Below are 57,671 nucleotides of genomic sequence, written 5' to 3' on the forward strand. Positions count from 1 at the left end.
GCTGGGAAGAGCACTCGCGCACCATGTTCCAGGCCATGGAACAGACCCTGGCCGAGCACCACGCCTCGATCAGCGCGGTGATCATCGAACCGCTGATCCAGGGTGCCGGCGGCATGCGCATGTACCACCCGGTGTACCTCAAGCTGCTGCGCGAGGCCTGCGACCGCTACGACGTGCACCTGATCCACGACGAGATCGCCGTGGGCTTCGGCCGCACCGGCACCATGTTCGCCTGTGAACAGGCCGGCATCCGCCCGGACTTCCTGTGCCTGTCCAAGGCCCTGACTGGCGGTTACCTGCCGCTGGCCGCCTGCCTGACCACCGACAAGGTGTACCAGGCGTTTTACGACGACTACCCGACCCTGCGCGCGTTCCTCCACTCGCACAGCTACACCGGCAACCCGCTGGCCTGCGCCGCGGCGCTGGCGACCCTGGACATCTTCGAGCAGGACAACGTGATCGAGGCCAACAAGGCTCTGGCAACACGCATGGCCAGCGCCACCGCGCACCTGGCCGACCACACGCATGTGGCCGAGATTCGCCAGACCGGCATGGCCCTGGCCATCGAAATGGTCCAGGACAAGGCCGGCAAGGTCGCCTACCCGTGGCAAGAGCGTCGTGGCCTGAAAGTGTTCGAGCATGCCCTGACGCGTGGCGCCCTGCTGCGCCCGCTGGGCAGCGTGGTGTACTTCCTGCCGCCGTATGTGATTACGCCAGATCAGATCGACTTCCTGGCAGAAGTGGCCAGCGAAGGCATCGACATTGCCACCCGCGATAGCGTCAGCGTGGCCGTACCGGCCAACTTCCACCCCGACTTCCGCGACCCGGGCTAAGCCCGGAAGCCCGCCGCGTACTCTGTGGGAGCGGGTTCACCCGCGAATGCAATAGTGGAGTTACCGCCGCATTCGCGGGTGAACCCGCTCCCACAGGGACCACCTTCTCCCTTTAGCTTGAGCTCAACCATGAGACTGTCCCGCTTTTTCATCGACGCCCCCCTGAGCCTTGGCGAGCATGACTTGCCCGAAGCCCAGGCCCACTACATCGGCCGCGTACTACGCATGGCCCCCGGCGACGCCGTGCAGCTGTTCGACGGCAGTGGCCAGGAATACCGCGGCCAGTTGCTCGAAGTGGGCAAGAAAACCGTGCGCGTCAGCCTCGACCAGGCCCTCGCCGGCCAGGCCGATTCACCACTGCACGTGCACCTCGGCCAAGGCCTGTCCCGTGGCGAGCGCATGGACTGGGCGATCCAGAAAGCCACCGAGCTGGGCGCCAACGAAATCACCCCCATCGTCAGCGAACGCTGCGAAGTGCGGCTGAAGGATGAACGCGCCGACAAGCGCCTGGCCCACTGGCGTCAGGTGGCGATCAGCGCCTGCGAACAATGCGGCCGCTCGACCTTGCCGGTCATCCACCCGCCAGTGACACTGGCCGAGTGGCTGAACAGTGCCAACGCCGACCTGAAACTGGTCCTGCACCCGGTGGCCGAACCGCTCACCAGCCATCCCAAGCCGGCCACCCTGGCCTTTCTGATCGGCCCCGAAGGCGGCCTGAGCGAAGCGGAGGTCGAGCAGGCCAAGGCTGCCGGTTTCCACGCCGCACGCCTCGGCCCACGCGTGCTGCGCACCGAAACCGCACCGGTGGTTGCACTGTCGGTGGCACAGCAACTGTGGGGCGACTTTTAACTATCGCACGTAGAACGACACCGCCACGAAGTGCATGAGGCTACCGGCGATCACGAACAGGTGCCAGATGCCATGCCAGTGGCGGAAGCGGCTGTCGAAGGCGAAGAAGATGATGCCGACGGTGTAGAACACCCCGCCGGCAGCCAGCCAGGCAAAGCCGGCGCTGCCGAGCGAGTGCAGCAATGGCTTGACAGCCACCAGCACGATCCAGCCCATCACCGCATAGATGATGATCGACAGGATGCGCGCTTCGGAACGTGGCTTGATCTCCTGCAACATGCCGATCACCGCCAGCCCCCAGACAACCCCGAACAGGCTCCAGCCCCAGGGCCCGCGCAGGCTGACCAGGCAGAACGGCGTGTAGCTGCCGGCGATCAGCAGGTATATCGACAGGTGATCGAGCTTGCGCATGATCACCTTCGCCCGCCCGCGAGTGCTGTGGTACAGGGTAGAAATGCTGTACAGCAACAGCAATGTGCTGCCGTAGATGGAGAAACTGACGATCTTCCACGGGTCACCCTGCAGGCCCGCGACCACGATCAGCCAGATGGCACCGATACAGGCCAGGACGGCACCGACCAGGTGGGTCCAGGCGTTGAAGCGTTCACCGTAGTACATGCAAACACAGACCTCCTGAGGTGGGCTGGGTTCCTGCGTCCTTCTGTTCCGGCCTCTTCGCGGGTAAACCCGCTCCCACAGGGATCCCACGATACCAGAGGGTGGCGCACTACCTGTGGGAGCGGGTTTACCCGCGAAGCGGCCCTGTGCCTTACATCCTACCCAAGCTCAGGTTGCAGTTCCGCGTCACGCACCAGCCGTTCCAGCCCGACCAGGTCCGGCACCCGCGCCACCTGCTCACCCACCTGCACCGCCGCCAGCTCCAGGCGGCCCAGCGCCACATCCACGTAGTTCAGCTGGCTGTCGAGCTTGCAGGAGCGCGGTATGTCTTGCAGCAACAACGCCAGGTAACGCAGGCCGGTATCACCCAAGGCATTGAGCACCACCACGCGTGCCCGCTCGCCGCAGGGTGTCTCGCCACCGCACGCGGCTTCGAAGCCGATCAGCGGCAGGCGCTGCTGGCGCCAGTCGATCCAGCCCAGGTGCCAGGCCGGCTCGCCGCGTTGGCACACCAGGTTGCGCTGGCCACTCAACTCGGCCACCGCCACGTTGGGCAACACCAGGGTACGGTCACCCAACGGCAGTAAAAGCCCGGTCAGACTGCTGCGTTGGCCGGCGATCAGTTCAAGCATGGGTCTGGCTCCAGTGGGCAATGCTCTGCAACAGGACCGACTCCTGATACGGCTTGCCCAGGTATTCGTTGACGCCGATGGCCATGGCGCGGTCGCGGTGCTTCTGCCCGGTGCGCGAAGTAATCATTATGATCGGCAAGTCTTTCAGACGTTCGTCACGGCGGATACGTGTGGCCACCTCGAAGCCGTCCATGCGCGGCATCTCGATGTCCAGCAGCAACACATCGGGGCGGTGTTCTTCCAGCAAGGCCATTGCATCGACCCCGTCCTTGGCCGTCAGCACACTCATGCCGTGGCGTTCCAACAGGCGGCTGGTGACCTTGCGCACAGTCACCGAATCGTCCACCACCATTACCAGCAACGCCCGCCGTGGCTCCGGGCCGAACACCTGGCGCCGAGCCGCACCGCCACCCGGCAGGCGCGCCAGGCGCCGCTGCTGGCCACGCAACTGGCCCAGCAGGTCGAGAATCAGTACCACCCGACCATCGCCCAGCAGCGTCGCCCCCGACAACCCGGCAACCGCGGCAAACTGCGGCCCCAGGCTCTTCACCACGATCTCGCGGCTGGGCGACAGGCTGTCGGCCTGGATGGCGAACGACTGCTCCTGGGAATGCACCAGCAGCACCGGCAGCGGCACGCTCTGCCCCAGCAATGCCGGGCGCGGCATGCCCTGCAGCAGCTCACCCAGGTAGCGCAGCTCGTATTCGTGGCCGGCGTACACATAACGCGGGGCGTCCAGTTGGTAGCACGCCGCCAGTTCGGCCGGCGGCACGCGGACGATGCCCTCGATGGTGTTCAGCGGAATGGCGTACTGCTCTTCGCCCAGGTGCACCATCAGCGCACGGTTGACCGACACGGTGAACGGCAGGCGGATCAGGAAGCGCGCCCCCTTGCCTTGGGCCGACTCGATACTCATCGAGCCACCCAGTTGCTTGACCTCTTCGTGTACCACGTCCATGCCCAGACCACGCCCGGAAATCTGGGTGATCTTCTCGGCAGTGGAAAAGCCCGGTCGCAGGATGAACTGGAGGATCTCGTGATCGCTCAATTGCGCCTGCGGGTCCAGCAGGCCGCGCTTGATGGCCTTGCGGCGCACCGCTTCCAGTGGCACGCCGGCACCGTCGTCGGTCATTTCGATAACGATGTCCGCGCCTTCGTGCAGCAGATTCAGGTGAATGGTGCCCTGCTCCGGCTTGCCCGCGGCCAGGCGTATTTCGCGGCTTTCCAGGCCATGGTCGACGGCGTTGCGCAGCATGTGCTCCAGCGGCGCCACCATACGTTCGAGCACGCTGCGGTCGAGCTCACCCTCGGCATTGCCGACCACCAGCTCAACCTGCTTGCCCAGCTCGCTGGCCACCTGCCGTACCACACGCTGCAAGCGCGGCACCAGACGCTCGAAGGGTACCATCAGGGTCGCGGTCAGGCCTTCCTGCAACTGGCTGTTAACCCGCGCTTGCTGCTGCAGCAGGCTGTGGGCTTCCTGGGCGCGCTGTGCCAGGGTTTCCTTGAGGTCAAGCAAGTCCGAGGCGGACTCGAACAAGGCCCGCGACAGTTGCTGCAGTTGCGAGTGGCGGTCCATTTCCAGCGGGTCGAAGTCGTCATAGGCATCGCCTTCGAACTGCTGCCGGCTGGACATCCGCCCTTGGGTCTCGATATCCAGGCGCAGCAACTGGTCGCGCATGCGCTCGAGGGTGGTTTCCATCTCGTTGAGGGTGAACTGCGCATCGTTCACCTGCTGCTCGATGCGCCCACGGATGATCGAGTGCTCACCGGCCAGGTTGCCCAGGTCGTCGAGCAGCTCGGCATCGACCTTGACCATGTCGCCTGGTGCCCGCTCCGGAGCCACCGCCGGCGCCTCACTGGTCGCGGCCTCGACCGGCCCTTGGCCGGCAGCGCTGTCGGCCAAAGCCGAGACGCTGAAGTTGCGGATGTAGTCGATCAGCGCGGTGGCAGCATGCAGCGGTTGCCCCAGGCGCACGGCATCGAGCATATGCGCCAGGCGGTCATGGCAGTTCTGCAGCAAGGCGAACAGTGGCGCGCTCGGTGGCATACGGCCTGCGGCCAGCAGTTCGTAGAGAAACTCCAGCTCGTGGGCCAGGTCGCCGATCGGCGCAATTTCGACCATGCGCGCCACACCCTTCAGGGTGTGCAGGTCGCGCATCAGGTTGTCCACCTCGACACTGCTGCGCGGGTCAGCCTGCCAGCGCGCCAGGGCAGCGGCGGCACTCTCGACGATGTCCGAGCTTTCTTCGAGGAAGACTTCCAGCAGCTCTTCGCCTGGGCTTTCCGGCTCTTCGACCAGCGGCTCGGCCACAGCTGGCAGCAAAGGGTTGTGCGCAGGCCCGAGGCCAAGGGTATCGGCCAGGTCCATGTCCGGATGCAACGGCGTGACCGTGTCGATGCCCACCAGGCCAGTGGCCTCCGGTGCCAGGGCCTGGCCAAGCAGGTGGCGCAGGCTGTCGACCAGCTCTGGCCTTGGCGGGATGTCCTGCCCGGCCGCCACTTCGTCGAGCATGTCCAGCAGTGCTTCATGGGCCCGCTGCACGTGGGCGAAGAACCGTGCATCGGCGGGCAGGCTGCCCTCCTCCACGGCGCCGTACAAGTCGAGCAAGGCCTCGCACACGTCATCCATCTGCCACAGGTCGGCCAGATGCGCAGCGTGGCCCAGGGTAGTCAGTTCGTCGAGCAGGGTGTCCAGCGCATCGCGCTGGCCGGGCTGTTCCTGCCAGCGCGACAGCAACGACTCGGCATCAAGCAGGATATCCATGGCCTGGGCCAGGAAACTGGCAATCGATTGCGGGTCGCGCTTGCTGCGCCGCCCATGCTGCGGGTCGTCATGCAAGCTGGCCAGGTGCCCGTCAACCGCCTGGCCGACCTGCTCGATCAGTTCCGCGGCGCCGGGGATGGCTGCCAACGGCGTGCTGTCGAGTTGCGCCAGGCCCAGGTGGAACAGCGAGCGCGCAGCTTCCAGCCATTCGATCTCGGCCATTTGCAGGGGCAGTTGGTGGCCCTTGTATTCACGTGCCAGGCGGTCGAAGGCGGTGGCCAGTTCGGCGACCGGCATCACCCCGGCCATGGCGGCACTGCCCTTGAGCGTGTGCAGGGCGCGCTGCAGGCCATCGCTGACCTGCGTATCGTGGCCGTCGGCGCCCTGCAGGAAAGCATCCAGGCTGGCCAGGTGGCCCTGCGCCTCGCTGCGGAAAATGTCGAGCAGTTGCGGATCGAGGCCGTCGATGTCGGCCGCCACTGGGGCATCGTTTTCGGCCAGGGCATGCAGGTGCCCGGCCAGTTGCTCGATTTCCGTCAATTGCGGCAACTGGCCTGCGGCAAAGTCGGCCAGCAGGTCGGGCAGGTAGACGAATACCTGCTGCAGGGCCACCACGCCTTCCGGGCTGAGCACGCTGCGGCCCTCGAGTACCCGGTTCAGCAGGTGTTCTGCGCCCCAGGCCAGCTCGGCCACCGCCTCGGCATGCACCATGCGGCCGCTGCCCTTGAGCGTATGCAAGGCGCGGCGTACTTCTCCCAGTGCCTCGCGCTGCTGGTTGTCGGCACGCCAGCGCAACCAGTGGCGCTCGATTTCCGGCAGCAGTTCACCGGCCTCGTCGAGAAACACTTCACGCAGCTCGTCATCGATGCCATCAGCGCTGCCATCCTGGCCTGCGGTGGCCTCGACCATCGCGCAGTGCACACCCAGTGTCGCCAGGCTGGCGCGCGCCATGTCGATGAAGGGCTGGCCATCCGCCAATGGGTCCGCCACCCGCCATTGCAGGTAGCATTCGGCGGCGCTCAGGGCCTCGGCCAAGTGCGTCAGCTCATCGGCTGGCGGCTCCACCTCCAGGTGCTGCAGCCACCGCTGCACATAGCTGGCGCAACCGGCAAACAGCTCGGCCACGGTCGGCAGCATCAACATCGCCAGCGCACCACGAATCTGCTGCAACAGCCCTGGCAAAGGTTGCAGGCGTTGCCGAGGCCAGCCGGATTCCAGGCAATCGCCGATCAGGTCCTTGGCCTGCTGCAGCACATTCAGCGACTCGTTCAACACCAGCTGGCGGATTTCGGCCAGGTCCGAGCCCGGCAGGCCGCCCTGGCCGTTTTCCTCCAGCGGGCCGACCATGCCATTGAGCGTGGCCTCCACGTACAGCAGGGCCCCCGCTACATCCATCAACACCGCGTCGTCCACGGCCCGCTCGCCCTGGGCAAGGGCCTGCAGCGCCAGCACCTGGTCGATGATCACCCGGCGTGGCTGCTGGAAGCCAAGCACCGCCAGGGTGTCGGCCACGTGGTGCAGCGGTGCCAGCAGGGCATCGAGCTGCTCGCTGTGCTGGCGATCGCCACGCACGAACTGGTCCAGGCGCTCCTTGATGCGCATCAGGTCGTCGCACAGCGCGGTCACCACCGAGCGCAGGGCATCGCGGCCCGGCCCTGCCTGCAGCTGGTCGCGCCAGTTGCCCAGCGACAGGTCGAGGTTGGCCAGGTCGTCGGCACCGGCAAAGCGTTGTGTGGCGCCGCTGATCAGGCTGGCCTGGGCCAACGGCTCCTCGCCACGGCAGGCACGCAGCTGGTTGAGCAGCGGCAGCATCACCAGTGGCAGGTCGTGGCGGGCGCCGCGCAGGCGCTCCAGATACGATGGCAATTGCTCCAGGCCGCGGAACAACGCGCCCAGGCAATCACCGCGGGGGCTGACCTGACCATCGGCCAGGGCCTTGGCGAACAGCTCCAGTTCTTCAGCCAGGCGCGTGGCGCCGCGCAGTTCGAGCATGCGCAGGCAGCCGTGCACCTGGTGCAGGTTGTCGACCACGAATGCCATCATCGACAGGTCGCCAGGCTCGCCGGCAAAGCGCTCCAGCGCCTGGCGCGCCTGGCCCAGGCAGTCGAGGATGGCGGCTTTGGTCCAGGCCAGCGCCACCGTGTCGTGGCGCTCGGGGCTTACAGCTGCTACAGCCATGGGCACTCCTCGGCGCTGCTCTTCAGTAGGGCTATTCACTTGGGCTCTGCTGGTGGTGGCAGGGTGAACCCGGACACCGAACGGCGCATCTCGCTGGCCATGCGTGCCAGGTGGCGGATGCTGTCGGCAGTGGCGCCGGAGCCGGCGGAGGTCTGCGCGGTAATCTGCTGGATGACCGCCATGGTGTGGGAGATCTGCCCGGCAGACGAAGTCTGCAGCTGGGCGGCATCGGAGATGCTGTGGATAAGGTCGGCAAGGTTCTGCGATACGCCTTCGATCTCGGCCAGCGCCACCCCGGCATCCTGGGCCAGGCGGGCACCGCGCACCACCTCGGCGGTGGTCTGCTCCATGGATATCACCGCCTCGTTGGTGTCGGCCTGGATGGTGCGCACCAGCGCTTCGATCTGCCGGGTGGCCGACGACGAGCGTTCGGCCAGGCGCTGCACTTCGTCGGCGACGACGGCGAACCCACGGCCGGCCTCGCCGGCCAGCGAGGCCTGGATCGCCGCGTTGAGGGCGAGGATGTTGGTCTGGTCGGCAATGTCGTCGATCAGGCTGACGATATCGCCGATTTCCTGGGAAGATTCACCGAGGCGCTTGATCCGTTTGGCGGTGTCCTGGATCTGTTCGCGAATGTTGTCCATGCCGTTGATGGTGTTGTGCACCACCTCGTTGCCCTTGTTGGCGATCGCCACCGAGCGCTCGGCCACCTTGGCCGACTCGTAGGCATGCGCCGAAACCCGGTCGATCGATTCGACCATGTCGCCAACCGCCTCGGAAGCCTCGCTGATCTGCTCGGCCTGGTGCTCCGAGGCCTTGGCCAGCTGGCGTGCGGTGTTCTGTGTGTCCTGCACGGCGGCAGCGACCTGCACGGCACTGTGGTTGATGGTGGCGACCAGGTCGCGCAATTGGTCCACGGAATAGTTGATCGAGTCGGCAATCGCGCCGGTGAAGTCTTCGGTCACCGATACGGTCACGGTCAGGTCGCCGTCAGCCAGCTCTTCGATTTCGTCGAGCAGGCGCATGATCGCCTGCTGGTTGCGTTCGTTCTTTTCCGCCGTCTCACGCAGCTGGCGGTTGGTGGTGCGTACCATGACCAGGCCGATGAGGATGATCGAAGCCAGCGCCAGAAGGCCCAGGACATAGCCGCCGACGGTGTCGAGCGTGCGCCCGCCAGCCAGGTTCTCGAAACCGTTGGCCAGGTGCGAGGCCTCGTCGAGCAGGGTTTGCGACAGGCTGAAGATGTTGCCCGCAGCCTCGCGCACGCGGAAGAGTTCCGGCGAGGTTTCGAGGATTTCATCCACCGAGCCGGCAACGAACTGGAACAGCTCGGCAATTTCAGCCAGGCGCGCACGGGCGTCGGCGTCCTCGACACGGGTCACCTGGATCGCCGCGTTGCCACTGAGCATGCCCTCGAGCACCTGGCCGAAGCGCCCGGCATCGCGGCCGAAGGCATCCGCCGCCTGGGCCGCGGCGTCGTCACCGGCCAGCACGGTGTTGACCGAGCCGAGAATGCGTTCGGCCAGCAGCAACTGGCGCTGGGCCACCGCCACCTGGCTGGCAGGGGCGCCACTCTGCAGCAGGATTTCGACTACTTTCTCGTATTCCACCTGCAACTGCGGCACGGTCTCGGCCAGGGTCGCCGCCACCTGGTGCAGCGACAGCACGGTCTGCTCGCTGGCCAGGATGGTGTCGGTGTTCTTGCGCAGGTTTTCCCAGTCGCGGCGTACCGCTTCCATCTCGTCACGCACCATGGGCGGCGCAGGTGGCAGGCCGGTGGACTTGTCACCTTCACGCAAGTAGCCCCAGCGCCGTTCGAAATCGTTGCGCGCGTCCGACAGCAGCTTGAAGGCCAGGGCCTTGCCGGTGGCGGCTTCGGTGGCGTTCTTGGCGATGCGCTGCGACAGCACCCGCAGTTCGCCAGCGTGGCCGATGTACTGCTTGTCGTAGTTGGACTGGGTGTTCAGGTAGGCAAAGTTGGCGAACAACAGAATGATCGACAGGATCAGGATCAGGAACAGCACGGTGATCTGCGCGATGCTGCGGGTACGTGGGGTCACGGTGGTGACGGGGGTGGCAGGCTTGTTCACGTTCGCAGGTCCTATAACGCCACATCGAGAAAGCCGCGCCTGGGCCAGGGCGAAGGGGCTGAAGATCGCCCAGTTGCGTTCACGCGGGAAGTGCCCCTGCACGAAAGGTGCAGCGGCGCGGATCAGGGGCTGTGGCGGCGACAGTTGCAGGCTGTCGAGGGCAAAGTGCTGCAGGCCCAGCACCTCGTCCACCAGCAGGCCGACGAACAGGTCCTCGTGGTCCAGCACCAGCACCCGCCGCTGCTTGCCCGGGGCGGCGTGGCCCAGGCCGAAGAAACTGCTCAAGTCCATCACCGGTAACAGCCGCCCGCGCAGGTTGGCTACCCCGCACACCCACGGCTGCACGCCGGGGACGCGGCTGCTGCGCGGTTCGCGCAGCACCTCGGCAACCTCGCCCATGGGCGCGACGAACCATTGCCCGGCTATGCGGAAGCCGATGCCGCTCCACTGTTGCAGGCGGTTGTCCTGCGGCGGCTGGTCGGCGACCAGCAGGCGGCAGCGCCGGTCGATGTCCAGCAACAACTCGAAGGCGGTCAGCGACGCGCCCTGCGGGCGGGTGGTCAAGCCCCGAGCACTTCTTTGAGCTTGGCGATCAGCGCGTCCTCTTCCACCGGCTTGGTCAGGAAGTCACGAGCGCCCTGGCGCGTGGCCCAGATACGGTCGGTTTCCTGGTCCTTGGTGGTGACCACGATCACCGGGATGGTGCTGGTTTCCGGGTCCTTGCTGAGCTGACGGGTTGCCTGGAAGCCGTTCATGCCGGGCATCACGATGTCCATCAACACCGCGTCGGGCTTGTCCTGCCGTGCCAAGGCCACGCCATCGGCACCGTTGTTGGCCTTGAGCACCTGGTAGCCGTGCTTTTCCAGCCATTCGGTCAATCGGTACATCTCTGTCGGCGAGTCGTCGACAATCAGAACTCGGGCCATGCTGGTTCCCCATCAGGAAAGAAAGACCGTGCCATGGCGGGGCGCGGTCAGGGTGCGTGTTGTTGGGCTGCGGCAAAACCGGGCACGTGGGCGCGGATCGCGTCGAGCAGTTCTTCCTTGCTGAACGGTTTGGTCAGGAACTGGTCGGAGCCGACCACCCGGCCGCGGGCCTTGTCGAACAGGCCGTCACGTGACGAAAGCAGAATGACCGGGGTGTCCTTGAAGGCACTGTTGTGCTTGATCACCGCGCAGGTCTGGTAGCCGTCCAGGCGCGGCATCAACACATCGACGAAGATGATGCTGGGCTGGTGGTCGACGATCTTGGCCAGGGCATCGAAGCCATCGCTGGCGGTGATCACCTCGCAGCCCGCTTCACCGAGCAACATCTGTGCGGTGCGGCGGATCGTGCGCGAGTCGTCGATCACCATCACCTTCAGGGGTTGTTCCATCACTTGGGCTACCGTCGCTGCTTATGCCGAATTCCTGGAGCTGCTGCGCAGCCCCAAAGGCCTGTTGTATAGCGCTATGACTGGCATTTTTAGCACACTCCGGGTGGCCGTTCCATCTGCGGCGCCCCTTGACCGGCGGCGTTCACGGCGCCACCCTGAGCCACTTTTCTTTCGATCCATCGCGGCCACGTGCCGCCAAGAGGAACCACCCCATGAGCGTTCGCCTCGGCATTGTCATGGACCCCATCGCGTCCATCTCCTACAAGAAGGACAGCTCGCTGGCCATGCTGCTGGCCGCACAGGCGCGCGGCTGGAGCCTGTTCTACATGGAACAGCGCGATATGTACCTGGGCGCCGGCCAGGCCCGTGCGCAGATGCGCCCGCTGAAAGTGTTCGCCGACCCGGCCCGCTGGTTCGAGTTGGGCGAGGAGCAGGACAGCGCGCTGGCCGAGCTGGACGTGATCCTGATGCGCAAGGACCCGCCCTTCGACATGGAGTTCGTCTACAGCACCTACCTGCTGGAGCAGGCCGAGCGCGAGGGGGTACTGGTGGTCAACCGCCCGCAGAGCCTGCGCGACTGCAACGAAAAACTGTTCGCCACCCAGTTCCCGCAGTGCATGGCGCCTACCCTGGTCAGCCGCCGTGTCGACATCCTGCGCGAGTTCGCCGACAGCCGTGGTGACGTAATCCTCAAGCCGCTGGACGGCATGGGCGGCGCCTCGGTGTTCCGTCACCGCAAGGACGACCCTAACCTGTCGGTGATCCTCGAGACCCTGACCCAGCACGGCGGCCAGCAGATCATGGCGCAGGCCTACCTGCCCGAGATCAAGGACGGCGACAAACGCATCCTGATGATCGACGGCGAGCCGGTGGACTACTGCCTGGCGCGCATCCCGGCCAGCGGCGAGACCCGTGGCAACCTGGCCGCCGGTGGCCGTGGCGAGGCACGCCCGCTGACCGACCGCGACCGCTGGATCGCCGCCCAGGTCGGCCCGACCCTGCGCGAGAAGGGCCTGATGTTCGTAGGCCTGGACGTGATCGGCGACTACCTCACCGAAATCAACGTCACCAGCCCCACCTGCATCCGCGAGATCGATGCCGCCTACAACACCGATATCGGCGGGCAATTGATGGATGCCATTGATCGCCAGCTGAAGGCGCGCTGACCGCCGACGCACGGCAACAACCCAGAGTGGGGTATGATGCGGGTCCTTTTAGCCTGGCCTGCTGCCCCGCCCTGCGGTTGCTGGAAACCCGATGACGCTGCCCGCTGACATCCCCGCCGACCTGCTGCCCCCCCGTGTTCGCCCGGTGGACCGGCTCGGCTTTACCCTGTTCCTGGCTGCCCTGGTGCACCTGGCGCTGATCCTCGGCGTCGGCTTCAGCGTGGTCAAGCCTGCCGAAATCCGCCACACCATGGACATCACCCTGGCCACCTTCAAGAGCGAGAAACCGCCGGAGAAAGCCGATTTCCAGGCCCAGGACAACCAGCAGGGCAGCGGCACCCTGGACAAGAAAGCGGTACCCAAGACCACCGAACTGGCACCGTTCCAGGACAGCAAGATCAACAAGATCACCCCACCACCCGCCGCGAAGCCCGAGGTGGTACCGCCCCCTGTCCCGCAGAAGTCGGCGGTAGTGACCACGGCGCCCAAGCCGCAGAAGGTCGAGCCCAAACCCAGGGAAAGCAAACCGCAGCCCAAGCCGGCAGCCCCGGCACCGGACTTCGACAGCTCACAGTTGTCCAGCCAGATCGCCAGCCTGGAGGCGGAGCTGTCCAACGAACAGCAGATGTACGCCAAGCGCCCGCGCATCCATCGGCTCAACGCCGCCTCGACCATGCGCGACAAGGGTGCCTGGTACAAGGAGGAGTGGCGCAAGAAGGTCGAGCGGGTGGGCAACCTGAACTACCCCGACGAAGCGCGCCGGCAACAGATCTACGGCAACCTGCGCATGATGGTGTCGATAAACCGCGATGGCTCGCTGTACGAGGTACTGGTGCTGGAGTCGTCCGGGCAACCGGTGCTTGACCAGGCGGCGCAGCGCATCGTGCGGCTGGCCGCGCCGTTTGCGCCGTTTACCGGGGACCTGGCCGAGTTTGACCGGCTGGAGATCATCCGCACCTGGCGCTTTGCCCGTGGGGACCGTTTGTCCAGTAACTGACCTGCGGCATTATGCGGTTCCTGTGGGAGCGGGTTTACCCGCGAAAGCGTCCGACTAAGCGACATCATTGCCTGATCTGGCGCATTCGCGGGTAAACCCGCTCCCACAGGGAACGCGCAAGCCTCGTTACGCACCTTGTCAGCCTCGCCACCTGGCGCCACACTATCCCCCATGAAAACCCTCACGCCGAGCTACCTCAAGCATCAGTTCCTGATCGCCATGCCACACATGGCCGATCCGAACTTCGCCCAGACCCTCACGTACATCGTCGAGCACAACGCCCATGGCGCCATGGGCCTGGTGGTCAACCGGCCGCAGGAGCTGAACCTGGCCGACATCCTCGAGCAGCTGCGCCCGGACGAAATGCCACCGGCCAGCACCTTGCAGGTGCCGATCTACCAAGGTGGCCCGGTACAGACCGACCGTGGCTTCGTGCTGCACAGCAGCGAATGCAGTTTCCAGGCCACCGTGGCGCTGGAAGGGCTGTCGCTGACCACCTCGCAGGATATATTGCTTGCCATCGCCGCCGGGGTAGGCCCGAAACAGAGCCTGATCACCCTGGGCTATGCCGGCTGGGAAGCGGGCCAACTGGAAGCGGAGCTTGCAGACAACGCCTGGCTCAACTGCCCGTTCGACCCGGAAATCATCTTCGGCCTGACCAGCGACCTGCGCCTGGAAGCCGCCGCCGCCAGCCTGGGGATCAACCTGAACCTGCTGACCAGCCAGGCGGGCCACGCCTGATGGCCGAACTGCACCCTGAACTGCGTCTGCTGCTGGGCTTCGACTACGGCAGCAAACAGATCGGCGTAGCCGTCGGCCAGGTGGTTACCGGCCAGGCCCGCGAGCTGTGCACACTGAAAGCACAGAACGGCGTGCCGGACTGGGCCCAGGTGGAAAAGCTGATTGCCGAATGGAAGCCAGACGCCATCGTCGTCGGCCTGCCGCTGAACATGGACGGCACCCCCAGCGAAATGAGCGCCCGCGCAGAAAAGTTCGCCCGCCGCCTGAACGGCCGCTTCAACCTGCCCGTGCACACCCACGACGAACGCCTGACCACCTTCGAGGCCAAGGGCGAGCGCATGGCCCGTGGCGGCCAGCGCGGCAGCTACCGCGACAACCCGGTCGATGCCATCGCCGCCGCCCTGTTGCTGCAAGGCTGGCTGGAGGCCAATACCTGATCATCTTTGCCGCCGGCCCCGCCCGGCGCACCCTTCCGAGGAGCCCGCAATGAGCCTACCCAATCCCGCCGACCTGATTCGGCAGATGGCTGTCGACCTTCGTGCCCACCTGGCGCGCCGGGCAATTAACGAACCGCGCTACATCGGTATCCGCACCGGCGGCGTCTGGGTTGCCCAGGCCCTGCAGGAAGCCATGGGCGACACCAGCCCCATGGGCACTCTGGACGTCTCGTTCTATCGCGACGACTTCAGCCAGAACGGCCTGCACCCGCAAGTGCGCCCGTCCGAGCTGCCGTTCGAGGTCGAGGGCCAGCACCTGGTGCTGGTGGATGACGTGCTGATGAGCGGCCGCACGGTACGCGCCGCGCTCAACGAACTGTTCGATTATGGCCGCCCGGCCAGCGTCACCCTGGTCTGCCTGCTGGACCTGGATGCTGGCGAACTGCCAATCCGCCCGAATGTACTCGGCGCCACCCTGTCGCTGCCCCCCCATGAACGGGTAAAATTGACCGGACCCGCACCGCTCGCCCTCGAGCGCCAGGACCTCGCCTCCGCTTCCGCCCTTTAAGAGTCCCCCGCGATGACGCCAATCGACGCCAAGCGCCCGCTGCAGCTCAATGATCAGGGCCAGCTGCGCCACTTCCTCTCGCTCGACGGTTTGCCCCGCGAACTGCTCACCGAGATCCTCGACACCGCCGACTCCTTCCTGGAAGTCGGTGCCCGGGCCGTGAAGAAGGTCCCGTTGCTGCGCGGCAAGACTGTGTGCAACGTGTTCTTCGAGAACTCCACCCGTACCCGTACCACGTTCGAACTGGCGGCCCAACGCCTGTCGGCCGACGTGATCAGCCTGAACGTGTCGACCTCCTCGACCAGCAAGGGCGAAACCCTGTTCGATACCCTGCGCAACCTCGAAGCCATGGCCGCCGACATGTTCGTGGTGCGCCACTCCGATTCCGGGGCTGCGCACTTCATCGCCGAGCATGTGTGCCCGGAAGTTGCCGTGATCAACGGTGGTGACGGCCGCCACGCGCACCCGACCCAGGGCATGCTCGACATGCTCACCATCCGCCGCCACAAGGGCAGCTTCGAGAACCTGTCGGTGGCCATCGTCGGCGACATCCTGCACTCGCGCGTGGCCCGCTCCGACATGCTGGCGCTCAAAGCGCTGGGCTGCCCGGACATCCGCGTGATCGGCCCGAAAACCCTGATCCCGATCGGTATCGAGCAGTACGGCGTGAAGGTCTACACGGACCTCGCCGAAGGCCTGAAGGACGTCGACGTGGTGATCATGCTGCGCCTGCAGCGTGAGCGCATGGCCGGCGGCCTGCTGCCCAGCGAAGGCGAGTTCTACCGCCTGTTCGGCCTGACCACCGCGCGCCTGGCCGGCGCCAAGCCCGACGCCATCGTCATGCACCCGGGCCCGATCAACCGTGGCGTGGAAATCGAGTCGGCGGTGGCCGACGGCAAGCACTCGGTGATCCTCAACCAGGTCACCTACGGCATCGCCGTGCGCATGGCCGTGCTGTCCATGGCCATGAGCGGGCAGAACGCGCAACGTCAATTCGACCAGGAGAACGCCCAGTGACCATCAGTATTCTCGGCGCCCGGGTCATCGACCCGAACAGCGGCCTGGACCAGGTCACCGACCTGCACCTGGACGGCGGCCGTATTGCCGCCATCGGTGCAGCCCCGGCCGGCTTCAGCGCCAGCCGCACGATCCAGGCTGATGGCCTGGTCGCCGCACCCGGCCTGGTCGACCTCGGCGTGTCCCTGCGCGAGCCGGGCTACAGCCGCAAAGGCAACATCGCCAGTGAAACCCGCGCCGCCGTCGCCGGCGGTGTCACCAGCCTGTGCTGCCCGCCGCAGACCAAGCCGGTGCTGGACACCTCGGCCGTGGCCGAGCTTATCCTTGACCGCGCCCGCGAGGCTGCCAACAGCAAGGTCTATCCGATCGGCGCCCTGACCAAGGGCCTGGAAGGCGAGCAACTGGCCGAGCTGGTGGCACTGCGCGACACCGGCTGCGTGGCCTTCGGCAATGGCCTGAAGGAAATCCCCAACAACCGTACCCTGGCCCGCGCCCTGGAATACGCCGCCACCTTCGACCTGACCGTGGTGTTCCATTCCCAGGACCGCGACCTGGCCCAAGGCGGCCTGGCTCACGAAGGTGCCATGGCCAGCTTCCTCGGCCTGCCGGGCATTCCGGAAACCGCCGAGACCGTGGCCCTGGCGCGCAATCTGCTGCTGGTGGAACAGACCGGCGTGCGTGCGCACTTCACCCAGATCACCAGCGCCCGTGGCGCACGGCTGATCGAGCAGGCCCAGCAGCTTGGCCTGCCGGTGACCGCCGATGTGGCGCTGTACCAACTGATCCTTACCGACGAGTCGCTGCGTGAGTTCTCCAGCCTGTACCACGTGCAGCCACCGCTGCGCACCGCCGCCGACCGTGACGGCCTGCGTGCGGCGGTGAAGTCGGGCGTGATCCAGGCGATCTCCAGCCATCACCAGCCACACGAGCGCGACGCCAAGCTGGCCCCGTTCGGCGCCACCGAGCCGGGCATCAGCAGTGTCGAACTGCTGTTGCCGCTGGCCATGACCCTGGTGCAGGACGGCCTGCTCGACCTGCCAACCTTGCTGGCCCGCCTGAGCAGCGGCCCGGCGGCGGCCCTGCGCCTGCCGGCCGGCGAGCTGAAAGTGGGAGGCGCGGCCGACCTGGTGCTGTTCGACCCGCAAGCCTCGACCGTGGCCGGCGAGCAGTGGTTCTCCCGCGGTGAGAACTGCCCGTTCATCGGCCACTGCCTGCCGGGTGCGGTGCGTTATACCTTGGTCGATGGGCATGTCTGCCACGAGGCCTGAGTAACCCTCACTGGCCTCATCGCCGGCAAGCCAGCTCCCACAGGAAATCACTGCCCTCAATGCCTGTGATATCCGTGTTGGAGCTGGCTTGCCGGCGATGAGGCCAGTACAGGGGAACACCTACCATTCATCCCCCACGGTTGAAATCCTTCCCCCCACCCCCATATGAGTCTGCATCAGGCACTTTCGCCCCGCTGCGTGGAGACTCTCCCCTTGACCACCATCGTTTCTGTCCGCCGTAACGGCAAAGTCGTCATGGGCGGCGACGGCCAGGTATCCCTCGGCAACACCGTGATGAAAGGCAACGCCAAGAAGGTGCGCCGCCTGTACCACGGCCAGGTCATCGCGGGCTTCGCCGGCGCCACCGCCGATGCGTTCACCCTTTTCGAGCGCTTTGAAGGCCAGCTTGAAAAACATCAGGGCCACCTGGTCCGCGCCGCCGTCGAACTGGCCAAGGAATGGCGTACCGACCGCTCCCTGAGCCGCCTGGAAGCCATGCTGGCCGTGGCCAACAAGGACGCCTCCCTGATCATCACCGGCAACGGCGATGTGGTCGAACCTGAAGACGGTCTGATCGCCATGGGTTCCGGCGGTGCCTACGCCCAGGCCGCAGCACGCGCCCTGCTGAACAAGACTGACCTCTCGGCCCGTGAAATCGCCGAGACCGCCCTGAACATCGCCGGCGACATCTGCGTGTTCACCAACCACAACCTGACCATCGAGGAGCAGGACCTGGCCGACTGATCAGCTGTTCTGGCGCTCCATCCCGGTGATGGGGCTTTTCCACGCTGAATCATTCTGCCCGAGGACCCTATTGATCATGTCCATGACCCCCCGCGAGATCGTCCACGAACTCAACCGCCACATCATCGGCCAGGACGACGCCAAGCGCGCCGTGGCAATCGCCCTGCGCAACCGCTGGCGGCGCATGCAGCTCCCCGCCGAGCTGCGCGCCGAAGTGACCCCGAAGAACATCCTGATGATCGGCCCAACCGGCGTCGGCAAGACCGAAATCGCCCGCCGCCTGGCCAAGCTGGCCAATGCGCCGTTCCTCAAGGTCGAAGCCACCAAATTCACCGAAGTGGGCTATGTGGGCCGCGACGTCGAGTCGATCATCCGCGACCTGGCCGATGCCGCGCTGAAGATGCTGCGTGAGCAAGAGATCATCCGCGTGCGCCACCGCGCCGAAGACGCCGCCGAAGACCGCATCCTCGACGCCCTGCTGCCGCAGGCGCGTGTCAGCAGCTTCGCCGAAGAAGCCGCGCAGACCAGCACCGATTCCAACACCCGCCAGCTATTCCGCAAGCGCCTGCGCGAAGGCCAGCTGGACGACAAGGAAATCGAGATCGAAGTGGCCGATGCCGTGGGCGTCGAAATTGCCGCGCCGCCCGGCATGGAAGAAATGACCAACCAGCTGCAGAGCCTGTTCGCCAACATGGGCAAAGGCAAGCGCAAGGCGCGCAAGCTGAAGGTCAAAGAGGCGCTGAAGATGGTTCGCGATGAAGAAGCGAGCCGCCTGGTCAACGAGGAAGAACTCAAGGCCAAGGCCCTGGAAGCTGTCGAGCAGCACGGCATCGTGTTCATCGACGAAATCGACAAGGTTGCCAAGCGCGGCAATGTTGGCGGCGCCGACGTGTCCCGTGAAGGCGTGCAGCGCGACCTGCTGCCGCTGATCGAAGGCTGCACTGTCAACACCAAGCTGGGCATGGTCAAGACCGACCACATCCTGTTCATTGCCTCGGGTGCGTTCCACTTGAGCAAGCCGAGCGACCTGGTGCCCGAACTGCAAGGCCGCCTGCCGATCCGTGTGGAGCTCAAGGCCCTGACCCCGGAAGACTTCGAGCGCATCCTGCAGGAGCCGCACGCGTCGCTGACCGAACAGTACCAGGCCCTGCTCAAGACCGAAGGCCTGAATATCGAGTTCCTCGCCGACGGTATCAAGCGCCTGGCCGAGATTGCCTACCAGGTGAACGAGAAGACCGAGAACATCGGTGCCCGCCGCCTGCACACCCTGCTCGAGCGTTTGCTCGAAGAGGTGTCGTTCAGCGCTGGCGACCTGGCCAGCACCCATGACGAAGCGCCGATCCAGATCGACGCGGCGTACGTGAACAGCCACCTGGGTGAGCTGGCGCAGAACGAAGACCTGTCGCGTTACATCCTGTAAAAAGGGCATCGACTGCTTCGCGGGCACGCCCGCTCCCACAGGATCACCACAGACCCAAAGCATGTGGTGATCCTGTGGGAGCGGGCGTGCCCGCGAAGAGGCCCTTGAATCCCTCGATCATAAGCTGGAAGCTTGCTTCATCAGCTCCCGAGAGATTCTGCCCATGGCCCGCCTGCCCACCGCCATCAACCTGCACAAAGCCTCGAAAACCCTCAGCCTCACCTACGCCCCCGGCGAGGTCTACCACCTGCCCGCCGAATTCCTGCGCGTGCACTCCCCCTCCGCCGAGGTCCAGGGCCACGGCAACCCCATCCTGCAGTTCGGCAAGATCAACGTCGGCCTCAGCGGCCTGGAACCTGCCGGGCAATACGCACTGAAACTGACCTTCGACGACGGCCATGACAGCGGCCTGTTCACCTGGGAATACCTCGAGCAGCTGTGCCTGCGCCAGGAACAGCTGTGGGCCGAGTACCTCGACGAACTGCACAAGGCCGGGAAGTCACGCGACCCCGCCGAGTCGGTGGTCAAACTCATGCTCTAGCGCAAGGCCTGCAGGATTTAGAGCGCATTTTCTAAATTCATTTGTTTGAATACCTTACAGACAGCCCAGTGACGGGCTGTCTTGCGCATTACATGAAAGTCGGGTAACCAATGGGGGGTGGCAAGTTCCCTGCATCAAATTGCAGGTAGCCAGAACCCTCGCAGCACCGCTGTTCCTTATCACTGGTCACCCGAGTAGCAGTACCGGGCTCAGAACTGTGCACCCGCCACAGCAACCGGTACTCGTCTCAGGACAACGGAGCGTCGTAGATGAGTAACAAGAACAACGATGAGCTGCAGCGGCAGGCCTCGGAAAACACCCTGGGGCTGAACCCGGTCATCGGTATCCGTCGCAAGGACCTGTTGAGCTCGGCACGCACCGTGCTGCGCCAGGCCGTGCGCCAACCGCTGCACAGCGCCAAGCATGTGGCCCACTTTGGCCTGGAGCTGAAGAACGTGCTGCTGGGCAAGTCCAGCCTTGCCCCGGAGAGCGACGACCGTCGTTTCAATGACCCGGCATGGAGCAACAACCCACTTTACCGCCGCTACCTGCAAACCTATCTGGCCTGGCGCAAGGAGCTGCAGGACTGGATCGGCAGCAGTGACCTTTCGCCCCAGGACATCAGCCGTGGCCAGTTCGTCATCAACCTGATGACCGAAGCCATGGCGCCGACCAACACCCTGTCCAACCCGGCAGCGGTCAAACGCTTTTTCGAAACAGGCGGCAAGAGCCTGCTCGATGGCCTTTCCAACCTGGCCAAGGACCTGGTCAACAACGGCGGCATGCCCAGCCAGGTGAACATGGACGCCTTCGAGGTGGGCAAGAACCTGGGCACCAGTGAAGGCGCCGTGGTGTACCGCAACGATGTGCTGGAACTCATCCAGTACAGCCCCATCACCGAGCAGGTGCATGCCCGCCCGCTGCTGGTGGTGCCGCCGCAGATCAACAAGTTCTACGTATTCGACCTGAGCCCGGAAAAGAGCCTGGCGCGCTACTGCCTGCGCTCGCAGCAGCAGACCTTCATCATCAGCTGGCGCAACCCGACCAAAGCCCAGCGCGAATGGGGCCTGTCCACCTATATCGATGCGCTCAAGGAGGCGGTCGACGCGGTGCTGGCGATTACCGGCAGCAAGGACCTGAACATGCTCGGTGCCTGCTCCGGCGGCATCACCTGCACGGCATTGGTCGGCCACTATGCCGCGCTAGGCGAGAACAAGGTCAATGCCCTGACCCTGCTGGTCAGCGTGCTGGACACCACCATGGACAACCAGGTCGCCCTGTTCGTCGACGAGCAGACCCTGGAGGCCGCCAAGCGCCACTCCTACCAGGCCGGCGTGCTCGAAGGCAGCGAGATGGCCAAGGTGTTCGCCTGGATGCGCCCCAACGACCTGATCTGGAACTACTGGGTCAACAACTACCTGCTCGGCAACGAGCCGCCGGTGTTTGACATCCTGTTCTGGAACAACGATACCACGCGCCTCCCGGCCGCCTTCCATGGCGACCTGATCGAGATGTTCAAGAGCAACCCGCTGACGCGCCCGGACGCCCTGGAAGTGTGCGGCACTCCGATCGATCTGAAACAGGTTAAATGCGACATCTACAGCCTCGCCGGCACCAATGACCACATTACCCCTTGGCAGTCGTGCTACCGCTCGGCGCACCTGTTCGGCGGCAAGATCGAATTCGTGCTGTCCAACAGCGGCCATATCCAGAGCATCCTCAACCCGCCAGGCAACCCCAAGGCGCGCTTCATGACCGGTGCCGATCGCCCGGGTGACCCGGTGGCCTGGCAAGAAAACGCTACCAAGCATGCGGACTCCTGGTGGCTGCACTGGCAAAGCTGGCTGGGCGAACGTGCCGGCGAGCTGAAAAAGGCACCGACCCGTCTGGGCAACCGTGCCTATGCCGCTGGCGAGGCATCCCCGGGCACCTACGTTCACGAGCGTTGAGCTGCAGCGCCGTGGCCCCTGCGGGGCGCCACGGTGTTCATTTCACCCCATGAGTCACGCGCATGCCGCAACCCTATATCTTCAGGACCGTCGAGCTGGACAACCAGTCCATCCGCACCGCCGTCCGCCCGGGCAAGTCGCATCTGACGCCGCTGCTGATCTTCAACGGCATCGGCGCCAACCTGGAGCTGGTGTTTCCGTTCATCGAGGCGCTGGACCCGGACCTGGAAGTCATCGCCTTTGACGTGCCCGGGGTCGGCGGCTCGTCCACGCCGCGCCACCCTTACCGCTTCCCCGGGTTGGCCAAGCTGACGGCACGCATGCTCGACTACCTCGACTATGGCCAGGTCAATGCCATCGGCGTGTCGTGGGGCGGCGCCCTGGCCCAGCAGTTCGCCCACGACTACCCCGAGCGCTGCAAGAAGCTGGTGCTGGCCGCCACTGCCGCCGGTGCGGTGATGGTGCCGGGCAAGCCCAAGGTGCTGTGGATGATGGCCAGCCCTCGGCGCTACGTGCAGCCGTCGCATGTCATCCGCATTGCGCCGACGATCTATGGCGGCGGCTTCCGGCGTGACCCGGACCTGGCCATGCAGCACGCCGCCAAGGTGCGATCCGGCGGCAAGATGGGCTACTACTGGCAGCTGTTCGCCGGGCTTGGCTGGACCAGCATCCATTGGCTGCACAAGATCCAGCAGCCGACCCTGGTGCTGGCAGGCGACGACGACCCGTTGATCCCGCTGATCAACATGCGCCTGTTGGCCTGGCGAATTCCCAATGCCCAGCTACACATTATCGACGACGGCCATCTGTTCCTGATCACCCGGGCCGAGGCCGTCGCCCCGATCATCATGAAGTTCCTTCAGCAAGAGCGTCAGCGCGCTGTCATGCACCCTCGCCCGGTTTCGGGTGTGTGAAGGCGATTTGGGACCCTGTGGGAGCGGGTTCACCCGCGAAGAATCCAACTCGGTGTATGGCACCGGCTTCGCCGGTGTTCGCGGGTGAACCCGCTCCCACAGAGACCCTGCTAAATCAGTGAATATGTTTAGTCATGAGGCACCAGGTCAGGACGAGGGAGTGTTGCCATGAAAGACAAAACGGCCAAAGGAACGACAACGCTTCCCGCCACCAGCATGAACGTGCAGAACGCCATCCTCGGCCTGCGCGGCCGTGACCTGATTTCCACGCTGCGCAATGTCAGCCGCCAAAGCCTGCGTCATCCGCTGCACACCGCGCATCACCTGTTGGCCCTGGGTGGTCAGCTGGGCAGGGTGATGCTGGGTGACACACCGTTTCAGCCGAACCCGCGCGATCCGCGCTTCAGCGACCCGACATGGAGCCAAAACCCGTTCTACCGGCGCGGCCTGCAAGCCTACCTGGCCTGGCAGAAGCAGACCCGCCTGTGGATCGAGGAAAGCCACCTGGACGACGATGACCGGGCCCGTGCGCACTTCCTGTTCAACCTGATCAACGATGCACTGGCGCCGAGCAACTCGCTGCTCAACCCGCTGGCGGTCAAGGAACTGTTCAACAGCGGTGGCCAGAGCTTGGTACGCGGCGTGGCCCACCTGCTCGATGACCTGCGCCACAACGATGGCCTGCCACGCCAGGTCGACGAGCGCGCCTTCGAAGTGGGCGGCAACCTGGCCGCAACCGCCGGCGCCGTGGTGTTTCGCAACGAGCTGCTGGAGCTGATCCAGTACAAGCCGATGAGCGAAAGGCAGCATGCCAGGCCACTGCTGGTGGTGCCCCCGCAGATCAACAAGTTCTACATCTTCGACCTCAGCCCGACCAACAGCTTTGTCCAGTACATGCTCAAGAGCGGCCTGCAGGTGTTCATGGTGAGCTGGCGCAACCCCGACCCGCGCCACCGCGAATGGGGCCTGTCCAGCTACGTGCAGGCCCTGGAAGAAGCGCTCAACGCCTGCCGCAGCATCAGCGGCAACCGCGACCCCAACCTGATGGGTGCCTGCGCCGGCGGCCTGACCATGGCCGCGCTGCAGGGTCACCTGCAGGCCAAGCACCAACTGCGTCGGGTGCGCAGCGCCACCTACCTAGTCAGCCTTCTGGACAGCAAGTTCGAAAGCCCCGCCAGCCTGTTCGCCGACGAGCAGACCATCGAAGCCGCCAAGCGCCGCTCCTACCAGCGCGGCGTGCTGGATGGCGCCGAGGTGGCGCGGATCTTCGCCTGGATGCGGCCCAACGACCTGATCTGGAACTACTGGGTCAACAACTACCTGCTCGGCAAGACACCACCAGCCTTCGACATCCTGTACTGGAACGCCGACAGCACGCGCCTGCCCGCCGCGCTGCATGGCGACCTGCTGGACTTCTTCAAGCTCAACCCGCTGACCCACCCCGCCGGCCTGGAGGTATGCGGCACCCCCATCGACCTGCAGAAGGTCGATCTGGACAGTTTCACCGTGGCCGGCAGCAACGACCACATCACCCCGTGGGATGCGGTGTACCGCTCGGCCTTGCTGCTGGGCGGCGACCGTCGCTTCGTGCTGGCCAACAGCGGGCACATCCAGAGCATCATCAACCCGCCCGGCAACCCCAAGGCCTATTACCTGGCCAACCCCAAGCTGTCCAGCGACCCGCGTGCCTGGTTCCACGATGCCAAACGCAGCGAAGGCAGCTGGTGGCCGTTGTGGCTGGAGTGGATCACCCCGCGCTCCGGCCCGCTCAAGGCACCGCGCAGCGAACTGGGCAATGCCACCTACCCACCGCTGGGCCCTGCGCCGGGCACCTATGTGCTGACCCGATGAGCATGCCGACTGGATGAAGACTCGCGACCGTATCCTCGAATGTGCCCTGCAGCTGTTCAACCAGCAGGGCGAACCGAACGTATCCACCCTGGAAATTGCCAACGAACTGGGCATCAGCCCCGGCAACCTCTACTACCACTTCCACGGCAAGGAGCCGTTGGTGCTGGGGCTGTTCGAGCGCTTTGAAGAAGCGCTGATGCCCTTGCTCGACCCGCCGCTGGAGGTACGCCTGGATGCCGAGGATTACTGGCTGTTCCTGCACCTGATCGTCGAACGCATGGCGCAGTACCGCTTCCTGTTCCAGGACCTGTCGAACCTGACCGGGCGCCTGCCCAAACTGGCCCGCGGCATGCGCAGCCTGATCAACGCACTCAAGCGCACGCTGGCGGCGTTGCTGGCCAGCCTCAAGGGCCAGGGGCTGGTAGAGAGCGAGACCCAGGCGCTGGGGCAACTGGTGGAGCAGATCACCCTGACACTGATGTTCTCGCTGGATTACCAGCGGGTACTGGGGCGCGAGGGGGATGTGGGGATTGTTGTATACCAGGTGATGATGCTGGTGGCGCCGCATCTGCAGGCCCAGGCGCGGGGGGCGGCGGAGCAGTTGGCGGTGAGGTATCTGGAGGGGTAAGCCTGACAGGAATGTATTGCAGCAGCCGACGCATTCGCGGGTGAACCCGCTCCCACAGGTACGGTGCAGAGCTTACAAGCGGCGCAGCACCTGTGGGAGCGGGTTTACCCGCGAAGAAGGCGACGCGGTATCAGATCAGGGTACCGGTGCCTGTTTGTGCCGAAGGCGGGTTGCTGGCCGGAGCCGCGGTTGGTGCAGGAGCTGCGCTAGCGGCCGGAGCGGCGCTGGCCGCTGCAGCTGCCGGCTTGGCGGCTGCTGGCTTGGCCGGTGCTTTCTTCACTGCAGGCTTCTTCGCCACAGCCGGCTTGGCCGCTGCCGGTTTCGCCGCAGGCTTGGCCGCCGCAGTCTTGGCAGCAGGTTTAGCCGCTGCGGCCTTGGCCGCCGGCTTGGCCGCCGCGGTTTTCGCCGCAGGCTTGGCCGCTGCCGTCTTGGCCAGTGGCTTGGCCGCCGCCTTGCTCGCAGCCGGTTTGGCCGCAGCGCGCGACGAAATCGGCGTAACCGAAGCGCCGGTGAGTTTCTCGATCTGCTTGGTCAGGCTGTCTACCTGCTGGTGCAGGGCCTTGATCTCGTTGCGGCTCGGCACGCCGAGGCGCGAGATGGCGCTGTTCAGGCGCTTGTCGAAGGCCTCTTCGAGTTCGCTCCACTTGCCCAGCGCACGGTCCTTCACGCCCGACACACGCGAAGTGGTCGACGATTTGGCAGTTTCAGCAACATCTTCGGCGGTCTTCTTCGCCTGCTTCTCGGCCTTCTCGCCATCCTTCACCAGCGAGTCGAACAGCTTCGGGCCGTCCTGGTCGATCTTCGAATAGATACCAAGCCCCGCCAGCCAGATCTTGCGGGAGTACTTCTCGATCCCGCCGACCCAGGAGCTGCCTTCTTTCTCGGAATTCTTCTTGCCAGCCATCCTGCTCTCCTTATGGTTTGTGCGCGACGCGCTCGAGCAGCTCGTGCAGCTGTTCAAGCTTGATGGACAACGCCTCAACGTCATGTTTAGACGGAATGCCAAGGCGATTCAAGGCGCGACCTACCCGCGCGTCGAAAGCTTTTTCGATCTTGTCCAGTTGAACTTCGACCTTGCCGCGTACGCGACTGACCTCATGGGTCGCTTCGTCGATCTGATTGTTGGCAGCATCGAGCTCCTTGTCGATGCGCTTCTTGCCACGCTTCTCGACGCCTTCGCCGGCCTTGACCAGCTCATTGAAGTAGTCGGAGCCTTCCTGGCCCACACGCGCATAGGCGCCGATGCCCGCCAGCCAGATCTTGCGCGCGTAGCCGCGCACCTCGCCCAGCGTGCCCGGGGCGTCGTCCTTTTTCTTCACAGTCACTTTGGCCATGCTCTGTACCTCATGCTCATGAGTGGAGGAGAAACCGCCCATGGAGGTTGGGCTTGAGCACAAGGTAGAGAGGTAAATTAGAATCTTCACCCTAAGGTGAACGAGCATGGCCCCGGGAAGGGGTCAGGCCAGGGCTTTGTCCAGCGCCCGCTCGATCTCGCCCTTGATGGTGCTGCTCATCATCGACAGCATCATGCCCAGCTTCAATTCGACGCGGATGCGGTCATCGAAGATGTGCACGCTGCCGTTGGCACCGCTGCGCGCCACGTCGACCCTGTCGCCGTTCCAGGTGGCCTTGAGGTCGTATTCGCGGGTCAGTTTGTCGACCAGCGCTTCAGCCTTGGCACGGGCGGCATCGCGGCCGAGGGAATGTTTGCGTTCGACGCTGATCTGGGTCATGCGGGTGTTCCTGAAGATGAAGACATAATGAGCATTATGCCCGCCCCTGCCCACTGGCACACCCCGCCAAGACAAATCCGCCCGTTCGCCCTAGAATGGCGGTAATTTTTTCCGGTGAAGCGATATGAACGACCAGCGCAAAGGCGACCACGCCGAACCCACCACCCATTTCGGTTACCAGGACGTCCCTGAAAGCCAGAAGGCGAAGAAAGTCGCCGAGGTGTTCCACTCGGTAGCGGCCAAGTACGACCTGATGAACGACGTGCTTTCCGGCGGCATGCACCGCCTGTGGAAGCGCTTCACCATCGAGCTGTCGGGCGTACGCGCCGGCAATCGTGTACTGGACATCGCCGGCGGTACCGGCGACCTGGCCGCCAAGTTCTCGCGGCTGGTCGGCCCGACCGGTCAGGTAGTGCTGGCCGACATCAACGAATCGATGCTCAAGGTCGGCCGTGACCGCCTGCTCGACCGTGGCGTGGCCGGCAACATCGAGTTCGTTCAGGCCGACGCCGAGAAGCTGCCATTCCCGGACAACCACTTCGACTGCGTGACCATCGCCTTCGGCCTGCGCAACGTCACCCACAAGGACGAAGCCATCCGCTCGATGCTGCGCGTGCTCAAGCCAGGCGGTCGCCTGCTGGTGCTGGAGTTCTCCAAGCCGACCAACAAGCTGATGTCCAAGGCCTACGACGCCTACTCGTTCGCCTTCATGCCGCTGGCCGGCAAGCTGATCACCAACGACTCGGAGAGCTACCGTTACCTCGCCGAGTCGATCCGCATGCACCCCGATCAGGAAACCCTGAAGGCCATGATGGTCGAGGCCGGTTTCGACCGGGTCACCTACCACAACATGACCAGCGGCATCGTTGCCGTGCATCGGGGGATCAAGCCCTGATGCTGCTGGCCGGGCTGCTCGCCAGCGCCGAACATGGCCTGAACCGCGTCCTGCGCATGGACAGCACGGCCCTGCCGCGGCTGGCCGCGCTGGAGGGCAAGGTCATCGAGATCGACTGCCGCCAGCCAGCCTTGCAGGTGTTCATCCTGCCCGATGAAGAGGGCCTGATGCTCGCCGCCCACTGGCAAGGCGAGGTCGACTGCAGCCTGCGCGCCCCGGCCGGCAGCCTGACGCAACTGGCCCTGGCCAGGGACAAGACCGCCGTGCTGCACAGCCCGCAAGTCGAACTGCATGGCGACAGCGCCGTGTTGCTCGACCTGTTCGGTGTGCTGCAGGACCTGGAGCTGGACTGGGAACACGAACTGCAACGCTGGCTTGGCCCGGTCGCCACGGCGCTGCTGGCCGGCCACATCCGCCTGCGCGCACGCTGGACCCGCCAGGGCCTGGCGCGCTTCAGCCAGAACCTTTCCGAGTACCTGGCCGAAGAGTCCCGCACCCTGGTCGGCAAGCGCGAAGCCGAAGCCGCCTTCAGCGAGCTCGATACCCTGAAGCTCGATACAGAACGCCTCGAGGCGCGCCTCAAGCGCCTCTCCCGATCCCTTGATACCAGCGATAACGCATGAAGCTGCTCGCCGTCCGCCGTCTTTTTCGCATCCAGCGTGTGGTGATCCGCTACCGTCTCGATGACCTGCTGTTCGACCTGCCGCTGCCCTGGTGGCTGATGAGCCTGCGCCTGCTGATGCCGTGGCGCTGGCTGCCGCGCAAGCCGTCCGAGCTCAACCGAGGCGCGCGCCTGCGCCTGGCACTGCAGGACCTGGGGCCGATCTTCATCAAGTTCGGCCAGTTGTTGTCCACCCGCCGCGACCTGCTGCCCAACGACATTGCCGATGAGCTGATGCTGCTGCAGGACCGTGTGCCGCCGTTCGACCCCAAGCAGGCCGTGGCACTGATCGAGGCGCAGCTGGGCGCCCCGGTAACGCAACTGTTCAGCCGCTTCGACGTCGAACCACTGGCCTCGGCCTCGGTGGCCCAGGTGCATGCTGCGCGCCTGAAAAGTGGCGAGGAAGTAGTGGTCAAGGTGGTGCGCCCGGGCCTGAAGCCGGTGATCGCCCAGGACCTGGCCTGGCTGTTCCTGATCGCCAAGGCCGCCGAGCGCGCTTCGGCCGACGCCCGCCGCCTGCACCCGGTGGAAATCGTCGGCGACTACGAAAAAACCATCTACGACGAGCTCGACCTGCTGCGCGAAGCGGCCAACGCCAGCCAGTTGCGGCGCAATTTCGAAGGCTCCGAGCTGATGTACGTGCCCCAGGTGTACTGGGACCTGTGCCGCCCCAAGGTGCTGGTGATGGAGCGCATCTACGGCGTGCCGGTGACCGACATGGCCACCTTGGCCGATCAGCGCACCGACATGAAGCTGCTGGCCGAACGAGGCGTGGAGGTGTTCTTCACCCAGGTGTTCCGCGACAGCTTCTTCCATGCCGACATGCACCCGGGCAACATTTTCGTCAGCACGGTCAAACCATGGAGCCCGCAGTACATCGCCATCGACTGCGGCATCGTCGGCAGCCTGACCGCCGAGGACCAGGACTACCTGGCGCGCAACCTGATCGCTTTCTTCAAGCGTGACTACCGCCGCGTCGCCCAGTTGCACATCGACTCGGGCTGGGTGCCGGCGCACACCAAGGTCAACGAGTTCGAAGCGGCGATCCGCACCGTGTGCGAGCCGATCTTCGAAAAACCGTTAAAGGATATTTCCTTCGGCCAAGTGCTGATGCGCCTGTTCCAGACCGCCAGGCGCTTCAACATGGAAGTGCAGCCGCAGCTGGTATTGCTGCAGAAAACCCTGCTCAACATCGAAGGCCTGGGCCGCCAGTTGTACCCAGACCTGGACCTGTGGAGCACCGCCAAGCCGTTCCTCGAGCGCTGGATGCGCGACCGCATGAGCCCAAAGGCCGTGCTCGGCAACATCCACAGCCAGGTCGAGCAACTGCCGCACCTGGCCGACATGGCCCGCGACCTGCTCGAGCGCCTGTCGCAACCGCACCTGCACGATCCGCAACTGCCGGAGCGGCGCCGCCAGGGTGACCGCTGGGCGCTGCGCCTGCTCGGCGCCGGCCTTCTTGGCGGGGGCGCGGTACTGGCCGCTGGTGCCGCCGCGGCCGCCAGCCTGGCCGCCCCTGCCGCCTGGCCGGCCTGGCTGATGCTGGCCGCCGGCCTTTACCTGATCGTGCGCCAATAGCCAGCCGCGCCCATGGCTGGCACACTAGCGCAAAGGGCCCGGCACAGGAGCGGGCCCGCTTTGGAGTCGACGATGAAAGACTGGCTGGACGAGATCAAGTGGAACAGCGAGGGCCTGGTACCGGCGATCGCCCAGGACCACAAGACCGGACGCGTGCTGATGATGGCCTGGATGAACCGCGAATCGCTGGCCCTGACCGCCGCCGAGCAACGCGCCATCTACTGGTCGCGTTCGCGTGGCAAGCTGTGGCGCAAGGGCGAGGAATCCGGGCATGTGCAGAAGCTGCATGAAATGCGCCTGGACTGCGATGCCGACGTGATCATCCTGATGGTCGAGCAATTGGGTCATATCGCCTGCCATACCGGCCGTGAAAGCTGCTTCTACCGCGTCTTCGAAGACGGCCAGTGGAAAACCGTCGACCCGGTCCTGAAAGACCCGGATGCCATCTACAGCGCAGGACACTGACATGAGCGACACCCTGAACCGCCTGGCCGAAGTGCTTGAAGAACGCAAGCAAGCGGCGCCCGACAGCTCCTACGTGGCCAGCCTGTACCACAAGGGCCTGAACAAGATCCTCGAAAAGCTCGGCGAAGAGTCGGTCGAGACGATCATTGCCGCCAAGGATGCCGCGGTCAGCAAGGATTACAGCGATGTCATCTACGAAACCGCCGACCTGTGGTTTCATAGCCTGGTAATGCTCAGCGCGCTGGGCCAGCATCCGCAAGCCGTGCTCGATGAGCTGGAACGCCGCTTCGGGCTTTCCGGGCATGATGAGAAGGCGGCTCGACAGCCGTCTGCCTGATGTAATTCAGGTGCGCGGGGCCCCCTCTCTTTTTTGTGGGAGCGGGTTCACCCGCGAAGAATGCGACGCGGTGTATGGCACCGGCTAAGCCGGTGTTCGCGGGTGAACCCGCTCCCACAGGGGCCGCGTTGCCAGAACAATTCGCTTTACCTGTAAATTTCAGGAGTACGAAATGGGTATCTTTGACTGGAAACACTGGATCGTCCTGCTGGTGGTCGTGGTCCTGGTGTTTGGCACCAAGAAGCTGAAGAACTTCGGCAGTGACCTGGGTGAGTCGATCAAGGGCTTCCGCAAGGCCATGAGCGACGAAGAGAACAAGCCGGCCGAGCAGACCCCGCCGCCTGCCCAACCCGTTCCACCGGTGCAGAACACTGCCCAGCAGAACCAGGGCCACACCATCGAAGGCCAGGCCCAGCCGGTCCAAGAGCCGCAGCGGAAAGACTGACCCATGTTCGGCATCAGTTTCAGCGAGCTGCTGCTCGTCGGCCTGGTCGCCCTGCTGGTGCTCGGCCCCGAGCGCCTGCCCGGTGCCGCGCGCACGGCAGGCCTGTGGATCGGCCGGCTCAAGCGCAGTTTCAACAGCATCAAGATGGAAGTGGAGCGCGAAATCGGCGCCGACGAAATCCGCCGCCAGCTGCACAACGAGCACATCCTGCAGATGGAAGAGGAAGCCAAGCGCATCCTCAACCCGATGACGCCACCGGCGCAGCCGCCTGTCACCACCGCAACCGTTCAGCCCCCCGCCGGGCTCGAAGCCAGGCCGGTCGAGACCGCTGCCGCCCCGGCCACGCCTTCTGAACCGCCTCAACCGCCGCGAGCCCCATGAGCGAAAATCCGGAACACGACCAGCCAATGCCGCTGGTTTCGCACCTGACCGAACTGCGCACCCGCCTGTTGCGCTGCGTTGCCGTCATTTTCCTGATCTTTGCCGGGCTGTTCTCCTTCGCCCAGCAGATCTACACCCTGGTCTCCGCACCATTGCGCGAGCACTTGCCGGCCAATGCCACGATGATCGCCACCGACGTGGCCTCGCCGTTCCTCACGCCGTTCAAGCTGACCATGATCGTCTCGCTGTTCCTGGCGATTCCGTTCATCCTCCAGCAGATCTGGGGCTTCATCGCACCCGGGCTGTACCGCCATGAAAAGCGCATCGCCATTCCGCTGCTGGTGTCGAGCATCTTCCTGTTCTACGCCGGCATGGCCTTCGCCTATTTCCTGGTGTTCCCGCTGATCTTCGGCTTCTTCGCCAGCGCCACGCCGGAAGGCGTGTCGATGATGACCGACATCGCCAGCTACCTCGACTTCGTGATGACGCTGTTCTTCGCCTTTGGCGTGGCCTTCGAAATCCCGGTGGCGGTGGTGCTGCTGGTATGGATCGGCGTGGTCGACGTGAAGTACCTGAAGAAGATTCGCCCCTACGTGATCATCGGCTGCTTCGTGGTCGGCATGGTCCTTACCCCGCCGGACATCTTCTCCCAGACCCTGCTGGCCGTACCCATGTGGCTGCTGTTCGAGATCGGCGTGCTGTGCGGCAGCCTGATCCGCAAGCGCAGTGCCCACGACGAAACCGCCAACGACCACAACGACCAGCCACCAGCGACCCAACCGTGAACCTGTTGCTCCTTGAAGAGGCCGACTTCGTCTCGGCCGACCGCGTCGTCCTCGCAGATCGGCGCTTCACACACATGCAGGATATCCACCGTGTGGCGGTGGGCGACAACCTGCGCGTTGGCCGTATCAACGGCCTGATGGGCAAGGCCACGGTGCTGCGCCTGGAAAAGCACGAAGCAGAGCTGGAAGTCGCCTTTGACCAGCAGCCACCGGCCAAGCTGCCGCTGACCCTGGTGCTGGCCGTACCTCGGCCGAAAATGCTGCGCCGGCTGTTCCAGACCGTGGCCACCCTTGGCGTGCCGCGGCTTATCCTGCTGAACAGCTACAAGGTCGAGAAAAGCTTCTGGCAAACACCGTTCCTGCACCCGGACAGCATTCGCGAGAACCTCATCCTGGGCCTGGAACAAGCCCGCGACACCGTGCTGCCCGAGGTGATCATCGAGAAGCGCTTCAAGCCGTTCGTCGAAGACCGCCTGCCGGCCGTCGCCGCAGGTACCCTGGGCCTGGTCGGCCATCCCGGCCCCTACCCCGCCTGCCCGCGCGCCGTGGAACAGCCCGTGACCCTGGCCATCGGCCCGGAGGGCGGCTGGATCCCTTACGAAGTCGATCTGCTGGGCAAGGCTGGCCTGGCACCCGTGCAGCTGGGAGACCGCATTTTGCGGGTCGAGACTGCGGTGACAGCATTGCTATCACGAATTTTCTGACACATAAGTCAACTTTCGGCCATAAAGTTTCCCTTCCCCAGGCCGATTGTCTTGGCAACACAACAATTAATCGTGGTGCCAAGCCGCCGGGGAGTCGTACATGTATCAATGGTTCGCCCAATCATTGGGCAATGTGAGCGTCAATCGCAAACTGGGGCTGGGCTTCGGCCTGGTGCTGCTGTTGACCCTGGCCATCACCCTGGCCGGCTGGCACGGCATGGACAGCATCATCAACCGTGGCGACAAGCTGGGAAACATCTCTGTCATCCTGCAGTACACCCAGGAACTGCGCATCGCCCGCCAGCATTACCAGCGCCAGCCTGACGAAGCCTCGGTGGCAGAGCTGGAAAAAGCCCTGGGCAATCTCGAGCGCCAGGTGCAGTTTATGCTCGGGCAGATCGAGCAGCCCGCTGACAGACAGCGCCTTGAGCAGCAGCGCGAGGCCGTGCGCGGCTACCAGCAGGCATTCAACGACCTGAAACAGGCCGGCCAGCGCCGCGAGGCCAGCCGCGCCGTACTTGGCGACACTGCCGATAAGGCCGCGGAGCTGATTGGCCGGGTGCAACGCGGCCTGCTGCAGGGAGGCGATATCAGCCAGTACCAGCACGCAGTGGAAGTCAGCGCCCTTTTGCAGCAGGCGCGCTTCCAGGTACGCGGCTACACCTACAGCGGCAACGCCGACTATCAGCAAACGGCGCTGAAAGCTATCGACCAGGCCTTGGCCGAACTGCGCGCGCTACCGGCCAAAGTGCCGGCGGAGCATGCTGCCAGCCTGGACGATGCCACCACCGCCCTGGCAGGCTACCGCGACGCGGTCACCCAGTTCGGCAGTGCACAGGTCGCCAGTGAGCAGGCCCTGCAGAGCATGGTCGAGCACGGCACGGTACTGCTGCAGACCAGCCAGGCGATGACCACCTCACAAACCGCCGTGCGCGACGCCGGGGCGGCCCAGGCCAAGACCGTGCTCGCCGTGGCCACCGTGCTGGCGCTGGCCCTCGGCCTGCTGGCGGCCTGGGCCATCACCCGGCAGATCATCGTCCCGCTGCGCCAGACCTTGCACGCCGCCGAGCGCGTGGCCAGTGGCGACCTGACCCTGAGCCTGCAGGTACAACGTCGCGATGAACTGGGCCAGTTGCAGGCCAGCATGCAGCGCATGACCCAGGGCCTGCGCGAACTGATCAGCGGCATCGGTGATGGTGTGACGCAGATCGCCAGTGCTGCCGAGGAGCTGTCGGCGGTGACCGAGCAGACCAGTGCCGGAGTCAACAACCAGAAGGTCGAGACCGATCAGGTAGCAACCGCCATGAACCAGATGACCGCCACCGTGCATGAGGTGGCGCGCAATGCCGAGCAGGCCTCGGAAGCTGCGTTGATGGCCGACCAGCAAGCCCGCGAAGGCGACCGTGTGGTGGGCGAGGCGGTGGCGCAGATCGAGCGCCTGGCCGGCGAAGTGGTCAATTCCAGCGAAGCGATGAACCAGCTCAAGGCCGAAAGCGACAAGATCGGCAGCGTGCTCGACGTGATCAAGTCGGTGGCCCAGCAGACCAACCTGCTGGCCCTCAACGCGGCGATCGAGGCGGCCCGGGCCGGCGAGGCCGGGCGTGGCTTTGCCGTGGTGGCCGATGAGGTGCGCAGCCTGGCGCAGCGCACCCAGCAATCGACCGAAGAGATCGAAGAACTGATTGCCGGCCTGCAGAGCGGCACCCAGCGCGTGGCCAGCGTGATGGACAGCAGCCGCCAGTTGACCGACAGCAGCGTCGAACTGACCCGCCGAGCCGGCAGTTCGCTGGAGACCATCACCCGTACCGTGTCTTCGATCCAGGCCATGAACCAGCAGATTGCCACGGCAGCGGAAGAACAGACGGCCGTGGCAGAAGAGATCAACCGCAGCGTGATGAATGTGCGGGATATTTCTGACCAGACCTCGGCGGCCAGTGAAGAGACGGCCAGTTCCAGCGTGGAGCTGGCGCGGCTGGGTACCCACCTGCAAGGGTTGGTGGGGCGGTTCAGGCTCTAGGCTGATGTGTAGGTCGCCTGTACTGGCCTCTTCGCGGGTAAACCCGCTCCCACAGGTACCGCACAGTTCTCAAAATCTGTGCAGTACCTGTGGGAGCGGGTTCACCCGCGAAGAGGCCGGCGCAGGTGGAATATTCCTACCTGTTGAAGTGAAATTTCCTACCTGATTATCAGGTCAAGTCCTACAGCTCCGCTGCCGATTGGCAAAGGTGTGATGCCAGCAATACGCCTGCATCCTCGCCCCCAATCGCACGGAGATTCCTCATGCTCGGCTACCTCAACCGCAAGCTCGGCAACATCAGTGTCGCCGCCAAGCTCGCCCTCGGCTTTGCCGTAGTCCTGCTGCTTACCCTGGCCACTACCGTCAGTGGCTGGCGTGCACTGGATGACGCCATTGTGCGCTCGCAGCAACTCAGCGAAATCGGCCTGATCAACGACCTGACCAAAGACTTGCGCGCAGAGCGCATCACTTACCGCGTACTCAACGACAACGCCAGCAGAACGCGGATAGCCAACATTCTCGACCAGCTCAACAGCATGCTGAGTACCTTGCAACAACGTAGCAGCGTGGATGAATCCCGGCAGATGCTGACCGAAAAGCTGGCGTTATTGCAGCGCCTGCGCGGCGATTTCAGCGAGCTGGAGAATACTGTCGCCAAGCGTATCGCCCTGCGTCAGGCCATGCAGGCCCATGAGCAGAAGCTCACCGAAGTAATCGACGATCTCCAGACCCAGGCCTTGCTGAGTATGCCTGCCGACAGCCAGCAAAGCGGTGTGCTCGGGCTGATGGACACACTTAGCCGACATATCGACGGTGCCAACCAGCAGAGCCTGGTTCCGGCCTACACCTTCTCCCCTGTGGAAAGCTTCGCCAAGGTCGGCGACAGCTCCCTGGATGCCGCCGCCAGCAGCCTTGCGCAACTGCTCAAAGGCCTTGCTCCACTTGGCTTGCCGCTTGCGCTCACCCAGCAGCCTGGGGAGCAGCTGGCCAAGTACCGCGCCAGCCTGGATGAGTATCGTCGGGCTGCGGTGCGTGTCGAACAGCTGCAAAACAATATGGAGAACATGGGCAACGAGCTGCGTGCGGTAAGCCTGGAACTTGGCAAACGCAAGATCGAGCAGCGCGACAGGGAGGCCCTTGAGGCCCGCTCACTGCTGACCACTGTAGCCCTGCTGGCGTTGGCCGTAGGCGTCCTGTCGGGCTGGCTGATCACTTTGCAAATCACCCAGCCGCTGCGCCAGACCCTGGCCGTGGCCGGGCGCATCGCCAAGGGCGACCTGAGCCAGGTCGAACCGGTGCAACGCCGCGACGAGATGGGCCAGTTGCAAACCAGCATGCGCGAAATGACCTTGAGCCTGCGCGAGCTGATCGGTGGCATCGACCAGGGCGTCAGCCACCTGTCACAGGCCGCCACACAGCTGGCGGCCAGCAGCGAAGATACCAAGCTGCGTATCAACCAGCAGCGCGAGGAAACCGATCAGGTGGCCACGGCCATGAACCAGATGAGCGCCACCGTGCAGGAAGTGGCGCAAAACGCTGAACAGGCCTCGCTGGCGGCGACCAACGCCGACCAGCAGGCGCAGATCGGCGACCAAGTGGTGGCCGAAGCTATTGGCCGTATCGAACAGCTGGCCGGGCAGATGGACCATTGCCTGGCGGCCATGCAGCACCTGGCGGGCGAGAGCCAGCGCATTGGCAGCATCCTCGATGTGATCAAGTCAGTGTCCGAGCAGACCAACCTGCTGGCCCTGAACGCGGCGATCGAAGCGGCACGGGCGGGTGAAGCCGGGCGTGGTTTTGCCGTGGTGGCCGATGAAGTGCGCGGTTTGGCCCAGCGCACCTCGACGGCGACCGAGGAAATCGGCCAACTGATCGACAGCCTGCACAACGGCACCGACGAAGTGACCCGCCTGCTGGACAACAGCAAGAGCCTGACCGAGCAGAGCGTGGAACTGAGTCGCAAGGCAGGCCAGGCCCTGAGCCAGATAACTGACACCGTGTCGAACATCCAAGGCATGAACCAGCAGATCGCCACGGCCAGCGAAGAGCAGAGCGTGGTCGCCGAGCAGATCAATCGCAGTGTGCTGAATGTGCGCGATGTGTCGGATCAGACTAGTGCGGCCAGTGAGCAGACGGCGGCGTCGAGTGGGGAACTGGAGCAGTTGGGGCAGCAGTTGCGGGGGATGGTGGGGCGGTTCAACATCTGAAACCGAGTCGCCCTCTTCGCGGGCACGCCCGCTCCCACAGGTACATCACCCCCTTCAAGACGGTGGTGGGCCTGTGGGAGCGGGCGTGCCCGCGAAGAGGCCGGTGCGGGTTAAAGCACCTGGCGCAGGAACGCCTGCGCGCGCGGGTCTTTCGGCGAGGCGAAGAACGCGGCCGGGGCCGAATCTTCCAGCAACTTGCCATGGTCGAAGAACAGCACCCGGTCCGCCACTTCACGGGCAAAGCCCATTTCGTGGGTAACGCAGACCATGGTCATGCCTTCCTGGGCCAGGGTCTTCATCACGTCCAGCACCTCGCCGACCATTTCCGGGTCAAGCGCCGAGGTTGGCTCGTCGAACAGCATCACTTTCGGGTCCATGGCCAGGGCCCGGGCGATCGCCACCCGCTGCTGCTGGCCACCGGACAGGCGCGACGGGTATTCGTTGGCTTTCTGCGCAATGCCTACCTTCTCCAGCAGCGCCCGGGCCTTGGCTTCGCGGTCGGCCTTGTTGCGCTTGCGCACCACCTTCTGTGCCAGGCACAGGTTCTCCAGCACGGTCATGTGCGGGAACAGGTTGAAGTGCTGGAACACCATGCCGACTTCGCGGCGGTAGGCGTTGATGTCGGTCTTCGGGTCGGCCAGTTGCAGACCGTCGATGGCCACATGGCCTTCGTCGAAATGCTCCAGGCCGTTGAGGCAGCGCAGGAAGGTCGATTTGCCCGAGCCCGACGGGCCGAGCACCACCACCACCTCGCCCTTGGCGACCTGGGTGGTGACGTTATCCACAGCCCGTACCACGTGGCCACGGGTGTCGAAGACTTTCAGCAGGTCACGGACTTCAATCACTTTGCGCAAGCCTCCGCTCGAGCCGGCTGGCCAGGTGCGACAGCGGCAGGTTGATCAGCAGGTACAGGCCTGCCACGCAGAACCAGATCTCGAAGGTCGAGAACGAGGTGGTGATGGCCTCGCGGCCGCTCTTGGTCAGTTCGGTGATGGCAATCACCGACACCAGCGAGGTGTCCTTGACCAGGCTGATGAACTGGCCGGCCAAAGGCGGCAGCACGCGCTTGAAGGCCTGCGGCAGGATGACGTGGCGCATCGACTGGCCTGCGTTCAGGCCCAGCGAACGGGCCGCTTCGTTCTGGCCCTTGGCAATGGACTGCACGCCGGCACGAACGATTTCGGCCACGTAGGCGCCAGTGAACAGCGCCAGTGCAGCCACCCCGGCAAACTCACGGGACAGGTTGAGCACGGTACCGATGAAGAAGTAGAAGATGAAGATCTGTACCAGCAGCGGTGTACCGCGCACCAGCTCGACATACACCGTCGACAGGTCCCGCAGCGTAGGGTTGCTGGACAGGCGGCAGAGGCCGGCGAACAGGCCGATCAACAGGCCCAGGGCACCGGATACCACCGAAATCCAAAGCGTGGTCCACAGGCCCCAGGCCAGCGGGCCGGCCGCCCAGTGGCGGGTGACGCCAATCTGGTCGCCTTCGGAAACATCGTCGCCACGGGCCAGCTGCAGGCTGTCCTTGTCTACATCGAGCACCTGCTCGGCACCGCTCTCATCTTTCAGCGTGACACGGGCATTGTCGCCAGAGATGACGATGTCCTGCACGGTGCCGTAACTGGCGGCGCGCTGTGCTTCCTCGGCCTTGTAGGCGAAGTACTGCGGTACGCGGTTCCAGCGCCACTCGTAGGAAATCATCGAGGTGGCCATGTACAGGCTGAACGCCAGGCCCACCAGGACCAGGGCAGTCAAACCGTGCCAGGGCCACTGGGCTTTCTTGTGTTTGATCACGTGGGGTACTTCCGTAAATGCGAACGCGCAGGGTTTGCCTGCGCGTCGGGGTCATAAAGCCGGCTTGTGGCCTGGGCCTTATTCCATTTCCTTCAGCCAGTCCTTGTTCTTGAACCACTTGTCGTGAATACGATCGTAGGTCCCGTCATGCTTGATCTGGTGCAGGAAGTTGTTGATGAAGTTGATGCTGTCGTAGTCGCCTTTCTTCAGGCCGAAGGCCAGCGGCTCGTAGGTGAAGGGTTCTTCGAGGAACAGCAGCTTGCCGGCACCGGCCTTGTCCACTGCCACCACGTTGTACGGCGCGTCGTAGACGAAGGCGTCAGCCTTGCCGTTGACCACGTCCATCACCGCTTCCTGCTCGTTGTCGTAGCCGTGGTACTTGGCCTTGGCGATCAGCTTCTTGGAAACCATTTCGCCGGTGGTGCCGAGCTTGGAGGTGATGCGGTACTTCTCGTTGTTCAGGTCCTTGTACGACTTGATCTCGCCCGCCAGTTCCTTGCGGATCAGCAGGGTCTGGCCGACCACGATGAAAGGTTCGCTGAAGTTCAGGCGCAGGTTGCGTTCCTGGGTCAGGGTCATGCCGCTGCCGATCATGTCGAACTTGTCGGTCAGCAGGGCCGGGATGATGCCGTCATAGGCCGTGGATACCGGCTCGAACTTGACGCCCATGGACTTGGCCATGGCTTTGAGGATATCGACTTCGAAGCCGATGATCTCGCCACGCTTGTTGGTCATCTGGAACGGCATGTAGGTCGGGTCCATGCCCACCCGCAGGGTGCCGCGCTTGACCGCGTCATCGATCGCGCCCGCCTGGGCGGCCGTTACGGCGACCAGGGCGGTGACACCGACCAGCAGTCGCGAAAGGTATTTCTTGATCATCACCAAGTCCCCTAGCAAGAAAAGTAGCGAATCTTATTGTTGGCATGGCCGTCGTGGCCAATGCGTCATATCGGAGAGGGATGCTAACGCATGGCGGCTCGGGGACCTAGAGCCGGGGGGGACTTTGTTGGCCAAAATCGGTGGGAGCCCTGAAAAGCTTCGCGGGCACGCCCGCTCCCACAGGTACAGCGCATGCCTCAAAGGCTGTGAAGTACCCTGTGGGAGCGGGCGTGCCCGCGAATAGGCCCTGTCAGGCGCCGACGAGTGCCGGTTGGCCTTCATTCTCCGGATGCAACGGCAACAGCGGCGAATGCGGGTCGTTCTTGATCGACGCACGCCACACGTCGATCCACGCCGCATTGTGCTCGGCCCAGACCTGCTCGTGCAGGCGGGTCAGCGCCACCGGGTCGCTGAGCAGGGCCAGGCGGGTATTGAGGTCCAGCCCTTGCGGCCCGACCTCCATCGCCTTGGCCACGCGCTCGGCGCGCAGTGCCTCGATCGGCGCTGCCTGACCATGACGGGCAGTGGCCATGGCACAGGCCAGGGCGTTCTGCCGCGGGTCGACCACAGCCCGCACGAAGCCGTCATGCAGGGCATGCCAGCGGTTTTCGTGGGTGTACTGGTCGGTGGCCAGCAGCTCTTGCGGGGTGGCATATTCCTCGGGGATGAGGAACAGCTTCTCGTCCTTGGCGGCAAGGCCCAGGCGGGTACGGCTGGAGATCACCGAAACCGGGATCGACAGCACCAGCGAACCAACGATTGGCGCCAGCCACCACAGGAAGCTCGGGTTCAGCCAGGCGACCAGCGCCGCCCAGGCGATGCCCAGCAGGGTCTGCGGGCCGTGGCGGCGCACCGCTTCACTCCACGGAGTGGAGTCGTCGTCACGCTGCGGCGAGTTCCAGGTGGCGGCCCAGCCAAGGAACGCGGCCAGCACGAAGCGGGTGTGGAAGATCATGCGCACCGGCGCCAGCAGCATGGAGAACAGCATCTCCATCAGCATCGACAGGGTGACCTTGATGCGCCCGCCAAACTCGGTCGCGCCCTTGGCCCAGATCAGGATGACGCTGAGCAGCTTGGGCAGGAACAGCAGCACGATGGTGGTGGAGAACAGCGCCACGGCCTTCTCCGGGTGCCACTGCGGCCACAGCGGGTAGAGCTGGTACGGCTCGATGAAGTACTGCGGCTCCATCAGCGTGTTGGTGGCCAGCAGCGCGGTCGACAGCACCAGGAACAGGAACCACAGCGGTGCCGACAGGTACGACATCACCCCGGTGAGGAACACCGCACGGTGCACCGGGTGCATGCCCTTGACCAGGAACAGGCGGAAGTTCATCAGGTTGCCGTGGCACCAGCGGCGGTCGCGCTTGAGCTCATCGAGCAGGTTCGGCGGCAGTTCTTCGTAGCTGCCCGGCAGGTCGTAGGCAATCCACACGCCCCAGCCGGCACGGCGCATCAGCGCGGCTTCGACGAAGTCGTGGGAGAGGATTGCACCGGCGAACGCACCCTTGCCCGGCAACGGCGCCAGGGCGCAGTGCTCGATGAACGGCTTCATGCGGATGATCGCGTTGTGGCCCCAGTAGTGCGACTCGCCCAGCTGCCAGAAGTGCAGGCCAGCGGTGAACAGCGGGCCGTACACGCGGGTGGCGAACTGCTGCAGGCGCGCATACAGGGTGTCCATGCCCGAAGCCTTCGGCCCGGTCTGGATGATGCCGGCGTCCGGGTTGGCCTCCATCAGGCGCACCAGGCTGCTCAGGCACTCGCCGCTCATGACGCTGTCGGCGTCGAGTACGACCATGTACTTGTATTCGCCGCCCCAACGACGGCAGAAGTCGTCGAGGTTGCCGCTCTTGCGCTTCACCCGGCGCCGACGACGGCGGTAGAAGATGCGGCCGAAGCCTTTGGTTTCGCGGCACACGTCCAGCCAGGCCTGTTGCTCGGCCACGGCTATGTCGGTGTCGTTGGTGTCGCTGAGCACGAAGAAGTCGAAGCGATCGAGGTTGCCGCTGGCGGCCACCGACTCGAACGTTGCGCGCAGGCCGGCGAACACGCGCGGCACGTCTTCGTTGCAGATCGGCATCACCAGCGCGGTACGCGCCTCGGGCGCGATCGGCTCGTTGCCTGCACTGCTACCCGAAATCTTGTACTTGTCACGCCCGGTGAGCAGCTCGAGGAAGCCCATCAGCGCGGTCCAGAAGCCCGCCGATACCCAGCAGAACAGGATGCCGAAGAGAACCAGAATGGACGTCTGCAAGGCATACGGCCAAACCTGCACCACGGTGTCCCACAGCGGCTGGTTGACGACTTCGTCAAAGTCCACGAACGACCAGCCCTGGTACGGCAGGATGCCCTTCATGTACCAGCCGGCAACGATGGTCTGGCCGATCATCAGCGCCAGCAGGATGTAACGGCGGATCGAGCCGACCGTACGCCAGCGGGCTGGCGGCAGCTCGCGCTTGGGCGGCTGCGGGGCGTTGGTGCGGCCAGTCATGCGCCGCCACATGCGGATCAGCACGTTGGTACGCCATGGCTCGGGCACGACCTTGGTGCGCTTGATCGGCGGGGCGATCTTCAGGCACAAGCGGCCGCTGCCGTCGACGCCAAGCATTTCGGCGTCTTCCAGCTCGGCGGCGCTGCCTACGGTCAGGCGCGGGCCCACCGAGGCCTGTACGGCCTCGGTAGAGCTGGCGGCCGGGTTGGCCGCCAGGCGTTGGTGCAGCTCACTGAATGACGTGCAGCTGGCGAGTTCCGCCCGTTGCTCGTCGCTCAGTGGTAGGTGGGCCAGGTACTCGCGAAGCGATTCCGGCCTTGCGCTTGAGTTACTCATCGGCAGGCAACTGATAGCTCCAGGTCTCGGTCAGCACCTTCTCGGTGGTGGCCGGGGTCCCGTTGGTGGGCGCCGCATCGGCGGCAGGTTGTTCGGCCTTGGCGGCTTTCTCGGCCTTGGCTTGCTTGGCTGCAGCCTTGTCCTGCTTGGCGTCCTTGGCAGGCTTGGCGGCTTCGACCGGCACGTCACGCACCAGCGCGGCACGCATTTCGGTCGATTTGTTGGCTTCCTTGACCTTCAAACGCAGGGTCAGGCGCCAGCCCTTGGTCTCAGGGTTATAGCGCAGGTTGTTCTCGACCACCTCGGCGTTGTCGCCCACGCTGATCTGGCTGCGCACGGCGGTGTCTTCCGGCAGGGCGGCCAGCGCCGGGCCGGCGAAGTCGACCAGGAAGGCTACGCTGCCGTCTGGCTGGCGGATCAGGTTGGACTGCTTGACGTCGCCGGTGGAACGCAGGGTCTGCTTGACCCAGCCCAGCTCGGGAGCCTGGAACTTCGGCTCGTCGATGGTCCAGTGCAGGCGGTAGGCGTACTCGAATGGCTTGCCTGGCTCAGGCAGCTTTTCCGGGCTCCAGAAGGCCACGATGTTGTCATTGGTCTCGTCGGCAGTCGGGATTTCGACCAGGTCGACGGTGCCCTTGCCCCAGTCCCCCTTCGGCTCGATCCAGGCGCTCGGGCGCTTCTGGTAGTTGTCGTCGAGGTCTTCGTAGTCGCTGAAGGCGCGCTGGCGCTGCATCAGGCCGAAACCACGCGGGTTCTCGACGCTGAAGTTGCTCACGGCCAGGTGTTTCGGGTTGTTCAGCGGGCGCCACAGCCATTCGCCGTTGCCGGCATGGATCGACAGGCCTTCGGAGTCGTGCAGGGCCGGACGGTAGTTGAGGACCTTGGACGGCTGGTTGGGGCCGAACAGGTACATGCTGGTCAGCGGGGCAATGCCCAGGCGGCTGACATGGTCACGCAGGAACACGCGGGACTGCACGTCGACCACGGTATCGTTGCCTGGGCGCAGGGTCAGCTTGTAGGCGCCGGTGGAACGCGGCGAGTCCAGCAGGGCGTAGATGACCAGGTGCTTGTCGGTCGGCTTGGGCTTCTCGACCCAGAACTCGGTGAAGCGCGGGAACTCCTCACCCGACGGCAGTGCGGTGTCGATGGCCAGGCCACGGGCCGACAGGCCATATACATGGCCCTTGCCGACCACGCGGAAGTAGCTGGCGCCAAGCAGGGTCATGATCTCGTCCTGCTTGTCGGCCTTGTTGATTGGGTACAACACGCGGAAACCGGCGTAACCCAGGTTCTTGGTGGTTTCCGGGTCGTGTGGCACGTCACCGAACTCGAAACGGCTCGGGTCGTACTTGATTTCCTCGACCTTGGTGGCGGTAACCTGGTTGATCTTCACCGGAGTGTCGAAGTGCATGCCCTGGTGATAGAACGACAGCTTGAACGGGGTCTTGTCCTTGGCCCACTCGGCCTTTTCCTGCAGGAAATGAATCTTCTGGTAGTCCGCAAACTTCATGTCGCGGAATACGGCCGGCAGGTTGCTTTTCGGTGCTTCGTACTTCTGGCCGGCCAGATCCTTTGCCTTGGCTGCAACATCGTCAAGATTGAATGCCCACAGCTGGCCCGCGCTCATCAGGCCGACCAGTGCAACACTGGCCATCAGGGCCTTGCGCAGCCCGGTACCGGGGATTCTTGATGCTTTTTGGGGACTAACAATCACGAGCAACCCTCGCCGAAAACAGATCATGAAACCAACGGCCAGCGACAAATGCCGGGTTGGCGAGCACTGTTCGGACCCCGTGAGGGCGTAATGATTCCCCAAACGGATCCAGACAATACTCGAGTCAGAGTGAAACGAACCTGCGAACGCAGGTCCATGCAGCGCGCGATTATCCAGCAGGTCGCGTGACAACGCATCAGGCTGGAACAACTATTTATCGTACAAAACCCCTTGTTTTCCTGTGAACAAGGGGTTTTTTACACTCACATTTGTAACATAAATGTTACGGGGCCATCATTGACCAGGTGCACCTGCATGTCCGCACCGAATTGCCCGCTTGCCACATCGGTGTGCCGGGCCTTCGCCTGCTGCAAAAGATAGTCGAACAACTCGGCGCCGAGGGCCGGTGGCGCTGCCGTCGAAAAGCTCGGGCGCATGCCGTTGCGGGTGTCTGCCGCCAGGGTGAACTGCGACACCAGCAACAAACCTCCTCCGACATCCTTGAGCGACAGGTTCATCTTGCCCTGCTCGTCGCTGAACACCCGGTAGTTCAACAACTTGTGCAACAGCTTGTCGGCCTGCTCACGGGAATCTTCAGGCTCGACGGCCACCAGCACCAGCAAACCCTGGTCGATGGCACCCACTACCTCCCCCGCTACTTCCACCCGCGCACCACGCACGCGCTGCAGCAGGCCCCTCATGCTTCTTCCAGGGGCAGGTCGAGCAGGCGCCGGGCCATCTGGTCGGCGGCACGCACCAGGGCATCGGTGATGCCCGGCTCGGAGGCCGCGTGGCCAGCGTCACGGATCACCTTCAGTTCGCTGTTCGGCCAGGCCTGGTGCAGCGCCCAGGCGTTGTCCAGCGGGCAGATCACATCATAGCGGCCATGCACGATCACGGCAGGCAGGTGGGCGATCTTCGGCAGGTCGCGGATCAGCTGGTCCGGCTCGAGGAAGGCGTTGTTCATGAAGTAGTGGCATTCGATACGGGCGATCGACAGTGCACGCTGCGGCTCGGAGAAGCGGTCGACCACCAGCGGGTTGGGGCGCAGGGTGGCGGTACGGCCTTCCCAGGTGGACCAGGCCTTGGCCGCGTGCATCTGGGCGATCTGGTCGTTGCCGGTCAGGCGCTTGTGGAAGGCCGTGACCAGGTCACCGCGCTCCTCCGGCGGGATCGGCGCGATGTAGTCCTGCCAGTAATCGGGGAACAGGCGGCTGGCGCCTTCCTGGTAGAACCACTGGATTTCCTGGGGCCTGCACAGGAAGATGCCGCGCAGGATCAGGCCATGCACCCGCTCGGGGTGGGTCTGGGCGTAGGCCAGGGCCAGGGTGGAGCCCCACGAGCCGCCGAACAGCACCCACTTGTCGATGCCAAGGTGCTCGCGGATGCGCTCGAGGTCCTCGACCAGGTGCCAGGTGGTGTTGTTCTCCAGGCTCGCGTGCGGCGTGGAACGGCCACAGCCGCGCTGGTCGAAGGTGATGATGCGGTACAGGGTCGGGTCGAAGTAGCAGCGGCTCTGGGCGTCGCAACCGGCGCCCGGGCCGCCGTGGATGAATACCACCGGCAGACCTTCTGGCGAGCCGCTTTCGTCGACATACAGCACATGCGGCGCTTCCACGGCCAGATCGTGCCGGGCGTAGGGTTTGATCTGCGGGTACAGGGTCTGCATTGCGCACTCCGTGTGAGGATTATTCGGCCGTGGGCCATCATAAACCTGAATTGCGCTTTGAGCACTGCCCGCGCTGATGCCGCCGCACCTCGAGGGCACATATATCTACCTCCAGCAGCTCAGACAGGTCCGCGATAGTCCCTCGCCCCAAATCAAGCAAGGGCTTCGCCATGCCAACTGCAGTCACTGCCGTACCTAGTGTTCATTACGCCACCATCGAGCGCAGAATCCCCACCTGGCTCAAGCAGGCTCCGCCAGAAACCCAGAGCGCGATGCGCAACTGGCATCAAGCCCCTGCCTGGCTGGCGACGGCAATCCAGCAACAACCGGAAGTCGCCAAGGCATGGCAGGAAGAGCACGCACGTCACCGCGAGCACCAGGTGCAGGTGCACAAGCTGTTCGAAAAGCTTCCAACCCTGGAAGCGTACGCCACCAAGACACTCACCGAAGCCATCAAGCAGCGATTCAGGCTTGACCTGGACGTGCGCAACACCTACCTCGTCGATGCCCGCCAGATCGAAACGACCAATGCCATCGACAGCCGCCAGGCCGTCGACCGGGCTACACGCTCGCTGCTGCACTGCGCCTTGCACAACTTCGACCAGGATGCCGCTGCCGAACATGGCATGGACGCGCCCGCCTCCCTACTCAAGAGGTCGGTCATAGTCGATCACCGGCGCTTCATGGGCACCGTGCCGATCAACAATGCACTGGATATCGCCGCCGAAGATTTCGCCGATTTGTGTCGTACGCTGGATATCGGCGGCAAATACCATCAACAGGTACATGCCATCTACTATCCAGCGGCCACGCCGCCACTCGCCGCGGATGAAGCCGCACTGGCCGTTTATGAAACACTGGGGCGTGCGGAGGTCTCGGCATTCCGGCAATCCCTGCATTTCGCCCGCCTCAAGGGGGAAATCAGCGAGGCGCTATATTCCGCCGCTCTTGCCACGCCACTTGACCAGGCGCCATCGCCCTCTTCGCCGGTGACGTTCAGCCTGCTCGACTTGTGGGAAGCCGAGCTGACCGGCGTTGTGCTCATCACCCTGCAAGCTGAAGAGCATCAGGCAGTGGCGCTGTACATCCCCGAAGACAGCACAACCCCCCTCAAGGAATTCGCCAGCCAGGAAGCCATGAACGAAGAGTTGCGCGACAGGCTCCAGGCCGATATCGGCTACCTGGACAGGCACTTCGCCGACCGTGACAAAGCGCTGATAACCACCCGTCTGAAGGACCGGCTAATGCCCCTGGCCTGGAGTGTCCGCGGCCTGCATGAGCGTGTTCCGGACCCGCACGCCACCCTGTATCCGGTCAAAAAGCCTTTCAGCCACGCCTTTCAGGGCGTGATGACGTTCCAGAAGACCCAGCGTCATGAGAAGGATGTGCTGTTCCACGCCACGCCAACCGAAATCGTCGATCGGCGCACCGCCCAAGCCCACCGCGAGCTGATTGCCGGCCGTGTGCTCACGGCCTTGAACATCGCCGGCTTCTTCGTGCCAGGGCTTGGCGAGGCAATGCTTGCTGTTTGCCTGGCCCAGCTGGCCCATGAGGTGTATGAAGGGATCGACGCCTGGGAAAACGACGAGCGTGATACTGCCTATGGCTATCTGGTCGATGTGATCGAAAACGTGGCCATCATGGCCGCCCTCAGCGCAGCAGCCAAAGCTTTGAGAGGCTTGCACGGCAGCGAAACCGGCACGTCGCTGGAAGGGCTGGAGATTGAAGAGCCAGAGGATGAGGAGCCAGGGATAACCCGTATTCCGGTAGAAACGCCTTCATTCATCGAAGAACTGGAAGACGTGGAAACATCCGATGGTCAGACGCGGTTGTGGAAACCCGACCTCACGCCCTACCAGAGTCACGAGACGCTGCCCCATGACCTGGTACCGGACGAACTGGGCCTACGGCATCACCAAGGCAAACGCTGGCTGGTACTGCAGGGCAATCAGTACATCGTCAGCCAAACGCCAACGACTGGCGAATATCGTTTGCAACACCCTGCAAGCCCTCGCCGTTACCAGCCGCCAGTGCGGCACAACGGTGCCGGAGCATGGTTGCACGTTACGGATAAGCCACTGAGTTGGTCGGGCATGACACTCCTGCGCCGCATCGGCCACTTGAGTGGGCACTTCGACGAGCCGACGCTGCAACGGATTATCGCCGTCAGCGGCGTACATGAAGACGAGCTGCGCCGGGCCCTGGCCGAAAGCCAGCGGCTGCCGGCCTTGCTGGAAGACACCCTGCAACGCTTCAAGCTGGACGAAACGGTCCGCCGGCTGGCAGACGAGAGCACTCGGCCCGCTGAGTTCGCCAGGGCCTACGCCAGCCTTTCGCGCGACCTGGCGCCGGGTGCCGAGGCCATCCAGAGGGCGTATCCGAAATTGCCGTTAGCAGTCGCCAATGAGCTGGCACGCGAGGCCAGTGCCCTAGAACTGCAGATGCTCGACAGTGGCAAGGTACCACTGCGCCTTGGCGAGGAGGCCCGCGTCTACCAGCAACAAATTCGCCTTGCCCGCACCTGCGAAGGGCTGTACCTGTCCAGCGTACCGAGCTGGGATAGCGACCTGTTGATCATGCATACGCTCGAACGCTTGCCAGGCTGGCCTGCACAGACCAGGCTCCGGCTGCTCCAGCGCATGTCCTGGCCGACCCAGGATCATGCCATTGGCACGCCGGGCACTCGCCCATACACGACCATCACCCATGCCCCGGCAGGGTACATCGTCCACGACGAAAGCCTGCCCAGTGCGGCGGTCAAGGTGTACCCAAGCCTTTACGCTGCATTGTACGAGGCACTGCCCGCGGCGATGGCGAGCATGGACGTCACCGATCAGCAAGCGCTGCAGCGCCTTGTACAGGAAAGCCCGTTACTACCCCGCCCAGCCCTGAGGGCGCTGCTGGGCATGCAGCCCGTACGCCCCGGCTACCGTTCTCCCATGCGCCTGGCCGATGGCCGCCTGGGCTACCCACTCAGTGGCGGCGGCCCGGCCACCCACGGCATCACCCGTCACCGCCTGCTCGAAGCTATCGAAGCCACAGGGCTCGCCACACGCACCGGCCGCTCGGCAGATCAGATTCTGCTGGCACTTGCCAGCCGCGGCCGTACACAGCTGCAGATATTCGAGCATTTGCAGACGCTGGTGGAGCAACGCAACGAGCTGCAAAGCAGCCTGGACGATTGGAGCGAAGCCATTTCGCCGGCAAGCGACCAGGCAGCCCACGACTACGACAGCCTGCGTGACTCGATCATGCAACATTGGTACGAGACTGCGCTGGAGGAGAGCACAGAGCCCACGACCGAACTGCGTATTGCCCGCGTCCCACTTGCCGACGTACCCCTCACCTTGCCCGCTTTTTTCAACACACGCGTGCGCAGCTTGAGCCTGATCGACTTACCGTCAGGATCGCTGGCGGGCTGGGCGCAAAACGAGCGCCTGCTGCAGCGCCTGCTCAGGCAGATGCCGCAGATCGAGTCGCTGGAAATCAGCCGTCCGTTTGACCCCAGGGCAACGCCCTCGCCCTTCCTGTTCAGCGTGCCCACCATCACCGAGTGCCTGCCAGCGTTGCAACGGCTGGTGCTCACCAACCAGAACATGACGCTCTCCGAAAGCGACCTGAACCTGCTGTCAGGGCTTCGCCAATTGAGATACCTGGACCTGAGTGGTAACCGGCTGGCGCAGAGCAACAGGCCAAGTTTCCATGAATTGACCCTGGACTACCTGGGCCTGGACCAGATGCAGCTGGCCCAATGGCCGATCGGGATTGGCAGCGACGCCCTGGCGCGCATTTCCCATCTGTCGTTGCGCCACAACAATCTCAGGTCGTTGCCCTCGTTCCTGCTTCATGAAGCGGACATGCTGACCACCCCACCGGTGATCTCGCTGGAAGGCAACAGCATCAATGAATCTCACCTGCAGCGATTGTTGCTGAACGAGCGCGTCGACACCTCGGGCATCACCACGGACCAGCCAGAGGCAATGTCCGAACAACTCGCACGCATTCGCGATGAGCGTCGACAGATGCGCGATGCGATCGATGGCTGGGCCCAGGCATCCAGCTCGAGCAACCCATTGACCCAAGCCGCGCTAGCGGACAGGCAACGTATCGCATCAGCGATCGGTCAATTCTGGGAACAACAGGAGCAGGGCCAGTCCTACCTGCGCCTGCAACTCGAGGACGTGGCCATCGAACATTTCCCCAGGCGTCTTCCAGCGTTCTTCGGCGGCCGCGTACGCGCACTCAGCCTGACGCGGTTGCGAGGCAGCGCCTCACAGCTCGATGAACTACTCAGCCGGTTCCCTAACATCAGCCGGTTGACCATCGATGAACACCAGGCCGCCATGCCCTCGCTGGCATCCGCTCTGGCTCGCCTTCCCCAGCTCACCTTCCTGGAGTTTCGCAACATGGGCCTTGAGGTCGATCAGGCCATGCTCGACATTTTCGCAGGGCTGCGAAACCTGACGTCGCTGGACCTGTCGGGCAACCGCATGGGCAGCATCGACCGGGTGCCCGCATCGCTGGCCAGCAACCTGCAGTCACTCGCATTGACCAACATGAACCTGCAAGCCTGGCCCAGCTGGTGTGACAGTTTGCTGCCACTGGAACTTCTCGACCTGAGCTCGAACAACATCACCCAGTTGCCCGAGCACATCCTGTCGAACCTGAACAATCCCATGCCGATCTCGTCGATAGCCTTGTTCGACAACCCGTTGCCTCTTGAAACCATCCTGCGGGTACGCACGTTCTCGGACAGCCAGCACAGCTATTCCTTTGCCCTGGATATCCCCGACGACCTGATGTTCTTCGATACTTCCAGCGAAGGATCTCTCGACCATCCTCACTTCCCACTGCTGGGCGATGATACGCCCAGGCTGGAGGACTGGATGCTGGGTAGCGAAGCACAGAATGCCGCATTGCAGGACTGCTGGGAGCGACTCGAAGGCAGTGATCTGTTGCGTCTGGCGGGCCGTTTGCACAATGCCGCCCCATACGTTGACCCGAATACGCGAGCCACCTTCTGCGAACGGGTGCGCTTGATGCTGGTGGTGGCTGCAAGCAACGAAACCGAACGCCCGATCATGGAGAGCATCGCTGCTGCGGCATTGCCCGACCCGGCAACCGGCTCGCAGACCTGCCACGATGGAGCGCTGCAGGAGTTCAACAATATTGAACTGTATTTGATGAGCCAACGCCTGTTGATCGACGCCGGCGATTCCCTGCAAGCACTGGGTCGTCGCCTGTTGCAGCTTTTCCGGACCGAACAGTTGGAGCTGCTGGCCAACCAACGGACTGGCACGGGTGACCGGGTATCGGTACGCCTGGCCTACCGACGGGAACTGGCCAGGGAACTGGACCTGCCGATCGCCGACAGCATGCGTTTTCGAGGTGCTGCGAACCTGGCGCGCGATGAGCTATCCAGCGTGCTGGAGAAGGTCCGGAAAAGTGAACTGAGCGATGCACTGGTCGAATACATGCTGGCGAATACGGATTGGACCACGCGTCTGCGAGCCGAATTTGCCGACCGCTTCGCCGAAATAGAAGCACGTTTCCGCCTGCGGGTGCTTGAGCTGGCAAGCAAGGACCACTCGCTTCAGGACGAGTTGAACTTGCAGCAAGGCCTGCAAGATGACAAGGATCAGGAAGAGAGGGAGCTACTGCGCGAACTCACCATCAAGCAAATCAACAACAACTGAGCAGTAGTGACTGGCGACGCGAACAACCTGCATCGCGTCGCCATTCTCACCGGTGAACTTCAACGCCCGTAACGCGCCTCACCCCAGTCCAGCAGCGCCTGCAGAAGCTGCTTCAACACCTCCTGTGTCGGGCGTGCCAGGTTTTCGCGGTACTCGAACGGCTCGGCTTCTTCCATATAGGTGCTCTGCGCCAGTTCCAGCTGCACCGCATGGATGTGGTTGGCCGGATCACCGTAATACCGGGTGATATGCCCGCCCTTGAAGCGGCCATTGAGCACGTGGCTGTAGCCTTGGGCCTGGGCACAGACCTCTTTCAGCTGTTCGGCCAGAGCCGGGTCGCAGCTGGCGCCGTTGAAGGTACCCAGGTTGAAATCCGGCAGCTTGCCGTCGAACAGGTGCGGGATCAGCGAACGGATCGAATGGGCGTCCCACAGCAGGGCGTAGCCGAATTGCTCGCGCAGCCGTGCCAGCTCACGACGAATCGTGTCGTGGTAGGGGCGCCAAATCTGCTCCAGATACTGCTTGCGCTCCTCGCCTGTCGGCACCAGCCCGTCCTTGAACAATGGCTCGCCATCGAACAGTGTGGCCGGGTACAGGCCAGTAGTGGCGCCGACGTAAAGTGGTTTGTCGTCATCCGGCCGGTTCAGGTCGATGACGAAACGCGAATACTCCGCGGCTACGACACTGGCGCCCATCTCGCGGGCAAAGTCATACAACCGCGGAATATGCCAGTCGGTGTCCGGCAGGCTGCGCGCCTGCTCGACCAGGCCGTCTCGAACAGCCGGCGACAGTTTCAGGCCGGCGTGGGGCATGCTGATCAGCAGCGGCAGGCGCCCCTGGTGAAAACTCTGTACCTTGTCCATCGTGCCTCACTCAATTGGAAATCTCGTGACCCTTGCGCACCACGCGCTTGGGCAGGTCGCCGCCCAGCCAGTAGGCCAGGTCGGCGGGGCGTTCGATCTGCCAGGCGACGAAGTCGGCGACCTTGCCCACTTCCAGCGAGCCGTGGCTGTCGCCCAGGCCCAACGCCGTGGCGGCGTGCACGGTGACGCCGGCCAGGGCTTCTTCCGGGGTCATGCGGAAGCATGTGCAGCCCATGTTCAGCATCAGCCGAAGCGATAAACCTGGCGAGGTGCCGGGATTGAGGTCGCTGGCCAGGGCGATCTTCACGCCGTGGCGGCGCAGGGCGTCCATCGGCGGCAGCTGGGTTTCGCGCAGGAAGTAGAACGCGCCCGGCAGCAGCACGGCGACCGTGCCGGCTTTTGCCATGGCAATGGCGTCGTCCTCGGTCATGAACTCCAGGTGGTCGGCCGACAGCGCCTGGTAGCGCGCCGCCAGGCTGGAACCGTGCAGCGACGACAACTGTTCGGCGTGCAGCTTGACCGGCAGGCCCAGTTCGCGCGCCTTGATGAACAGCCGCTCGACCTGGGCCGGGGAGAACGCCAGGTGTTCGCAGAAGGCATCCACTGCGTCCACCAGGCCTTCGGCGGCCAGGGCCGGCAGCATTTCATCGCAGATGTGCGCGATGTAGTCATCAGCCCGGCCGACGTATTCCGGCGGCAAGGCATGGGCTGCCAGACAGGTGGCGCGCACCGCCAGAGGCAACTCGTCGGCCAGGCGCCGGGCCACACGCAGCATCTTGCGCTCGTTGGCCAGGTCCAGGCCGTACCCGGACTTGATCTCGATGGTGGTCACGCCATCGCGCATCAGCGCCTGGACCCGCTGGCGAGCACTGGCGAACAGCTCGTCCTCGCTGGCCGCGCGGGTGGCCCGCACGGTGCTGGCGATGCCACCGCCCTGTGCGGCGATTTCGGCATAGCTCACACCCTGCAGGCGCTGCTCGAACTCGCCGCTGCGGTTGCCACCGAACACCGCGTGGGTGTGGCAGTCGATCAGCCCCGGGGTAACCCAGGCGCCGCCCAGGTCCACCGTACGTTCGGCCTCGACCGACGCCAGCTCGACGCGTGGGCCGATCCACTCGATCAGCCCGGCGTTGGTGACGATGGCCGCGTCCTCGATGGCCGAGTAACGGCCCTCGGCCATGGTTGCCACATGGCAGTGCTGCCAGACGGTTCTCATACATTGACTCCTGTACTTAGCGGTGCAGCTCGGCCGGTTCCGCTACTGGCTTGCCCTGCCCTGCGCGCGGCTTGCACCACAGCAGGTAGGACGCCACCAGGAACACCACCCAGACCACGCCGACGAGCAGTGCCGCCTGGGTATCCGGGAAGTAACCGAGCACGCCAAAGATGAACACCATGAACGCAATGGCCATGGCCGGGCCGTAAGGCCAGAACGGTACCGGGAACTGCAGCTGGGCCACTTGTTCACGGCTCATGCTGCGGCGCATGGCCACCTGGGTGAGCAGGATCATCAGCCACACCCACACGGTAGCGAAGGTGGCGATCGAGGCGATCAGCAGGAACACATTCTCCGGGATCAGGTAGTTGAGCAGCACGCCGATCAGCAGCGCAGCCCCCATCACCACCACGGTCATCCACGGCACGCCGTGCTTCGACAGTTTGCTGAAGCCGCGCGGTGCGTGGCCTTGCTGGGCCAGGCCGTACATCATGCGGCCGGCGCCGAAGATGTCGCTGTTGATGGCCGAGATCGCGGCAGAAATCACCACGATGTTCAGCACCGCGGCGGCAGAGCCGATGCCCAGGTTACTGAAAATCTGCACGAACGGGCTGCCCTGGCTGCCGATCTGCGGCCATGGGAACAGGCACATCAGCACGAACAGGGTAAGCACGTAGAACAGCAGGATGCGCAACGGCACGGCGTTGATCGCCTTGGGGATGACCCGCTGCGGGTCCTTGGCCTCACCGGCGGTGACGCCGATGATCTCGATGCCGCCGAACGCGAACATCACCACGGCAAAGGAGGCGATCAGGCCACCCACGCCGTTGGGCATGAAGCCGCCGTGGTCGAACAGGTTGCTGACGCCCACGGCCTGCCCGGTGCCTACCTGACTGAAGCCGAAGGCCATGATGCCGAGGCCGGCCAGGATCATCGCCACAATGGCGCCGACCTTGAGCAGCGACAGCCAGAATTCCATTTCGCCGAAGACCTTGACGTTGCACAGGTTGAGGCCGCCGATCAGGAAGACGATGCCCAGCACCCAGATCCAGCGGGCCACTTCCGGGAACCAGAAGCCCATGTAGATACCGAAGGCGGTGACGTCGGCGATGGCGACGATGACCATCTCGAAGGCGTAGGTCCAGCCGAGGATGAAGCCGGCCATGGGGCCGAGGTAGGTGCTGGCGTAGTGGCCGAACGAGCCGGCGACCGGGTTGTGCACAGCCATTTCGCCGAGGGCGCGCATGACCATGAACACGGCGGCGCCGCCGATCAGGTAGGCGAGCAGCACCGCCGGGCCGGCCATCTGGATGGCCGAGGCGGAGCCGTAGAACAGGCCGGTGCCGATGGCAGAACCGAGGGCCATGAAGCGGATGTGGCGGGCACTTAGCCCGCGTTTTAGACCTTGAGCTTGTTGCATGTCACGTCCTTAAATTGTTCTTGTGGTCGTGAGATCGAGGGGGGCTGCCTTGCAGCCCTTTCGCAGCACAAGGCTGCTCCTACAAGGGAGCGCGTCGCCTTTGCAGGAGCAGCCTTGCGCTGCGAATGGGCCGCACAGCGGCCCCTGGGGGCATTACAGGCTTGGCAGCACACCAGCCGGCAGCAGGCCGGTCAGGCGACCCTTGGCCAACAGTTCCACGGCCTTTTCGATGTCGGGCGCGAAGAAGCGGTCACGGTCGTAGTGCGGCACCTCGCTGCGCAGCGCCTGGCGCGCCTGCTCCAGCTTGGCCGAGGTCTTCAGGCCCTTGCGCAGGTCCAGGCCCTGGCAGGCGCCCAGCCATTCGATGGCCAGCACGCCACGGGTGTTTTCGGCCATTTCCCACAGGCGCTTGCCGGCAGCCGGGGCCATCGACACGTGGTCTTCCTGGTTGGCCGAGGTCGGCAGGCTGTCGACACTGTGCGGGTGCGACAGGGCCTTGTTCTCGCTCGCCAGGGCAGCAGCGGTGACCTGGGCGATCATGAAGCCCGAGTTGACCCCGCCGTTTTCCACCAGGAACGGCGGCAGCTGGGACATGTGCTTGTCCATCATCAGCGAGATACGGCGCTCGCTGAGCGAGCCGATTTCAGCGATGGCCAGGGCGATGTTGTCGGCGGCCATGGCCACCGGCTCGGCGTGGAAGTTACCGCCGGAAATCACGTCACCTTCGGCAGCGAACACCAGCGGGTTGTCCGACACGGCGTTGGCTTCGATGCCCAGTACCTCGGCGGCCTGGCGCAGCTGGGTCAGGCAGGCGCCCATGACCTGCGGCTGGCAGCGCAGCGAGTACGGGTCCTGGACCTTGTCGCAGTTCTTGTGCGACAGCGACACTTCGCTGGAGTCGCCCAGCAGGTCACGGAAGCAGGCAGCCGTGTCGATCTGGCCGCGCTGGCCACGCACTTCGTGAATGCGCGCATCGAACGGCGAGCGCGAGCCCAGTGCGGCTTCGACGCTCAGGCCGCCGCAGGCGATGGCAGCGGCGTACAGGTCTTCGCCCTGGAACAGGCCACGCAGGGCATAGGCGGTGGACGCCTGGGTGCCGTTGAGCAGGGCCAGGCCCTCCTTGGCAGCCAGGGTCAGCGGCTCGAGGCCGGCCACGGCCAGGGCTTCGGTGGCTGGCAGCCACTGGCCCTTGTAGCGGGCCTTGCCTTCACCCAGCAGCACCAGCGACATGTGCGCCAGCGGGGCGAGGTCGCCGGAAGCGCCCACCGAACCCTTCAGCGGGATGTGCGGATAGACTTCGGCGTTGACCAGGGCAATCAGCGCGTCGATGACTTTGCGACGGATGCCGGAGAAACCACGGCTGAGGCTGTTGATCTTCAGCACCATGATCAGCCGCACCAGGTCGTCATCCAGCGGCGCGCCGACACCGGCGGCGTGGGACAGCACCAGCGAGCGCTGCAGGTTTTCCAGGTCGTGGCTGGCGATGCGGGTCGAGGCCAGCAGGCCGAAACCGGTGTTGATGCCGTAGGCGGTACGGTCTTCGGCAATGATCTGCTCGACGCAGGCAACGCTGGCGTCGATGGCCGGCGCGGCGCTGGCGTCCAGTTGCAGGCGCACGGGCGCGGCATGGATGGCGCGCAGCTGGGCCAGGGTCAGGGTGCCGGGCTTGAGGGTCAATTCGGTCACTTCACTACTCCAATCGCGTGGAGCCGCAGGCCCGTTTGTGAGTGCCTGCGTGCCCCTTCTTGTTGTTCAGTATCACCCCTCGTGGGGTGCGATCCAAAGCGTGGCGATCAGCC

Annotated in this window: 48 protein-coding genes and 4 pseudogenes (2 of these 52 cut by a window edge); 30 read left to right on the forward strand and 22 right to left on the reverse strand. The window is 64.3% G+C overall.

Features of this window, described 5'->3' with window-relative positions; genetic code table 11:
• Together RR51_RS02085 and RR51_RS02090 are read left to right on the forward strand one after the other, a co-directional pair.
• On the forward strand, positions 1 to 833 hold the 3' portion of the coding sequence (locus RR51_RS02085; protein ID WP_039612485.1) for an adenosylmethionine--8-amino-7-oxononanoate transaminase. 574 nt of this gene lie to the left of the window's left edge; only the last 833 of its 1,407 coding nucleotides appear in the window; the start codon falls outside the window, past its left edge; its stop codon occupies positions 831 to 833.
• A gap of 129 nt (positions 834 to 962) precedes the next feature.
• Positions 963 to 1,682: a 16S rRNA (uracil(1498)-N(3))-methyltransferase gene (locus RR51_RS02090; RefSeq protein WP_039612486.1), complete on the forward strand. Its 720-nt coding sequence runs from the start codon at positions 963 to 965 to the stop codon at positions 1,680 to 1,682.
• Here RR51_RS02090 and trhA read toward each other — a convergent pair whose 3' ends face one another.
• The 7 genes and pseudogenes from trhA to RR51_RS02120 all read right to left on the reverse strand — a co-directional run bounded on the left by trhA (position 1,683) and on the right by RR51_RS02120 (position 11,342).
• On the reverse strand, positions 1,683 to 2,300 hold the full coding sequence (gene trhA / locus RR51_RS02095; protein ID WP_013974522.1) for a PAQR family membrane homeostasis protein TrhA: 618 nt from the start codon (positions 2,298 to 2,300) through the stop codon (positions 1,683 to 1,685).
• 158 nt (positions 2,301 to 2,458) lie between these two features.
• On the reverse strand, positions 2,459 to 2,932 hold the full coding sequence (locus RR51_RS02100) for a chemotaxis protein CheW (RefSeq protein WP_039612487.1): 474 nt from the start codon (positions 2,930 to 2,932) through the stop codon (positions 2,459 to 2,461).
• A complete protein-coding gene (locus RR51_RS02105; protein ID WP_039612488.1) occupies positions 2,925 to 7,877 on the reverse strand; it encodes a hybrid sensor histidine kinase/response regulator in 4,953 nt (1,650 codons plus the stop codon). The genes RR51_RS02100 and RR51_RS02105 overlap by 8 nt, the downstream gene beginning before the upstream one ends.
• Before the next feature lie 35 nt (positions 7,878 to 7,912).
• Complete coding sequence (locus tag RR51_RS02110) at positions 7,913 to 9,967, reverse strand: methyl-accepting chemotaxis protein (RefSeq protein ID WP_013974525.1); 2,055 nt, start codon at positions 9,965 to 9,967, stop codon at positions 7,913 to 7,915.
• 99 nt (positions 9,968 to 10,066) lie between these two features.
• Positions 10,067 to 10,366 (reverse strand): annotated as a pseudogene (locus RR51_RS31855) (chemotaxis protein CheW); the annotation flags it as partial.
• Between the two features lie 161 nt (positions 10,367 to 10,527).
• The gene (gene pilH, locus RR51_RS02115; protein ID WP_003257768.1) at positions 10,528 to 10,893 is read right to left on the reverse strand and encodes a twitching motility response regulator PilH; all 366 of its coding nucleotides are present in this window, start codon (positions 10,891 to 10,893) and stop codon (positions 10,528 to 10,530) included.
• 47 nt (positions 10,894 to 10,940) lie between these two features.
• Entirely contained in the window at positions 10,941 to 11,342 is a 402-nt protein-coding gene (locus RR51_RS02120; RefSeq protein WP_003257770.1) for a response regulator, read from the reverse strand.
• Between the two features lie 212 nt (positions 11,343 to 11,554).
• On the opposite strand from RR51_RS02120, the gene gshB reads away from it, so the two are divergent.
• From gshB to RR51_RS02190, 14 genes are all read left to right on the forward strand, one after another.
• The gene (gshB, locus tag RR51_RS02125; protein WP_039612489.1) at positions 11,555 to 12,508 is read left to right on the forward strand and encodes a glutathione synthase; all 954 of its coding nucleotides are present in this window, start codon (positions 11,555 to 11,557) and stop codon (positions 12,506 to 12,508) included.
• A gap of 91 nt (positions 12,509 to 12,599) precedes the next feature.
• On the forward strand, positions 12,600 to 13,505 hold the full coding sequence (locus tag RR51_RS02130; protein ID WP_013974528.1) for an energy transducer TonB: 906 nt from the start codon (positions 12,600 to 12,602) through the stop codon (positions 13,503 to 13,505).
• A 171-nt stretch (positions 13,506 to 13,676) separates the two neighbouring features.
• Positions 13,677 to 14,246 carry a YqgE/AlgH family protein gene (locus tag RR51_RS02135; protein ID WP_015272081.1) on the forward strand — a complete coding sequence of 190 codons (570 nt, stop codon included), beginning with the start codon at positions 13,677 to 13,679 and terminating at the stop codon, positions 14,244 to 14,246.
• Entirely contained in the window at positions 14,246 to 14,683 is a 438-nt protein-coding gene (ruvX, locus tag RR51_RS02140) for a Holliday junction resolvase RuvX (protein ID WP_013974530.1), read from the forward strand. Before RR51_RS02135 ends, ruvX begins: the two co-directional genes overlap by 1 nt.
• A 49-nt stretch (positions 14,684 to 14,732) precedes the next feature.
• Entirely contained in the window at positions 14,733 to 15,251 is a 519-nt protein-coding gene (gene pyrR, locus RR51_RS02145; RefSeq protein WP_003257772.1) for a bifunctional pyr operon transcriptional regulator/uracil phosphoribosyltransferase PyrR, read from the forward strand.
• A 12-nt stretch (positions 15,252 to 15,263) separates the two neighbouring features.
• Positions 15,264 to 16,268 carry an aspartate carbamoyltransferase catalytic subunit gene (locus RR51_RS02150; protein ID WP_003257774.1) on the forward strand — a complete coding sequence of 335 codons (1,005 nt, stop codon included), beginning with the start codon at positions 15,264 to 15,266 and terminating at the stop codon, positions 16,266 to 16,268.
• Positions 16,265 to 17,536, forward strand: a complete 1,272-nt coding sequence (locus RR51_RS02155) for a dihydroorotase (RefSeq protein ID WP_015272083.1) — start codon at positions 16,265 to 16,267, stop codon at positions 17,534 to 17,536. The genes RR51_RS02150 and RR51_RS02155 overlap by 4 nt, the downstream gene beginning before the upstream one ends.
• Before the next feature lie 213 nt (positions 17,537 to 17,749).
• Positions 17,750 to 18,280 (forward strand): ATP-dependent protease subunit HslV, encoded by a 531-nt coding sequence (hslV, locus tag RR51_RS02160; RefSeq protein WP_003249309.1) that lies wholly within the window; start codon positions 17,750 to 17,752, stop codon positions 18,278 to 18,280.
• A 76-nt stretch (positions 18,281 to 18,356) separates the two neighbouring features.
• Complete coding sequence (gene hslU, locus RR51_RS02165) at positions 18,357 to 19,700, forward strand: ATP-dependent protease ATPase subunit HslU (RefSeq protein WP_015272084.1); 1,344 nt, start codon at positions 18,357 to 18,359, stop codon at positions 19,698 to 19,700.
• A 163-nt stretch (positions 19,701 to 19,863) separates the two neighbouring features.
• Positions 19,864 to 20,241 (forward strand): gamma-butyrobetaine hydroxylase-like domain-containing protein, encoded by a 378-nt coding sequence (locus RR51_RS02170; RefSeq protein WP_003249306.1) that lies wholly within the window; start codon positions 19,864 to 19,866, stop codon positions 20,239 to 20,241.
• Positions 20,242 to 20,510: 269 nt separating this feature from the next.
• Positions 20,511 to 22,190, forward strand: coding sequence for a class II poly(R)-hydroxyalkanoic acid synthase (gene phaC, locus RR51_RS02175; protein ID WP_015272085.1), 1,680 nt, complete (start codon positions 20,511 to 20,513; stop codon positions 22,188 to 22,190).
• Between the two features lie 62 nt (positions 22,191 to 22,252).
• Entirely contained in the window at positions 22,253 to 23,104 is an 852-nt protein-coding gene (phaZ, locus tag RR51_RS02180) for a poly(3-hydroxyalkanoate) depolymerase (RefSeq protein WP_013974535.1), read from the forward strand.
• A gap of 168 nt (positions 23,105 to 23,272) precedes the next feature.
• Positions 23,273 to 24,955, forward strand: a complete 1,683-nt coding sequence (gene phaC / locus RR51_RS02185; RefSeq protein WP_039612490.1) for a class II poly(R)-hydroxyalkanoic acid synthase — start codon at positions 23,273 to 23,275, stop codon at positions 24,953 to 24,955.
• Positions 24,956 to 24,968: 13 nt separating this feature from the next.
• The gene (locus tag RR51_RS02190; protein ID WP_025340913.1) at positions 24,969 to 25,583 is read left to right on the forward strand and encodes a TetR/AcrR family transcriptional regulator; all 615 of its coding nucleotides are present in this window, start codon (positions 24,969 to 24,971) and stop codon (positions 25,581 to 25,583) included.
• Between the two features lie 166 nt (positions 25,584 to 25,749).
• Here RR51_RS02190 and RR51_RS02195 read toward each other — a convergent pair.
• The 3 genes and pseudogenes from RR51_RS02195 to RR51_RS02205 all read right to left on the reverse strand — a co-directional run.
• A pseudogene (locus tag RR51_RS02195) lies at positions 25,750 to 26,487 on the reverse strand (phasin family protein); the annotation flags it as partial.
• A 10-nt stretch (positions 26,488 to 26,497) separates the two neighbouring features.
• Positions 26,498 to 26,917 carry a phasin family protein gene (locus tag RR51_RS02200; RefSeq protein WP_003259847.1) on the reverse strand — a complete coding sequence of 140 codons (420 nt, stop codon included), beginning with the start codon at positions 26,915 to 26,917 and terminating at the stop codon, positions 26,498 to 26,500.
• 123 nt (positions 26,918 to 27,040) lie between these two features.
• Positions 27,041 to 27,316, reverse strand: coding sequence for a polyhydroxyalkanoic acid system family protein (locus tag RR51_RS02205; RefSeq protein WP_039612492.1), 276 nt, complete (start codon positions 27,314 to 27,316; stop codon positions 27,041 to 27,043).
• Positions 27,317 to 27,440: 124 nt separating this feature from the next.
• On the opposite strand from RR51_RS02205, the gene ubiE reads away from it, so the two are divergent.
• The 13 genes and pseudogenes from ubiE to RR51_RS31875 all read left to right on the forward strand — a co-directional run bounded on the left by ubiE (position 27,441) and on the right by RR51_RS31875 (position 37,791).
• A complete protein-coding gene (gene ubiE, locus RR51_RS02210; RefSeq protein WP_013974541.1) occupies positions 27,441 to 28,211 on the forward strand; it encodes a bifunctional demethylmenaquinone methyltransferase/2-methoxy-6-polyprenyl-1,4-benzoquinol methylase UbiE in 771 nt (256 codons plus the stop codon).
• Positions 28,211 to 28,834, forward strand: coding sequence for a ubiquinone biosynthesis accessory factor UbiJ (locus RR51_RS02215; protein WP_039612493.1), 624 nt, complete (start codon positions 28,211 to 28,213; stop codon positions 28,832 to 28,834). The genes ubiE and RR51_RS02215 overlap by 1 nt, the downstream gene beginning before the upstream one ends.
• Positions 28,831 to 30,450, forward strand: coding sequence for a ubiquinone biosynthesis regulatory protein kinase UbiB (gene ubiB / locus RR51_RS02220; RefSeq protein WP_013974543.1), 1,620 nt, complete (start codon positions 28,831 to 28,833; stop codon positions 30,448 to 30,450). Before RR51_RS02215 ends, ubiB begins: the two co-directional genes overlap by 4 nt.
• 72 nt (positions 30,451 to 30,522) lie before the next feature.
• The gene (hisI, locus tag RR51_RS02225; RefSeq protein ID WP_013974544.1) at positions 30,523 to 30,915 is read left to right on the forward strand and encodes a phosphoribosyl-AMP cyclohydrolase; all 393 of its coding nucleotides are present in this window, start codon (positions 30,523 to 30,525) and stop codon (positions 30,913 to 30,915) included.
• 1 nt (position 30,916) lies between these two features.
• Positions 30,917 to 31,252: a phosphoribosyl-ATP diphosphatase gene (locus RR51_RS02230; protein ID WP_013974545.1), complete on the forward strand. Its 336-nt coding sequence runs from the start codon at positions 30,917 to 30,919 to the stop codon at positions 31,250 to 31,252.
• A gap of 172 nt (positions 31,253 to 31,424) precedes the next feature.
• A complete protein-coding gene (locus tag RR51_RS02235; protein WP_003259853.1) occupies positions 31,425 to 31,697 on the forward strand; it encodes a twin-arginine translocase TatA/TatE family subunit in 273 nt (90 codons plus the stop codon).
• 3 nt (positions 31,698 to 31,700) lie between these two features.
• Complete coding sequence (gene tatB, locus RR51_RS02240; protein ID WP_003259854.1) at positions 31,701 to 32,078, forward strand: Sec-independent protein translocase protein TatB; 378 nt, start codon at positions 31,701 to 31,703, stop codon at positions 32,076 to 32,078.
• Positions 32,075 to 32,863: a twin-arginine translocase subunit TatC gene (gene tatC, locus RR51_RS02245; protein WP_013974546.1), complete on the forward strand. Its 789-nt coding sequence runs from the start codon at positions 32,075 to 32,077 to the stop codon at positions 32,861 to 32,863. Before tatB ends, tatC begins: the two co-directional genes overlap by 4 nt.
• Positions 32,860 to 33,567 (forward strand): 16S rRNA (uracil(1498)-N(3))-methyltransferase, encoded by a 708-nt coding sequence (locus RR51_RS02250; protein ID WP_039612494.1) that lies wholly within the window; start codon positions 32,860 to 32,862, stop codon positions 33,565 to 33,567. The genes tatC and RR51_RS02250 overlap by 4 nt, the downstream gene beginning before the upstream one ends.
• A gap of 217 nt (positions 33,568 to 33,784) precedes the next feature.
• Positions 33,785 to 34,729 (forward strand): annotated as a pseudogene (locus tag RR51_RS31860) (methyl-accepting chemotaxis protein); the annotation flags it as partial.
• A gap of 141 nt (positions 34,730 to 34,870) precedes the next feature.
• A complete protein-coding gene (locus RR51_RS31865) occupies positions 34,871 to 35,584 on the forward strand; it encodes a methyl-accepting chemotaxis protein (protein WP_404940928.1) in 714 nt (237 codons plus the stop codon).
• Between the two features lie 263 nt (positions 35,585 to 35,847).
• A pseudogene (locus RR51_RS31870) lies at positions 35,848 to 36,888 on the forward strand (methyl-accepting chemotaxis protein); the annotation flags it as partial.
• A gap of 198 nt (positions 36,889 to 37,086) precedes the next feature.
• Complete coding sequence (locus RR51_RS31875) at positions 37,087 to 37,791, forward strand: methyl-accepting chemotaxis protein (RefSeq protein WP_397460419.1); 705 nt, start codon at positions 37,087 to 37,089, stop codon at positions 37,789 to 37,791.
• Between the two features lie 110 nt (positions 37,792 to 37,901).
• Here RR51_RS31875 and RR51_RS02265 read toward each other — a convergent pair whose 3' ends face one another.
• The 7 genes from RR51_RS02265 to pip form a co-directional block, all read right to left on the reverse strand.
• Positions 37,902 to 38,636 carry an amino acid ABC transporter ATP-binding protein gene (locus tag RR51_RS02265; RefSeq protein ID WP_013974550.1) on the reverse strand — a complete coding sequence of 245 codons (735 nt, stop codon included), beginning with the start codon at positions 38,634 to 38,636 and terminating at the stop codon, positions 37,902 to 37,904.
• On the reverse strand, positions 38,629 to 39,591 hold the full coding sequence (locus tag RR51_RS02270; protein WP_039612497.1) for an amino acid ABC transporter permease: 963 nt from the start codon (positions 39,589 to 39,591) through the stop codon (positions 38,629 to 38,631). The genes RR51_RS02265 and RR51_RS02270 overlap by 8 nt, the downstream gene beginning before the upstream one ends.
• Positions 39,592 to 39,669: 78 nt before the next feature.
• Entirely contained in the window at positions 39,670 to 40,467 is a 798-nt protein-coding gene (locus tag RR51_RS02275) for a transporter substrate-binding domain-containing protein (RefSeq protein WP_024087841.1), read from the reverse strand.
• A 253-nt stretch (positions 40,468 to 40,720) separates the two neighbouring features.
• A complete protein-coding gene (mdoH, locus tag RR51_RS02280) occupies positions 40,721 to 43,294 on the reverse strand; it encodes a glucans biosynthesis glucosyltransferase MdoH (RefSeq protein ID WP_039612498.1) in 2,574 nt (857 codons plus the stop codon).
• Positions 43,287 to 45,008, reverse strand: coding sequence for a glucan biosynthesis protein G (locus RR51_RS02285; protein ID WP_039612566.1), 1,722 nt, complete (start codon positions 45,006 to 45,008; stop codon positions 43,287 to 43,289). The genes mdoH and RR51_RS02285 overlap by 8 nt, the downstream gene beginning before the upstream one ends.
• 263 nt (positions 45,009 to 45,271) lie before the next feature.
• Positions 45,272 to 45,709 carry a D-aminoacyl-tRNA deacylase gene (dtd, locus tag RR51_RS02290; RefSeq protein WP_039612499.1) on the reverse strand — a complete coding sequence of 146 codons (438 nt, stop codon included), beginning with the start codon at positions 45,707 to 45,709 and terminating at the stop codon, positions 45,272 to 45,274.
• Positions 45,706 to 46,677, reverse strand: coding sequence for a prolyl aminopeptidase (pip, locus tag RR51_RS02295; RefSeq protein WP_013974556.1), 972 nt, complete (start codon positions 46,675 to 46,677; stop codon positions 45,706 to 45,708). The genes dtd and pip overlap by 4 nt, the downstream gene beginning before the upstream one ends.
• Before the next feature lie 170 nt (positions 46,678 to 46,847).
• On the opposite strand from pip, the gene RR51_RS02300 reads away from it, so the two are divergent.
• Positions 46,848 to 52,373 (forward strand): dermonecrotic toxin domain-containing protein, encoded by a 5,526-nt coding sequence (locus RR51_RS02300; protein WP_236693246.1) that lies wholly within the window; start codon positions 46,848 to 46,850, stop codon positions 52,371 to 52,373.
• Positions 52,374 to 52,432: 59 nt separating this feature from the next.
• Here RR51_RS02300 and hutG read toward each other — a convergent pair whose 3' ends face one another.
• The 5 genes from hutG to hutU all read right to left on the reverse strand — a co-directional run.
• On the reverse strand, positions 52,433 to 53,236 hold the full coding sequence (gene hutG, locus RR51_RS02305; RefSeq protein WP_039612501.1) for an N-formylglutamate deformylase: 804 nt from the start codon (positions 53,234 to 53,236) through the stop codon (positions 52,433 to 52,435).
• A 10-nt stretch (positions 53,237 to 53,246) separates the two neighbouring features.
• Entirely contained in the window at positions 53,247 to 54,452 is a 1,206-nt protein-coding gene (hutI, locus tag RR51_RS02310; protein WP_039612502.1) for an imidazolonepropionase, read from the reverse strand.
• 16 nt (positions 54,453 to 54,468) lie between these two features.
• Positions 54,469 to 55,872 carry an amino acid permease gene (locus RR51_RS02315; protein WP_023663049.1) on the reverse strand — a complete coding sequence of 468 codons (1,404 nt, stop codon included), beginning with the start codon at positions 55,870 to 55,872 and terminating at the stop codon, positions 54,469 to 54,471.
• A gap of 153 nt (positions 55,873 to 56,025) precedes the next feature.
• Positions 56,026 to 57,558 carry a histidine ammonia-lyase gene (gene hutH / locus RR51_RS02320; RefSeq protein ID WP_003259868.1) on the reverse strand — a complete coding sequence of 511 codons (1,533 nt, stop codon included), beginning with the start codon at positions 57,556 to 57,558 and terminating at the stop codon, positions 56,026 to 56,028.
• A 107-nt stretch (positions 57,559 to 57,665) separates the two neighbouring features.
• Positions 57,666 to 57,671: the final stretch of a urocanate hydratase gene (gene hutU, locus RR51_RS02325; RefSeq protein ID WP_039612503.1), read on the reverse strand. Its footprint extends 1,668 nt past the window's final position; the window shows 6 of its 1,674 coding nt (coding positions 1,669–1,674); its start codon lies off the right edge, out of view — the gene reads right to left on this strand; it ends in the stop codon at positions 57,666 to 57,668.

This window comes from Pseudomonas sp. C5pp, from assembly GCF_000814065.1.
Classification (GTDB): Bacteria; Pseudomonadota; Gammaproteobacteria; order Pseudomonadales; family Pseudomonadaceae; genus Aquipseudomonas; species Aquipseudomonas asiatica.

What these genes read in the sequence shown, in the direction of transcription:
- ubiB (WP_013974543.1), top strand. Translation starts at nt 28,831, where the DNA reads ATGAAGCTGCTCGCCGTCCGCCGTCTTTTTCGCATCCAGCGTGTGGTG.
- RR51_RS31865 (WP_404940928.1), top strand. Translation starts at nt 34,871, where the DNA reads ATGAACCAGATGACCGCCACCGTGCATGAGGTGGCGCGCAATGCCGAG.
- RR51_RS02230 (WP_013974545.1), top strand. Translation starts at nt 30,917, where the DNA reads ATGAGCGACACCCTGAACCGCCTGGCCGAAGTGCTTGAAGAACGCAAG.
- RR51_RS02190 (WP_025340913.1), top strand. Translation starts at nt 24,969, where the DNA reads ATGAAGACTCGCGACCGTATCCTCGAATGTGCCCTGCAGCTGTTCAAC.
- RR51_RS02130 (WP_013974528.1), top strand. Translation starts at nt 12,600, where the DNA reads ATGACGCTGCCCGCTGACATCCCCGCCGACCTGCTGCCCCCCCGTGTT.
- RR51_RS31875 (WP_397460419.1), top strand. Translation starts at nt 37,087, where the DNA reads ATGAGCGCCACCGTGCAGGAAGTGGCGCAAAACGCTGAACAGGCCTCG.
- RR51_RS02205 (WP_039612492.1), bottom strand. Translation starts at nt 27,316, where the DNA reads ATGACCCAGATCAGCGTCGAACGCAAACATTCCCTCGGCCGCGATGCC.
- phaC (WP_015272085.1), top strand. Translation starts at nt 20,511, where the DNA reads ATGAGTAACAAGAACAACGATGAGCTGCAGCGGCAGGCCTCGGAAAAC.
- pilH (WP_003257768.1), bottom strand. Translation starts at nt 10,893, where the DNA reads ATGGCCCGAGTTCTGATTGTCGACGACTCGCCGACAGAGATGTACCGA.
- tatC (WP_013974546.1), top strand. Translation starts at nt 32,075, where the DNA reads ATGAGCGAAAATCCGGAACACGACCAGCCAATGCCGCTGGTTTCGCAC.
- gshB (WP_039612489.1), top strand. Translation starts at nt 11,555, where the DNA reads ATGAGCGTTCGCCTCGGCATTGTCATGGACCCCATCGCGTCCATCTCC.
- RR51_RS02215 (WP_039612493.1), top strand. Translation starts at nt 28,211, where the DNA reads ATGCTGCTGGCCGGGCTGCTCGCCAGCGCCGAACATGGCCTGAACCGC.
- RR51_RS02090 (WP_039612486.1), top strand. Translation starts at nt 963, where the DNA reads ATGAGACTGTCCCGCTTTTTCATCGACGCCCCCCTGAGCCTTGGCGAG.
- hutI (WP_039612502.1), bottom strand. Translation starts at nt 54,452, where the DNA reads ATGAGAACCGTCTGGCAGCACTGCCATGTGGCAACCATGGCCGAGGGC.
- pyrR (WP_003257772.1), top strand. Translation starts at nt 14,733, where the DNA reads ATGAGCCTACCCAATCCCGCCGACCTGATTCGGCAGATGGCTGTCGAC.
- hslU (WP_015272084.1), top strand. Translation starts at nt 18,357, where the DNA reads ATGTCCATGACCCCCCGCGAGATCGTCCACGAACTCAACCGCCACATC.
- trhA (WP_013974522.1), bottom strand. Translation starts at nt 2,300, where the DNA reads ATGTACTACGGTGAACGCTTCAACGCCTGGACCCACCTGGTCGGTGCC.
- phaZ (WP_013974535.1), top strand. Translation starts at nt 22,253, where the DNA reads ATGCCGCAACCCTATATCTTCAGGACCGTCGAGCTGGACAACCAGTCC.
- ruvX (WP_013974530.1), top strand. Translation starts at nt 14,246, where the DNA reads ATGGCCGAACTGCACCCTGAACTGCGTCTGCTGCTGGGCTTCGACTAC.
- mdoH (WP_039612498.1), bottom strand. Translation starts at nt 43,294, where the DNA reads ATGAGTAACTCAAGCGCAAGGCCGGAATCGCTTCGCGAGTACCTGGCC.
- RR51_RS02300 (WP_236693246.1), top strand. Translation starts at nt 46,848, where the DNA reads ATGCCAACTGCAGTCACTGCCGTACCTAGTGTTCATTACGCCACCATC.
- RR51_RS02315 (WP_023663049.1), bottom strand. Translation starts at nt 55,872, where the DNA reads ATGCAACAAGCTCAAGGTCTAAAACGCGGGCTAAGTGCCCGCCACATC.
- pip (WP_013974556.1), bottom strand. Translation starts at nt 46,677, where the DNA reads ATGCAGACCCTGTACCCGCAGATCAAACCCTACGCCCGGCACGATCTG.
- RR51_RS02120 (WP_003257770.1), bottom strand. Translation starts at nt 11,342, where the DNA reads ATGGAACAACCCCTGAAGGTGATGGTGATCGACGACTCGCGCACGATC.
- ubiE (WP_013974541.1), top strand. Translation starts at nt 27,441, where the DNA reads ATGAACGACCAGCGCAAAGGCGACCACGCCGAACCCACCACCCATTTC.
- RR51_RS02235 (WP_003259853.1), top strand. Translation starts at nt 31,425, where the DNA reads ATGGGTATCTTTGACTGGAAACACTGGATCGTCCTGCTGGTGGTCGTG.
- RR51_RS02200 (WP_003259847.1), bottom strand. Translation starts at nt 26,917, where the DNA reads ATGGCCAAAGTGACTGTGAAGAAAAAGGACGACGCCCCGGGCACGCTG.
- hisI (WP_013974544.1), top strand. Translation starts at nt 30,523, where the DNA reads ATGAAAGACTGGCTGGACGAGATCAAGTGGAACAGCGAGGGCCTGGTA.
- phaC (WP_039612490.1), top strand. Translation starts at nt 23,273, where the DNA reads ATGAAAGACAAAACGGCCAAAGGAACGACAACGCTTCCCGCCACCAGC.
- dtd (WP_039612499.1), bottom strand. Translation starts at nt 45,709, where the DNA reads ATGAGGGGCCTGCTGCAGCGCGTGCGTGGTGCGCGGGTGGAAGTAGCG.
- RR51_RS02100 (WP_039612487.1), bottom strand. Translation starts at nt 2,932, where the DNA reads ATGCTTGAACTGATCGCCGGCCAACGCAGCAGTCTGACCGGGCTTTTA.
- tatB (WP_003259854.1), top strand. Translation starts at nt 31,701, where the DNA reads ATGTTCGGCATCAGTTTCAGCGAGCTGCTGCTCGTCGGCCTGGTCGCC.
- RR51_RS02105 (WP_039612488.1), bottom strand. Translation starts at nt 7,877, where the DNA reads ATGGCTGTAGCAGCTGTAAGCCCCGAGCGCCACGACACGGTGGCGCTG.
- RR51_RS02170 (WP_003249306.1), top strand. Translation starts at nt 19,864, where the DNA reads ATGGCCCGCCTGCCCACCGCCATCAACCTGCACAAAGCCTCGAAAACC.
- hutG (WP_039612501.1), bottom strand. Translation starts at nt 53,236, where the DNA reads ATGGACAAGGTACAGAGTTTTCACCAGGGGCGCCTGCCGCTGCTGATC.
- RR51_RS02150 (WP_003257774.1), top strand. Translation starts at nt 15,264, where the DNA reads ATGACGCCAATCGACGCCAAGCGCCCGCTGCAGCTCAATGATCAGGGC.
- RR51_RS02135 (WP_015272081.1), top strand. Translation starts at nt 13,677, where the DNA reads ATGAAAACCCTCACGCCGAGCTACCTCAAGCATCAGTTCCTGATCGCC.